Consider the following 54,964-nt stretch of genomic DNA (forward strand, 5'->3'; position numbering starts at 1 on the left):
CTGCCCGGAGACTCCGTAGTCACTATCAAGCAGACGAACGAGGAGAGCATCCACCAGCATAATGCATACGCAGAGCGAAAGGCAACGATAGCCGAACTCGTCTCGGAGATGGACAAAGGCACACTGTAAATCCGGCATAATTTCACATTTTTATACGGGACCCGGATATTCTGATATTAAGTACTACTCTTTTACAACATCGTAATATTAGAGAGTGTCCTGAAGCGAAAGATATAAACTCTGTTTTCTTCATAACCCTTGTTGACGTACTCGCGTACGTTTTCAGTACAGAATTGTGTGGTAACACCAGTATAGTGTTCAGAACACCATAATATCGGAATGAGGCGATATATTTGTCGAAAGTTGTAGAGATTTCCCCAACTACGAGACATGAAGGCCATTCAAAGCTCGTTATGCAGGTCAATGATGACGGCATCGTCGAGCGTGGAGACTGGCTCAGCATCACCCCGGTGAGGGGTATCGAGAAACTCGCCATCGGCAAGACGATGGAGCAGGTTCCAAAGATCGCGTCGCGTGTCTGCGGTATCTGTCCCATCGCGCACACCCTGGCGGGCGTTGAGGCGATGGAAGCATCCATCGGGTGCGAGATTCCCGAGGACGCAAAACTGCTGCGTTACATCCTGCAGTGTGCCAACAGGACGCACAGCCACGCCCTTCATAACATTCTGTCCCTCCCGGACATGCACATCCCCGGAACCGACGTAAAGATCAACCCGTTCACCAAGGAAGAACCGGTCAGGAGCGCTGCTCTCAGGATCCAGCGGCTCCGTGAGATCGCCCAGACCATCGGCGAGATCGTCGGCGGAGAGGCCATCCACCCAAGCAACCCCCGCGTCGGCGGATGTTACAAGAACATCACCCCGCGTGCGAAGGCCAAGATCTACGACCTCGCGAAGGAAGGCCGGCTCCTGGCCCAGGAACACATGGAGTTTATGATCTCCGTCTTCCGGGACTTCCAGACACGCGGCACCACCGAAGTCGGCGGCGTCGAAGTCGAGATCCCCGACGACCTCGGCTACCACAGACAGGGTTACATGGCCACCGCGCCGATGTACGGCAGCTCGAGCCTTGATGCGAACCCCACCTGGTTCCCCGAGCGGTTCACCGAAGTCCGCCCCTGGGACTGGTACATGGGTGAGGTCGAGATCAGCGAGGCCGACCCGAACTACCCGATCGGCGGCACCACCCCCGTAGGAAACAAGGCCTGGCCCCAGATGGAGGCCTGCACCGGCGTCCCGCTCTATGACGGCCAGCCGATCGAGGTCGGACCGCGTGCACGTCTCGTCCAGTTCAAGAACTACGACGAGAAGGGAGCCATGGGCCTGCAGATCGCGCGTCAGATGGAGTTCCCCGACACCATGTACGGCATCCTAGACGCCGTGGACGCGCTCAACACCTCCGGGCCGGTGGTTGCCGACAAGATCCCGCAGGGTGACGGATCCCTCGGATGGGCCGCGAACGAGGCTCCCCGTGGAACCGACGTCCACCTCGCCCGGGTCAAGGACGGCCGCGTGCAGTACTACTCGCTGCTCGTCCCGACCACCTGGAACTTCCCCACCTGCAGCCGTGCACTGACCGGTGCACCCTGGCGGCTTGCGGAAGTCATCATGCGTGCATACGACCCCTGTGTCTCCTGTGCGACGCACATGCTGGTGATTGACGAAGACAAGAGACTGGTGGCCCAGAAACTCATTCAGTGAGCGTACACGCATGCTATTCCGTGAGATCGTGATCGCAGGGTGCGGCAATCCCCTCTATGCAGACGACGGATTCGGCCCTGCAGTCGTCGAGGAACTCAAGAAACTACAACTGCCCGACAACGTCAAGGTGATCGATGCCGGCCTTGGCGCCCCTCACTTCCTCTTTACATTGATGGGAGATGCGGAGGTGCCAGTGAAGAAGCTGATCATCATCGATATCGCCGATTTCGGCGCTAACCCCGGTGATGTGACGAAACTCCGGCCCGAGGACCTGCCGCCGGGCGCCTACCGGGATGCCCATTCGTGGGATCTCTCAGAGCCACTACAGCGATTGAAAGACATCATCGATATCACGATCATCGGGTGCCAGCCCAAGCGTGTCGCGAGCCATGAGTATGAACTGGGGCTCACTGAGGAGGTTGAGGGTGCCATTCCCAAAACAGTGCGTATCGTGCTGGAAGAAATTGGGGTAGAATATGGGGCTACTATCAACCATCAAGGAACGCATCTTTGGGCGTCGCCGGGAGAAACCACCGGAGATGCCGGGGAGAACCCCGGAGAAAAGACCTGAGGGGCAGCCGGCGGCAACCCAGCCGCAGGCGAAGCCCGCGGTGAAGCCCTCTGATGTGATTGTAAAAGAAAAGGTGGAAGTTGTACAAAAGGAGGAAAAGCCTGTGGCAGAAAAGATTACGATAGGTGAATTACACCTGAGCGGATGTACGGGATGCCTCGTTACGCTTGCGGATAACTACGAGGGTCTCTTCAAGCTGCTCGATGATTACGCGGACCTGGTCTACGCGTTGACTCTGGTCGACGTGCGCCACGTCCCCGAGATGGATGTGTGCCTGGTCGAAGGTTCGTGCTGTCTGAACGACAAGACCTCGGTAGAAGAACTGAAGGAAGCAAGGGCGAAGTCGAAGGTGCTCGTCGCCTACGGCGGCTGCGCGGCCTACGGCAACATCACCCGGTTCTCCCGCGGTGGTCAGTGGAACCAGCCCGGTCACGAGGCGTACGTGCCGATCAGCGAAGTCGTCGATGTCGACCTCTACATCCCGTCGTGTCCCCCGTGCCCCCAGCAAGTCAGGAACGTCGCCGTCATGGCCTACCTGCTGCTTCGCGGCAACGACGAGCAGAAGAACCTCGCGACCGCCTACCTGACGCCGCTGATGCAGCTTGCACAGCGCGGCAACGAGGCATGCGGCTGCGACCTGCTGTATGATGTCATCAACCAGGGCCTCTGCATGGGATGCGGAACCTGCGCCGGCACCTGCCCGGTCCGTGCCATCACCATGGAGTACGGTAAGCCGAACGTGAACCGCGACCTCTGTATCAAGTGCGGCGCCTGCTACGCGCAGTGCCCCAGGAGCTGGTTCAACTTCGACGTCATGAACAACTACGAGGGCATCATGGATGCCATCAATGGAGCCATGCAGTGAGGTGAGGAAGATGGACGTACTCGGTAACTACAAGTCCGTAATCTCGGCACGCTCGACCGACAAGGACATCACAAAGAAGTCCCAGGACGGCGGCATCATCACGACGCTCTTCGCGTATGCGCTCGAAGAGGGTATCATCGACGGTGCCATCGTCGCAGGTCCGGGCGACGAGCCCTGGAAGCCGGAGCCCGTGGTCGCGACCACGAAGGCCGAACTTCTGGCCGCTGCCGGAACGCGCTACACCATCAGCCCGAACCTCAACCTGATCAAGGAGGCGACTCGCAGCTACGGTCTCGACCGCGTCGGTATCGTCGGCACGCCCTGCCAGATGCAGGCCGTCCGGAAGGCTCAGCTCTATCCGATCGGCATGCGCGACGTCGACGACAAGATCGCCCTCGCGCTCGGCATCTTCTGCATGGAGAACCTCTCCTACCAGGCGCTCGAGGCAATCGTCGAGGACCACTGCAACCAGAAGATGGAGTCCGTCAAGAAGATGGACATCGGCAAGGGCAAGTTCACTGTCTACACCGAGCGCGGTGCAGTCAGCCAGATGCCGCTCAAGCTGCTTTCAAAGTACGTGCAGCCCGGCTGCAACGTCTGCCTGGACTACGTCGCGAACCTCGCCGACATCTCCAGCGGCTCCGTGGGCAGCCCCGACGGCTGGAGCACGGTCTTCGTCCGGAGCATGAAGGGTAACGCGGTCTGGGACGGCGCGATCGCCGCCGATCTCTTCGAGACCAAGCCGATGGACCAGGTCAAGCCCGGCCTCGATCTCGTGACGAAACTCGCCACCGAGAAGATCACGAAGAACCAGAAGAACGTGGACGCTCGTAAGACGTTCGGTCTCAAGGCGGACGGAACCGCCAAAGGTCTCCGGAACCCCTACGAGACTCCCTGAAACACTCTTTTTTTCGGTCGGTTCGGCCTCCCCTCAATCGGATATCTCCGACGGCTGAGTTTTACCGGGTTTATGTGAAATCAGTCGCCCAACCTCGGTCAAGCTGCCTAAAGAAAAAGGCCGATCCCGGGGACAAATCAGGCCCTCACGTAGAGGCAGGGCATCTGTAACCGGACGTCCGGGCCGTCATCTTTGAAAAAAACGATGGGGGGATCGCCCCCCGCCGCGGTTATCCGGTCAGACCGGCGAGAGATGGCAGGTGCTCTCTGCCGTCATACGTTACGCTGAAGTGTTCTTCCGGGTAGTATGTTCGTATTCAGTCCCTGAACAGTACCTGATACGTTACCGATTCTGCTCCAAAAAAGTCCCTGCAAAACTCCGCTGCTTTCGCGGGCTCGTATTCCTTGCAGCTGAAGATGTCGAGGTAGGCCGCGTTGGTCTCGTTCGCGAAGTGACCGGAGACGAGCGATGTCTCGATGAGCTGGGTCATGGAAAACCCTGCGACCCTCTCGTTCGGGCCGAAGTGGATGATCTGCGGTTCGCCAAACCTCTTCATGTCGATGAGGTCGCACAGTTCGACGATGAACCGGTGGATCTTCTCTGCGTCCCTGATCGTTGCCGGATCGCACCCCTTCAGGTCCACGCTCGTGTACAGCCCCCAGCACCCGCGTTGTTTGAACTGTGCAACGATCTCTACGTCGCTTACGGTCTCTGCCATAACGTTGCTTGCAGCAGCGTTGTTTGCCATTACTTTACTAGCCATGATCTCACCTTCGAGACAAACTCTGATCGAATGATCTCTGTAGATTTTGATAGTTCTGATTTTAAACTTATCCATGCTGCTAATGAAAAATAGCCCTTATTTCCCGGTTAGGCGTGAGCAATTCCGGGGTATCCTAAATTCTAAGGCACATTATTGACAGATTTTTAAATCGGTGGCTTTACTCGACCAATTCGTCATTTAGTAGTCAAAAACCAATACAAGATTCATACCAAGTATGAATATCCCCTGACCGGAAATTTTTTCCACGGACTTTGCTCCGGGGGTTTTCAGGCAGAAGGGGCCTTAAAAGACAGATCTTTTTTCGGCACGGCTTCCCGATATCATTTCGGATGGGAAAAACCAATAAGTCGGAGATAGGAAATATCCGCCCTCGCACCGGTCTCGATCCCGACCGAAAAGCAGCCGGGCGACGACTACGGAACCCCTCTCCCGGCATCTGAAATCAGGCCATCTTTGCCGGGCAACGCGCACCCCCGGCCTCCCGTCACGCACCCCGCCGGGCCTCCGGGCACGACCTGCCGCAACCGGGCCGAATCACCGGAACTCCGGAGGAGAGCGATGCGCACGCCGGACGTGTGCATGCAGATCTTCATGCGTGGGGTATCGCCTGCCGCAGAACGGGCAGATGAACTCCCCCATCTCCGCCGGGATATCGGGAGGCCTCCTCCTCCGCGGCGGCTCGCCCGTCACTCCTGCCTCCCCGCCCCGATCTCCTCGACTGATCGCCCGGAGACGACCGATCGGGGCTCCGTCGCGACCGGGTTTCTGCCGGGGTCGGCCTCGGCATCGTCCATCTTCACGAGCAGCCAGGCCTCGCCTTTCCCGGTCCTGAAGCGGGTGAGAGCGTACCCGCCCCGGATCTTCTCCCCCTCCAGCCGGAACGACACGTGGCCCCGCCGGAGGGCCTCGGCAACCCCGATCCTCTCCCCCTCCTTCTCGGTGAGGTTCTGGTAGGTTCCCCGGTCCCAGACGAGAACCGTTCCCGCACCGTAACTTCCTTCCGGAATGACGCCCTCGAAATCGGCGTAGTCGAGCGGATGATCCTCCGTCGGCACGGCGAGACGCTTCTCCTTCGGGCTCATTGACGGCCCTTTCGGAACCGCCCAGGACTTCAGCACCCCATCGACCTCCAGGCGGAAGTCGTAGTGGAGCGTGGTCGCTGCGTGCTTCTGGATGACGAAGATGGGACGGGAGGAAACCTCCCGTTCACCCGGCGGCTCCGGCGTCCGGGCAAAATCCCTCTTCTCGCGATACTCATCAAGCGTGTCAGGGCCGGCCATACCAGAACTCCGGCGCTGCCGGGAGATAAGAGTTTTCCCGGTCCCGGTGCTTCGCTGGAGCCTCCGAGGAAAAACCCGGAGGTCAAGCCAGCGACCCCCCTCGCACGAAGCGGGGCAACTCGTTAACCAAACAGGTCTTCGCGTTCTTCGCGGCTTCGCGTGAGTTAACGGTTTATAAGCGATGATATGGCCTCACGCGAAGAACGCGAAGCCGCGAAGGGAGTTACAGATAACCCTCTACCGTCCCTCGCGGCTCGCACTTCGCGAGAGATGACAATCCTCCCCGCGCATTGGGAATCACCGGAGCAACGTGCACTGCTTCACTAATGGTTCCGCTCGGACGCGGGGACGATTCTGACGTTCATCTTCTCCGAACCGATGATCAGGATCCCCTCCCCCGGCTGGAAGTTGAGAAGATCCTTCTCGCTCACCTCGAAGAACTTGGCGTTCTCCTGGGCCTGCTTCTTGTTCTCGGAGCGCATGCAGAATTTCACGGCGATGTTTGCGAGGATCTCCTCGTTGAAGTGGGCGATCAGCTGCGACGCGAGGATCAGCGAGACCCCGAACTTCCGCATCTCGGTGGCGTACTTGTTCAGGACCGCTTTGATCGAGGTCTTCGAACCGCTCTTCTGGCTCACCAGGAGTTTCGCCTCGTCGACGATCACAAAGAGCCGGAACTTCGCCCGCTCGTCCTCCGTCCCGCGCGGGATCTCGCCCGTCGCCTGGAGGGTATAGTAGATCCGCCGGAGGAATAGGTCTGCGAAGAGGTAGCGCAGGTTCTCCGGGAGGGCGTTTAGGTTGATGTGGGTGATCCCGCCGGAGAGGATCGTGGGGATCGAGATCTTCTCCTCCCCCGAGAAGAGCTTGTAGTCGAAGATGTCCTCGAGGTAGGCCGGGATCGCCTCGTCCTCGCAGTTCATAATCTCGCCCTCGATGTCGTCGAAGTCGAGCACCCGTGTCCAGGTCTCGGTCTTCCCCGTGATCCCGGACATCCGGTAGCAGTCCTTGATGATGTTCTTGATCTTCCGGCGCTGCTGGATGCCGAGCGTCGGGAAGTTGATCGAGATGGCGTCGACGAAGTCCGAGGTCGCCCGGAGCGGGGTGATCTCGTCGATATCGGGGTCGAGTTCCAGCGGGTTGAAGTAGTACTCACCGCCCTCGCGGATCTTGTACGACCGGATATCCCCGTTGCTCGCGGCCATGTCGCCGTGGAAATCGATCAGGACGACCGGCATCTCCTTTGCCGCGAGTTCTGACGCGACGCACCGGATCGTCTCGGTCTTGCCGGCGCCCGAACCGCCGAGGATGATCATGTGGCCGTTGTTGAGCTGGCCGGGCGACCAGTTAACCCGCTGCCCGTCCTGCGCATGCCCGAGGAAGACGTCGAACCCCCCTGACCGGGGTACTCCTGCCGGGACGTGTGACGGTTCGGCGGAACGGCGTTCCACAAAGACGGCATTTGAGGAGGGGGCGGGGGACGGGACGGCACGCCGGCGTGCGGGCGGCGGCGTGATCGGAAGCGGTTCCTCCATCTCCTCTTCCTCCTCTTCGTCGGGGAAGACGAACTCTTCCCACTCCTCCTCCTCGGCCGCGGGTGCGGGTGTTCCGACCGGGATCTCTTCCGCGGCGGGAGACGGCTCCTCCGGGGTGAGGGAGGAAAGCTCCGCTGCCGGGGCGGAACCATCGATGACGATCTTCTCGGCGACCTCGGCCATCAGCGCCTGTTCGAGGTCGCGCAGAAGCGTATCGTAGAGGTTGCGGTCCTTGACGATGAACCGGGCGAGGTCGACCCCGTCCTCCTCGCGCACCCCCTCGAGAACGTAGATCGCGTCGTCGAGTTCCGAGAGCACCCTGCGAGTTCGCGGCGGTGGGCAGGCGATGCGCGGATACGGTCGTAGTCCTCGCCGCAGGCAAGGTAGCGCAGAACGGTGAACGTCGAGTAGAACGACTCGAGGAGCATGTCGTAGTGCTCCCTGATCGCCGGATCGATCCGTTCGAGCACCCCCTTGAGGATGTACGCGAACTCCGGCGGGAAGGTGTAGACGACGCCGTCGGCCTTTGCGGCGTCGAGATCGTAGGCGTAGGCGAGAACCGCGCACCTGGCGGCCCTGAGCCGGGAGGCGAACCGTTCGCACTCGAGAAAGAGGCCCGGACTGTTGTTGAGGAGGAAACTGATGAACGTCTCTTCGGTGCGGGGGAGCGTGGACGGGAAGGTCTTGTTGACGAACGATCCCTTCACGGTCCCTGCGAGAAGCGCCGGGACGATCTCGTGGATCTCGCGGGCGAGACTCTCGATGTCCAGCGCCCGGAGCCGTGCCTCCATCAGCGGCCGGGCTATCGCCTCGCCGGTAGAAGTCGCCGTTAACACCGTCGTGCCGTGCCAGGAGGCGGACTCGATAAGATCGACCTGTCTGAGCGCAAAGAGCGGCCCGGACGTGTAGGCGTAACAGCTCTGTTCGACCACGCCCGCCCCTTCTCCGCGGGACGACGCGCTGTTCTGGGCGATGTAGATGTAGAGGAGCGTCTCGACGATGTCGCGAACCTCCTGCAGCCGGAAGTCCCGCAGGTACTCGGTGACGGCGGGAGGGAATGACTTCATCAGGGCCGGAATCTCGGCATCTGCATAGCCTGTGGCTTTGAGTGCTTTGGCAAGGTCTGTTGACACGGGTTCACCAGAGGGTGCGTTCTTCTCGTGGTGCCGGGCTTTCCCGGCCGGTGACGGCACGGTGCGCTGCACGATACCGCGTCACGCGACGCGGCCCTGCGGGCGGCCGCATCAGTGAAGCGGGTAGTTGGAATAGTTTCGCTCTACGACCTATTAAACATAGGCAGTTTGCAGAAAACCGGCCGCATCCGGCAGAATGCTCCCGTACCGGGGAAGCGCTCCGTTGCATCCCTCCGGGAGAGGCGGCGGCCATAACCCGGCGGATCTCCTGTTTCCAACCCCCTCAAAAATCGCCACATAAACCCTGATTTCCGACAACTCGCCGGAATCCCGGGGCATTGTTCATACTTACACTTATATATTATTGCGATTATATATTCCCCTGCCGAGGTGGTACCCCGTGACTACCCTTACCGAACACCAGCGAGTGATCATCGTCATAGCACTCCTCGCAATATCGGTCTTCCTGACCTACTACTTCCACGCCATCCTGATGCTCGGGACCGTCTTTTCGCACTTCTTCTACATCCCGATCATCCTGACCGCGCTCTGGTGGGAGAAACGGAGCATACTGGTCGCCATCTTTCTCGGCGGGCTCGTCGTCATCAGCAGCCTCCTTTATCGGCCCGAACTCCTGACCCTGAACGACTACGGACGCGCGTTGATGTTCGTCGTCATCGCCTTCGTCGTCGCGTCCCTCTCCGAGCAGCTCAAAGGGCGGGAGCAGGAGTTGAAGAGACAGAGGGATCTCGTACAGCGTTACCTGGACGTGGCAGGCGTCCTCTTCGTCGTCATCGGCACCGACCATACCATCCGGCTCATCAACCGTCACGGGTGCGAACTGCTCGGCTACCGGGAAGAGGAACTGCTCGGGAAAGACTGGTTCGAAACGGTTGTTCCCGGAGCGTTCCGGGAGGCGCGACGGCAGGTCTTTACCGAGTCGATTGCCCGGAAAACCGCCCTGCCGGGGCAGCGGGAGCACCCTGTCGTCACGCGGAGCGGCGACGAACTGATCCTCGCGTGGCAGGACACCGTGCTTACCGGCGACGACGGCCGGTCGATCGGGATAATCGGGTCGGGAGCCGACATCACCGATCGTATCCGCGCCGAAGAGGAGATGCGGGAGGCCCATGACGAGGCAAACCTCTACCTCGACATCATGGCGCACGATATCAACAACGCGAACGCCGTCGCTCTCGGGTATGCCGACCTGCTCGAGGCGACGCTCGACGGGGGGGAACAGGAGATGATCCGAAAACTCAGAGCCGGCGTCGGCCGGAGCATCGAGATCATCCAGAACGTCACGACGATAAGAAGGCTGCATTCCCATGAGACGGCGACGAAGCCCGTCGACCTCGACGCTGTCGTCAGGACCGAGATCGCCCACCATCCCGGTGCCCGGATCGCCTACAGGGGAACGGCGGCCAGGGTCATGGCCGACGGCCTTCTCTCCGAGGTCTTTGCAAATCTCATCGGCAACAGCATCAAGTTCGGGGATCCGGGAGTCGAGATCGCCGTCAATGTCGAAGAGAGCGGCGATAAAGTTCTGGTCTCGATCGAGGATACCGGGCCGGGAGTATCCGATACGGTCAAGCCAATCCTCTTCACCCGATTTGCGCGGGGAACGAGCAGCAGGAGCGGGAAAGGGCTCGGGCTCTACATCACCCGCACCCTGATCGAACGCTACGGCGGGCGGGTATGGGTCGACGACCGGGTTCCGGGGCGTCCCGAACGCGGCGCGGCGTTCCGGTTCACCCTCCCCCGGCCGGGCCGGACACGGGAGCCGCCGGCCTCCCCCGCACCGCCGGCGGCCTGCCGGATAGTCACTGCCAGACCTTGACCGGGTCGATGGCGGCGTCGATGATCAGGTCGAAATCAAGAGCGTCGAGCCAGCCCATCTTCTCAAACATCTGCATGAAACAGATGCCCACGACCTTCGCCCCGGGATGGGCGGCGACGACCGACTGCACCGCTTCTTTCTCGACCGGGACGCCCGGCATCGAGAGCCCGCCCATCAGGACGATCACCTTCGGGTCGAGGCTGACCGTATCGCCGGAGACCTGCATCCCGACACCCTCTACGGGGCGAACCGCTTTCGCCGCCGCCTCGTTCATGTACGGCACGTAGACCTGCTCGAGGGGGAGATCCCGGACGGCGAACCCCAGGAGTTCGATGAAAGGGGTGCAGGTGCCGGGGCAGCCGTAGTAGACGACCTGATCGCCCTCTTCGAGCCCTGCCTCCTTGAGGTATGCCTTGAACGGCCGGAGCATCCCGGGGACGCCGGAAAGTTGCTCTTTTAATTCCATAAGGGTCTGGTTGTCGTCGGGCCATATACCGTTTCCGGATGCGGCCAATCCTTAGAGCAACCCGCACCCGGAGAGGTGGTAGAGCCGTTCGACCCTCCCGGCCGCCTCCTCCGATACCGCCTCACGGATGCGAACGAGAACGGTCTCGATATCCTCTTCGGGCATGCACCCGAGGTCCTCCCGGCCGGCGAGGATCTGGTCGGCGAGGTACCCCCAGTCCTCGTCCGAGAGCCGGGCGACTCGCTCCGCAAAATCCTCCTCGTCCGCTGCGATGTGGTTGGAGACCGGCGGGAGGATCGAGTGGAACTCGTGGCCCGACTCCGGGCAGAGGACACCGCTGTACTCGGGGGCCAGTTTTCTCAGGATGGCAAAGTCCCTCTCGTCAAGTTCGCGTGCCATGGCTCCGTCCGTTCACGGGAGGCGTCTTTTAGCAAAAAAGTATTCGGCAGCTACGACTCCGAGAGGAGTTTCCCTGCCCGGGCGATGCTCTCGGTCTTGAGTTCCTCGAAGAAGATGGTGACCACCTGTGGGTCGACGCCGAACGTCTTCGTGACCGCGGCGGTGATCTCGTCTGCGAGTATCCGTTTCTGCTCAAGCGTCCGACCCTCTGCCATACGAATGGTTATTACCGGCATGATCTCTCAAAAGAGTGTAGGGCGGAGCGGTATTTATCGTTGCGCAAACGTCTCGAAACAGGGAATCGGGAACGGCGTGCCGTCACCCGGCAGGCACTTCTCCCGCCATCGTGAGCCCCACGATATCCCTGACCGCCTGCCCGAACGGTTCCCACGCTTCCGGCGGCACCCGCCGCCGTCCGGCGTTCGCGATCCGGGCGGCCGCACCGCTCACCTCCCGCTCGAGAATCCGTCCAAGCGCCTGCCGGGTTCCGTTATTCCCCGGGACGCACCGGAGGAGGAGCGCCTCCGACCCCGGCCGGGAGGCCCGGACCCCCGCACCGGGTGCACGGAGATCCGCGATGTCGTCGGCGACCTGCATCGCCTTCCCGGCGGCGAGGCCGAACTCGCCGAACGCAGCGACGACCGCATCCTCCTTCCCCGTCACCATGGCACCCCAGGCGGCCGCGAGCGAGAAGAGGCACCCCGTCTTTCTGGCGATGATCGCGTCGTAGAGTTCGGCCGCCGGGAGATCCGGCCCCCCGAGCATCTCCCAGGCCACGCCCCGGGCCATCTTCCGCTGGGCCGACGCAAGCATCGTCACGTATCCGGCACCGTAAGGAGCGGCAAGCGCGTAGGGGAGGGCGAGGATGCCGACGGCGTCGAGAACCGCCCGCCCCTCCCCCCGGGTGAGGTGAAGAGAGGGAACGCCCCGTCGGGCGGTATCCCCGTCCAGCATGTCGTCGAGGATGAGGCTTGCGGCGTGGGCGAGCTCGACGGCGCAGGCGAGGTCGAGTGCCTGTCGGGTGGGTGCCGCCGTGCGGGCGAGACCGGCGTGGATGTAGAGAAGGAGTCCTGCCCGCATCCGCTTTCCCTTCGAGAGGAGAGAGAAGACAGCGGAGTCGATCTCGCCCTCGCCGCCTGCCGTCTCCGCGATCCGGCGGTCGACGACAGGCCGGATCTTCTCAAGAAATTCGCGAAACGGTATCATGGCTCATCCCCCACGCCGATGCCGGTGCACCCGGTTAAGACGTCCGGATGGTAAAAAGGTGTGGGTCTGGTGCCGGGGGCATCTTCATTGCCCTGCAGAACCTCAGGACCTCCCGGTGGTACGGCAGTTGATCACCAGGAAAGGATACCTGAAGGCCGACGATGCGTTCGGGAACTGGCTCGCGGAAGTCCTCGCCGACCGATTGGCCGGGTGGCACGGCAAAACCCGGGTCTATCGGGTAGAGCCTGCATCGCATCTCGTCTGCCGGTACGAGTTTCCCGGAACGGGATTGACTGTAGTCGGCAAATTCTTCGGCGCGCGACCGGTGCGAGAACCCGCTACAACGCAGATGCGGCGATGAAGAACGAGTTTTCGCGGCTCCGCCGTGTGTCCGGCTGGATCCGCGTCCCCCATGCCATCGCCACGAACAGCCGGTTTAAATCCGTCCTCGTGACCGAGTACGTCCCGGGCCCGACCCTGCGGGAACTCCTCGATGCGGGGGCATCCCTGTACAACCCCCTGACCGGCGTCGCACACCTGCTCCGCCGGCTCCACGACGGCACTCGAACCTCATGCAAACGGGAACGCGATTTCGCCTACTTCCACGCGATTCTCGACCAGAACAACCTCCCGGGTTCCCGGAGGAAGCGGTTCGACCGCCTGCTCGGGGCGTGGTGGCACAGTACGCGGCTCGACCGGGAGGGATGCACGGTCCACGGCGATGCCACGCTCAGCAACTATCTCTTCGACGGCGGGGTCTGTGCGATCGACTTCGAAGGGGCCCGGAACCACACCCACCCGGTTCGCGACCTCGGCATCCTGGCCGCGGAACTCAGGGCATCGGGCGGGAGCATCTCGACTGCCGAAGACTACATCGGCCACCTGCTCTGGCACTACAGCCGTAGTGAAGAGGAGTTCCGGCACCATACCGCCGTCCTCCCCTTCTTCATGGCGCTCGGGCACCTCAGGATCGCACGGCTGCCCTGGCGGGCGGCGGAACGCGACTGGCTTTTAGCGGAGGCGGAGGCATGTCTCGGCGCGATCCACCGGTAACGGGAGTTCTCTTCGACTGTTACGGGACGCTCATCGACGTCCTGACCGACGAGCGGGATATCGAGACCTACCGGTGCCTCTCGCGATGGCTCATCTACCAGGGGGTCAGGATCGCTCCCGAGGACCTGCAGGATCTCTACACCGGCGGGGTCAGGGAGGCGATCGAGCTGACCGGGGAGCCCCACCCCGAGGTTAGGGTCGAGGAGGTCTTTGCCGGCATCTGCGCCGAACATGCCGTCTGGAAGATCGACACGAAGCGGCTCGGCATCGAGTCCGCCCGGGCGTTCCGGGCCGCATCGCTCCGGCGTCTCGGCGTCATCGAGAGGACCAGGGAGCTGCTCGACCTCTTCGGCGCAAAGAAGACGGGGGTCGTCTCGAACGGGCAGCGGGTCTTCTCGGAGCGCGAGATGCGGGCGCTCGGGCTCTACGACCGTCTCGGCTTCGTCATCTTCTCCTCAGATCTCGGCTACCAGAAGCCGGATGACCGGATATACGCGGCGGCGCTTGAGCGGATGAGGCTTTCCGCTCCCGAAGTCCTCTTCATCGGGGACAACGCCGAGAACGACGTCGATGCTCCCCGGAGATTCGGGATGCAGGCGCTGCACGTCGAGGAGGCGTGGGAGCGCTACGGAGTCTAAAAGTTGCGGACCCAGACACGGGTTTCAAGAGCCGGGGTGCGATGGACCTCCACAATAGACGAAAAACGGCGGGTGATCGCACCCGGCCCGGGCCATATCCTCCTCCCGGTCATGCTCTACGCCAGCTGCGCCCGGATGTGCTGCACGGTCTCGGGATACTGCTTCTCGAGCCGCTTCTTTGTGAGGTTCTCTCTCACGATCCACTGGATATCCTGATCGTCGAGGGTCGCAAGTTGCCGCAGGTACTCAAAGCCGAACGCGGGAAGGGCGGCGATGACCACGCTGAGCGTGTAACCGAGCGCCTTTCGAAGCGCGCGGAAAGCCTCGGACTGCCGCTCTTTCGCGGTGTAGACGCGGATCAAGATCTTCCGGTGGAACCGGAGCGCTGTCTCTGCGAGGTCGGGTTCGGCCAGGAGATCCGGCTCGGCAATCCCCGCGACCGCGGCCCGCATGGCAAGCCAGGAACCCCCCTCCACCCAGCCTTCCAGTTCCGGAACCGCCGCATCCCGCTGCCGGGAGAGGAGATCCTGAAGCCCCATTGCCACCGCTTCCCTGATTCGCCACCGCGGATCGGCGGAGGCCTCCGCGAGGTGCTTGAGCGCCGCCTCGGCGCATGGCGGCGATACCGACCCGATCGCCCCGATACCCCGAACACCACAGAACCCCAGAAACTCGTGCGGATCGCCCGTCGGAGCATCCTCCGGGGAGACGCAGGCCAGCTCGACGCAGAGGTTCCACAGGATCCGCAGATCGTCGGGATCGGCCACGGCAAACTCCTGCACGGTCCCGGAAAACGCCGCCGCAAGCTCGAGATTCGCCCGGGGTCCGGGAAGACGGCTCTCCGCGATCAGGTAGGCAAGAAGATCCCCGGCGTCGCCGCTCGAGAGAAAACCCGTGAACAGCCGGGCAACCTCCCTGATATGGGTCTCTTTGCGGGTCATTGTCCGTAGAAAAGAACGACCCGCTGGCAGTAAAAATGATCGCTACCTGGCGGGCAGAGTCGCGACAAAGGCGTCAAGAGCCGCATGGACGTTCTCGCCGTTTCGCGCGGAGATCGGATGCACCATCTCTCCGGGCAGATCCCGGGTGACGGCCTCGGGCACCGCGCCGGGACTGTCGCACTTGTTCGCCATGAACGCGAGCGGCACCTTGAGATCTTTCAGCTGGCCATACAGGTGCCTCGTCATCGCGTCCACTCCCGTGGTGGCGTCCACGACGATAATCGCGCCGTCCATCCCCCGCGAGAGGATCTGCCGGACAAACTCGAACCGCTCCTGCCCCGGCGTCCCGAAGAGAAAAACGGCCTTGTCTCTCACTGTCAATCTGCCGAAATCGAATGCCACGGTCGTTGGGCCCTCTTCCGAGGACGCCTCGATGTGACGGCTGCGGGGATCGAGCGCCTGGATGAAGCTGGACTTACCGGCATTGAAGGAACCGAAAACGACAATCTTGAGTCTGCCTTCTGCCATTAGCCTTTTATCTGCACCAGGATGTTTTAGGGTTTCGCTATGGTGGCGCCGTGGCGAGGATGAAGACGTATCCGGCCACCGTGAAGAAAATTTATTTCCTGCGGCCCCGGGAAACGGGAAATAATCAACCCCGGGCTCCGCAGGGGCCGTTGCGCCCTTCCCGGCGCAAGCGCCCAACACCCATATATCGAAAAACCAAAAGTACAGGCATGGAGCCGGAAGAGGTGGATTCGGTCGCGCAGGAGATCATGGCTACCCTGGACAATCTCTTCCTTGCGGAGAGGCAGGCCCGGCTCCAGGTATCCGCACTCGAGGAACAGCAGTACCCCCTGGCCGCGACGTTCGAGATGGTCACGGACATGGGTGCAAACACCGCCATCGAGGAAGCCCTTTCCGGGTTCGGCTTCGATTACCACACCATCGACGAAGACGCCGAACTCTGGATCTCGGACGAGCACGGGCTGATGGTCTTCCTCTTCTTCACCGCCCCGGACGGGCGGTATTACAACTACAGGATCGCCGCGTTCGACGTCGTCGGCGAGGAAGAAGAAAGATCCGCGTGACCGGCGAACCCTCCCCCGGCAGGGCGGGATGATGCCGTGCCAGGTGCTATATACCGTAAACGACATCTGGTGTGCGGCGAGAATCTGGAGGGATTGAGATGGAGCGCTCGGTAAAACGACTCATGAAAGACAGGGAAAAGCGGCGCGAGGAGAATATCGGCAAGTACATCGAGCAACTCTCGGACGAGAGCACCCCCTACCGGCTGCGGGCGGCCGAGGCGCTCGGGGAATGCGCCGACGCGCGGGCGGTCGAGCCGCTGATCGCCGCTCTCGCGGACCGCGAGAACGAGGTCAGGTGGGTCGCCGCGCAGGCACTCGGGAGACTGCACGACGCGCGGGCAGTCGAACCGCTCCTCCTTCTCCTCGAGGACCGCGACCGGTGGGCGCGGCGCGGTGCCGCCTGGTCTCTCGGCGAGATCGGCGACCCGCGCGCGGTCGAGCCCCTCCTCGGCCTTCTCGGTGACAGGAAGAAGGACGTCAGGGCTGCTGCCGCCGAGGCGCTCGGGAAACTCCGCGACCGGCGGGCGGCAGGCACCCTCTCCACCGCGCTCGAGGACGAGGAGGAGCCCGAGGTCAGGACGGCGATCCGCCGTGCCCTCCGCGAGATCACCGGCGAGGCGGGATTTTGACCGGAGAAAAAGGCGGAGAGCAGAGGCTTTTTCGCTACTACCCGGAGGACTTCGCGGCGCTCCCCGTGCGGGTCGTCCACATGGATCTCGTCTTCGACGTTTACGACGGCCACACCCGGGTCGTCTCCGCCCTCACCGCCGAGACCTTTGATGCACCGCTCGCGTCCCTCGCCCTGAACGCCCGCGACCTGGACATCCTCCGCGTGGAGTCCGGCGGATACGCCGTCACCCATACCTACGACCGGAACGCCGCACTCCTCACCGTCGCCTTCGACCCCCCCGTCCCGCCCCGGACACGGTTCACCCTCGATACCGAGACGATCTGCCGGCCGAGCAGCCACGTCCTCGAAGGCCTCTACTACGACGGATTACGCCCCGGCGGGCCGCCCACCCAGATCACCCAGTGCCAGCAGTGGGGGTTCCAGCGGCTGGTTCCCTGCCTCGACGACATGACCGCGAAGTGCACCTACACGACGGCGATCGTCGCGGATAGCGGGTATACGAACACCATATCGAACGGGGATCCGATAGGACCGCGGATCCCCTGCGCTCCCGGCCGCTCCGTGCAGAGGTACGAGAACACCAGAACCCCGATGGCCCCCTACCTCTTCTTCCTCGGGGTGGGATGCTACGACACCTATCGGCGCGAGTTCGAGTACCCCGACGGACGGATGTTCTCCCTCGAAATCCTCGCAAAACCCGGATCCGACCCGGAGGGTGCGGAGCGTGCGCTCGATATCCTCGCGGACGCGGTGATGTGGATCCACCTCTTCACCGGCCCGGCGCAGTACCGCGACCGCGAGACCCGCGAGGAGGTGTGGCGCCTCGTGCGGGTTCGGGACGGGGCGAAACGCTCCGGGGATCTTGAGGCGCTCGAAAAGACCAGGAAGACGCTTAAAGACCTCATCTCGACCATCACGCCGGGCTATGCCTACACCGGGGCGATCTACCGGGAGATCGCCATGCAGAACTCCGACTTCGGCGGGATGGAGAACGTCGGGAACACGACGATCGCCGCAAACCGGATCATGCCCGGGCCGGAGACGACCGACCCGGCCTTCGAGTACCTGGTCCGGGTGAAGGTCCACGAATACTACCACAACGAGAACGGCTCCGAGGTGACGGGAAGGAGCCCGTTCGAGATCTGGCTGAACGAGGCCGTGACCGTCCACGTCGAGAACCAGCACCACGCCTTCCTCTTCGGCGAGGCCTACTCCCGCATCAAGACCGTGCTCGACCTTCTCGACCCGGCGGCCGGGACGCTCACGCTCGACCGGGGCGCAGGGTCGATGCCGATCGAGCCGGACGGTTTCAACGACCCGAACGACCTCATCACGGGCGTCACCTACGTGAAGGCCCCCGAGTTCGTCAGGATGATCGAGACGCTGATGGGAAAAGAGGCGTTTGCAGAAGCGCTCGGCCGCTACCACGACCGGTTCCGGCACGCGAACGCCTCGCGGACGGACTGGCTGCGCTGCATGGAGGAGGTCTCGGGGCAGGATTTCGGGAGGATGGCTGCGGTCTGGCTGAAGGAGAAGGAGTACCCGGTCCTCACGGTTACCCCCGCGTACGACCCTGCCAGCCGCCGGTTCACCCTCGCCTACAGCCAGAGCCGCTCGCCCGGCGGCCGTCTCCGGGAGTTCCCGTTCCGGTTCGCGCTCGTCGACGCCGACGGGAGGGACATCCGGGAGACGACCGTCCGGATCGCCGACGAGGCCGGAGAGATCGTCCTCGACGGCGTCGATCGGCCCGCGTTCCTCTCGCTCAACCGCGGCTACTCCTTCTATGGAAAGACGGCGTACCGGCCGCCGGAGGACGAACTCTACCTCCAGGTCGAGAGAGACCCCGATGTCGTCGGCCGGTTCACCGCATTCCTCGCCCTCGCCGACCGGGAGATGCTCCGGCTCCTCGAGGAACCGGGCGCAGCCGTCTCCGACCGGTTCGCCGACCTCTGCGCCGCCCTCCTCGCCGACGACTCCCTCATGGAGGAGGCGGGCGGGCAGTTCCTGACCATCTTCCCCTCGGTCGAGGACGAGCGGTTCGCCCACCGTTACCGCACACTCCACGACGCCCGAAGAACGATCCTTACCGCCGTCGCCGCCCGGGGCGGCGAGACCCTCCTTCACGTTTACCGGCAGGCGGCAGAAGACGCTCCCCCCGGGCCGGGCAGCCTGGAGGGCGAGGCCGCGGCGATCCGGCACCGGCAGCGCAAAAACGCCTGTCTCTCGATCCTCGCGACACGGGACACCCCGGAAGTTCACCAAATGCTCCTTCGCCAGTTCCGGGAAGCGGCGGCCGCCACCGACCGGCTGGCCGCGTTTTCGCTGATCCTCGAGAGCAGCGCTCCGGAACGGCTGGAGATCCTCGAGGCGTTCGCGGCCGTTTCGGCAAAAAGCCCCGTCGCCTGGGAGTCCTTCCTCGGTACCGTCGCCGGGAGCGACTGCGACGACCTCGTCCCCATTCTCGAGCGGATCGAGTCCTCGCCCGCCTTCGCATTCGAGCAGGCCGACCAGCAGCGGGCGCTCTACGGGCGGTTCGCGCTGAACAGGAAGCGGTCGCTCGAGACCGAAGAGGGGCGGGACTACCTTACAGAGGTGCTCCGGCGGCTCGCCCCGGTCAACGAGTACAGCACCGTCCGGGCTCTCGATGCTTTTGCATTCATCGACAAAATGGAGCCCCGCCACCGGGTGCCGGCGGTCGCGGTGCTCGCCGGCCTCCTCGCCGGTCTCGATCCCGGTGCATACCCCGCGGTCTACAACAACGCCCGCCGCTTCCTCCTCGGCGCCCCGGAGGGAGTCCGCGCCTACGAGGAGGAGCACGGAACGATCCCGGCCCTCCGGGAACCCGGCCCCTGACCTACCCGTCTCCCGGACGTCCGCGACTTTTGCAAGGGCAATCTTTGCCGGCCGTTCATGCCGCGTGCGGTCTTCCTGCGGGTGATGGCGGATGCAGACCGCTACTCGGGGCGCGGCGCCTGCAGAATGCCGTACGTGAAAGCACTGCTGCTGTAACTCCCTTCTACCGGCGCGCCGCCGTCCTGCCGCGATCGCCGTGCGCCCGAAGACCGAGATCGAACCCGGCGATGATCCGGCGGCAGGTACAGTGGTTCCCGAGGTGACAGACGGCGGCCTTCGTCGCCTCGAACCGGACGGGGAAGTCGATACCGGGGATGATCTCCGGGAGGTCGCCGAACCCGAGCGTGATGTGCGGCGAGTAGCGCTCGTACGCAGAGGTCTTTTGGAACCGCTGAAGGCAGTCGACGGACGGGGCGGACGCCTCCCCGGCAAACATCTCCGGGCCGGCTACGGGCGCCGGGTAGGGTTTCAGGGCGTTCATCACGCTCTTGTGAAAGAGCTGGAGGATCTCCGTGCGGAGGATATGAAAGACGGAGACGGTCTCTCCCGCGTTCTTGTGTTTTGCAACGGCGTCGATGGTCAGGGCCATGGGAGAGCACTGCCGCGTAATCCGCTCCACCTTCGCGACGATCTCCGGGATGTCCCCGCTCCTTGCCGGGAACATCGCGACCGAGATGTGCGGAAGGCAGTTATCCCTGTCGAGGCGTATCCCTCCGTCCGGGTAGCCGGCGAGCAGCGTCCGGTTCGCACCGATCGCCATATCCATGATCGGGCCGGGCGGCAGGAGAACGACATCGACGGCGATCGTTTCGGGAAGTTCATGCATGGGGCCGAAGAGACCGGCGGGATAAAAAGCGTTTTCCCCCGGACATTCACTCCCCGCCGCGTGACGCCCATAGACACGCCCCGGCCGCGCTCACCACCTCACGCCGAAGATCGGCTCCTCCTCGACGAGGTTCGTGATCCTTCGGACGCTCGCCTCCATCGGAACGTCCTCTCCGCTGCAGAGTCCGAGTTTGAGCTGTTCCAGGCCTGCAGCCACCGAGTCGTCCTTCGAACGAACGCCGCTTACCGTCACCCTGAACGTCAGCGTCACCAGCCATTGGGTCGTCTCCATCTCTTCCCCCTCACGATGTGGACGGAGTATACCGCCGGCGGCTCATAAAGCCAGCTCATGACCGGGAGGCTATACCCGGGATACCCCGTGCGAAGATCCGGCCTTTCGGCAGAAATCGCAAAAAATGGTGGACTGATGAGTGAGAACGGAGAGCAGCACGGCAGTATGAGAACGTACAGAGGGGTGTTGAAGCGTTGCATCACGAATGGAGGTATCGTTGCAGTCACGCATCCGGTCAATCGATCCCGTACCGGCTCACCCGTATCCCGAGCATAATATATTGTGCAGGCAATAAAAATGTTTTCGCGATACCCGGCGTAACGCACCACCCCGAACAGGCGGGAGCAGCCATGCACAACGATTATATATAAACACCAGGGACTCCAGGACTCCGACGATCTGCCGGGAGGGATGGGGGATGATCCAGGTATCCACGGCTGCGCCCCGGAGGGGCATGAAAAGGCAAACGATCGGTTGCTTCACGGGCGCACTCATTCTCATCCTGGTGCTCATCCCGGCAGCGGCGTCCGCGGCCGCTCCATCGGTGATCGTCTCCAACTACACCGTCACCCCTGCCGTCCTGATGCCCGGCGACGAAGGGACGATCACCGTGGTGCTCACGAGCACGGCCCTGCCGGCCACGGGAGCGCCGCTCAGCATCCGGCTTGACCCCGGCACCGGGGAGATGAACACCTCGGAGGAGACGGAGGAGAACGCCTACATCGAGAGCGTGCTCCTGCACAGTACGGACGTCGAGGTCATGACCGGAAGTTTCCAGGATATCGGAGAGATCGGCCCCGGCCAGTCCTTTCCGCTCACGTTCCGGATTCGCGCCCCGGGCGAAGAGGGGATCTACTTCCCGGAGGTCTGGGTCAGCGTGCGGGACGGGGCCAATGTGCGGTATCCCGTCCCCGTGAACGTCAACTCCGCACACACCCTGATCAAAAGGCCCGCGCTCCGGGTGGAGCGCTCCGTCCCGGCGTCCGTCGACCCGGGCGACCCCTTCAACGTCACGCTGACCATCCATAACGACGGCCAGGCAACCGCGAGCGACATCTCCGTCGGCGTCAACGCAACCTCCGGCGCGATCGCCCCGCGGAACTCGGAGAACTACTACATCCCCGAACTCGAGGCGGGGAAAAACACCGTCCTGAACCTGTCCTTCGATACCGATACGAGCGCACCGCTCGGGCTTACCCCGATCCTCATCACCGTCGATTACCGGGGCGCCGATCTCGCGCCGTCCAGGGAGATCGCGACGATCGGGATCCCCGTCGTCGGCAGCGCCGAGATGGGCGTCGCCTCCATCAGGACCGAACCCGCCCGGATCGCTGCCGGGGACACGGTCGACCTGACGATCCGGCTGGAGAACACCGGAACGGCGGATGCGGAATCGGTCAGGGCGACGATCGAGGAACTCGCCCTCCCGGGCTCAAAAGAGGCGTTCCTCGGGACGATCGAGCCGGGGAACGACGGCCCCGCCATCTTCTCCCTTGACGCCGACGAGGCGGGAGAGTTCGGCTACACCCTCGTCGTCCGGTATACCGACGACTACGGCGAACATACGGTCAGGCAGCCCCTGCAGGTCGTCGTCACCGAACAAAGCCCGTTCCCGACGATTGCGGCCGCGGCAGCCGTCCTCATCGTCGCCGTCGCGGCCGCGATCTACTGGTACCGGCGACGAAAGGAGGAATGACCGCGGTGTTTTCAGGCATCAAGGTCTCCGCGTTCCTGGCATGGAAGTCAATCCAGCGCGGGAGCCGGGGGACACTCGCCCTCACCATCATGATCATCGCCCTCATCTTCGTGAACCTGGTCTTCCTCCCCTCCATCATCTCCGGGGTCGTCGTGACCTTCGACGCCCAGTCAATCGACTTCGACGTCGGAAACCTGGTCATCGAGCCCCGGGAAGGCAGCCGGTACATCGACGACGCGGACAGCCTCCAGAAGAAGGTCGAGCAGATCCCGGGAATTACGGGCACGTCGCCCCGTATAACCGCCGGGGCGACGTTCTTTTACCGGGGCCGCAACGCCGCGAGCACGCTCTACGGCATAACCCCGGAGGACGAGCGGTCGGTGACCAGGATCGCCGAATACATGACCGCAGGAGAGTTTCTCTCAAACGGCGATACCGATAGCATCATCATCGGCGCGACCCTCGCGGGGATGGAAGGAGAAGAGGAGGGGGGCCTCCCTTCACTCCAGGGGGTCGAGGTCGGCGATTCGGTGGAAGTGGCCTACCCGAACGGCCTGGCAAGGACCTACCGGGTGAAGGGGATCTTCGAGACCCAGTCTTTCGGCGTCGATACGGCGGCGTTCGTCACCACCCGCGAGATGAGCGAGGTGCTCGGGCTCGACAACCAGGCGTCTGCGATCCTGGTCAAGACCGCGGTCAACGGCAGGGAGGAGGAATACAAGAGGGAGATCCTCTCCTACGGCGTCCAGGAGGATGTCCTGACGTTCCGGGAGAAGTCGGGAGGGTTCGTCGAGCAGGCGATCCAGAGTTTCAACATCATCAACGCCATCTCGACGCTCGTCAGCCTGATCATCGCCATCGTGGTGGTTTTCATCGTGATCTTCATCAACACCGTGAACCGGCGGCGCCAGATCGGGATCTTGAAGGCAATCGGCATCGACCAGCAGATCATCATCAACTCCTACGTCCTCCAGGTGCTCTTCATCACCGCCGTCGGGGCGCTCGCCGGGATCGGGCTGAACGCCGCCGTGACGACTTACCTGACCGCCTACCCGCTCGTCTTCCCCGGCGGCCCGGTCTACCCGGACGTGGAGGCGTCGGCCATCCTCCGGAGCATCGCGAGCCTCTTTGCAGTCTCGGTGGTGGCGGGCTACATCCCGGCGTGGCGGATTGCACGGGAGGATATCCTCACCGCAATCAGGGGGTGAAGAGGTGATCGTCGCGGAAAACCTCACGAGAGTCTACACGATGGGGAGGGTGGAGGTCCGCGCCCTTGCGGGCGTCTCGCTCGAGGTCGCGAAAGGCGAGTTCGTCGGGATCATGGGGGCGAGCGGCAGCGGCAAGTCGACGCTCCTCCATATCCTCGGGCTCCTCGACCGCCCCACCTCCGGGAGGGTCACGATCGACGGGACGGATGTCCTGGCCCTCTCCGACCACCGGCGAACACTGTTCCGGCTGAACCGGCTCGGCTACGTCTTCCAGGACTACGCGCTCATCGGGGAACTCACCGCGCTCGAAAACGTCTACCTGACATCGCTCGTCCGGGGGGCGTCAAAGACCGAGTATCTCGAGCGGAGCACCGATATCCTCCGGCGGGTCGGCCTCGGCGACCGGATGGATCACCGGCAGAGCGAACTCTCGGGCGGCGAGCAGCAGCGCGTCGCGATAGCCCGGGCGCTCGTGAACAATCCGAGCATCCTGCTCGCCGACGAACCCTGCGCGAACCTGGACAGCCAGACCTCGAAGAGCATCCTCGACCTCTTTGCCCGGTTAAACGAGGAACTCGACCAGACGATCGTGATGGTCTCGCACGAGGACTGGCACAAAGAGTACTTCTGCCGGATCGTCACCCTCCGGGACGGGCTGATCGGGGAGATGGTGGAATGCAGGAAGGAGCCGCACCCGGGTGGAGGGGCGTAACCCCGCCATCCCCGAACGAAGCAAAAAAGGCGGCGATATTTTTATCTCGTTCCCGGCATACAATCCCGGCCGGTGAGAGGCATGCAGGAGATGAAGACATTCAGGTGCAAGGACCTTGGCCTCGAGTGCGAGTTCGAGGAGAAGGCGGAGAACGAGAACGAGCTGATGAAGCGGATCGAGGGGCACGTCCAGACCGCCCACCAGATGAACCCGGAACAGCCGGAAGTGCAGGAGAAGCTCCGCAAGGCGATGAAGTGAGGGAGCCCCGCGCTCCCGAAGCTTTTTTTCGGCTTTCGGCAGGGAGTGTCCCCGGAACCCTGCCCCGAGGAGAACTCCGGCGCTCCTGCCGGAAGACGGCAGGTTCATCAGGGTACACGCCATCGGGACCGGTATGATGCATCGCGGACACTCCCGGAGACACTCGCCCGAGGATGAAGCCGCCCGGCGACGCTGGCAGCACCCCGAGTCCATCCTCGAAGGGATCGGGCTTGCTTCCGGAGCCACCTTCATCGACGTCGGGTGCGGGGAGGGGTTCTTCGCGCTCCCGGCGGCGCGGATGGTCGGGCCGCGCGGCCGCGTCTGCGGGATCGATATCGACGCTGAGGCTCTCGACCTCCTGCAGGAGAAGGCTTTTTCCGAAGGGCTCGACAACGTCGTCCTCCATCGGGGGATGGCCGAGGAGATTGTTCTCTGCAACGGCTGTGCAGACGTCGTCTTCTTCGGCATCGACCTCCACGACTTCGTCGACCCGGTCCGGGTGCTCCGGAACGCAGAACGGATGGCGGCCGGGTCCGGCCTGATCGTCGACGTGGACTGGAAGAAGGAGCCGCTCCCTCTCGGTCCGCCGACGGCAAAGAAGTTCAGCACGGAGCATGCGGCGGCGTTGATGGCGGAGGCGGGGCTGGCGGTCAGGACGGTGGCGGAGTCAGGACCGTACCACTACATCGTCACGGCCGTGCCGGAAGATAAAAAGGGGAATTAGGGGTCACGTCAGGTTTGCAATGCCGCCGTAGTTGACGGCGTCCACGAGTGCGTCGAGATCCTGCTTGGATCCGCCTTCGACACTGACGTAGACCATGAACCGTTCGTTCACGCCGACCCAGGTGCCGTAGGAGTCGGGTTTGCTGAAGTACTCCCAGGACGGGTGGCCGCTGACCGTGCGCTGCTTGTAGTAGCCCTCGGTCGTCTCGAACGAAACAAACGAGTCCCAGGACTCCCAGTAGCCCACGTCCTGGTAGGCCGAATCCTGAATTATGATTGTCGCCCAGGCATCGTCCTTGCTGTAGTCACGAGACGCCCAGGTCCACTGGCCGTCCTCGATGGTCAATGACGACCCTATGGGTTCTTCCGCAGTCCATCCCGCAGGCGCATTCGGGAGGAACGGGATCAACGCCGTGTACGAAACCGCGGTTACGCTTCCCTCTGCGGCCCCGGAGACTGTGGTGCCGGCGGCGGCAGGAACCGTCGTGGCCGCAGGGGTGACTGGGGTGGTTTCATAGGGAGTTGTATCGGTCACCTGCGGCGTGGTCGTATCCGACGTACCCGTACAGCCTGCTGCCATGAGGCAGAGCGCAAGCAGCGCAAAGAGTGCCGGGATCGTTGCTGGAGAGATTTTTCTCATAATAATGCCCTCAGGCAGACCTGATGAACAGATTCTTATTTATAGATTGCTGTTTCGCAATACCGGGTGACCAAAACTACCTGAATCCTTTTTGAGGGACGTATAGAATTCAGATCCGGAGGCAATATCGAAATAATAGAGCAAGATGCGGCCCGGCGCCGAATATCATTTCCAGAGGTTTAAGAAAAGTATTTAACAATTCTGGGAGATATTATCGCATGGTTCTGAGAAAGAGCATCTGCAGCATCCTGGTTGCAGGATTGCTGGTAATGTGCCTCCTCGGTGCCGGCTGCACGTCGCAGCCGGCGGAGGAGGGGACCCCGACCGCGACACCAACCCCGGAGACTACCGCGACGCCCACGCCCGCCGCAGCCGAAGAGTACGTCTTTAACGAGACGAACAACAACGAAACCGTCACCCTCCCGGCCGGAAGCGAGATCGCCATCAGCCTTGATGAGAACCCGACGACCGGCTACGAGTGGAACGTCACCTCGTCGACCGGACTCGAGTACGTGAACGACACCTACATCGCGCCGGAGACCGAACTCGTGGGCGCAGGAGGCGCGCACGTATGGCAGTACCTCGCCGCCGAGCCCGGTGCCGCCGAGTTCACCGCGGTCTACAAGCGCTCCTGGGAAGAGACGACCGGAAACGAGACCACGTTCTCGATGGCCTTCACCATCGAGTAACGGCCCACCCTCTTTTTGCACACTCCCCGTCACCGGCCGTTCCCGAACCGCCGCAAAACCGCCGTGGTCCCTTTGTGCCGCGTAGACCCGTTCCGGCCCGAAGGTAAGAAGATCCAGAAGGAGACCTCATCGCGACCAGGATCGCCGTCTCATCCCCGGGGTTGGTATCGACCAGGAGCACGCTCCGGTCCCTGACGATGAACGCAGAGGCCACACCGAGCGGCACGGCGGCGATCTCCGGAAGGCTCTTCGTCTTCTGTTTCAGGACCCGCCCGCTCCCGGCGAACCCCCCGTATTCGGCTCGTCGGCCTTCATGGCATCCCACCATGGGATGCCCTCTCCCTGCATCAATGATTCGGCCGGGAAAGAAAGAATCCGCGGACCTTGGCAGAAAACTGCCTAAAAACAGGGAAATTCTCTGAACGAGGAACGAGAGCCCCGACCGCATTTCAATATGCATATATATAGTAAAAACGAGTTTGGAACTATGGCATATGAGAAACTGACATCGCGACATCTTCTCGCAATCCTCGTGGTCCTTTCCCTGGCGCTCCTCGCCGTCCCGGCAGCCGCACAGGAGACCAGTCCGCGACAGGTGCAGCCCGGCGATACGATCGAGGTGGGAGCCGAACCGATCATCCTCGACCTCGTCGGCCTCCGCGACGCGGATTCGTTCAACGCAATCACGGAACTCCGGAAGTACCAGGATGACAACCCCGCAAAGTCGATCCAGCGGGTTATCGGCGTGGCGAAAGACGGTTACTTCACGATCAACGTCTACACGTTCAAAGGGCATTACGGACGGTATTTCCCGTACAGCAAGTCGGACGGCCTGCTGCATGAGAACAGCATCGTGTTCGTCCACGCTCCGCCGCCTACCGCCACGGAGACCGTCACCGAGGTCACCGAGACGCCTACGGAGACACCGACGGCCACGGAGACACCGGAACCGGAGCAGGCACCGCTCCCGGGAGTGATCGCGATTGCCGCACTCGGCATCTGCGGGCTGCTCGCGGCGGCACGGAAACAGTAGACGAATCCGCGGCAGAACGGTCCTGCACTTTTTTTGTCAAACCGCTACGATTGCGCCCATCGGCGGGCGAAAAAGAAAAGGGAGGGTATATCGATACTCGTTACGCCAGGTAGTCGTCCGGGCGCGGGATCTGTTCCTTTAAGCCCTTCCGCTTGCGGATGGCCTTGACGACCTCGTCGACGATGCCGGCGGGAACCAGTTCGAACCCGGCGAACTCGGTGCTCCACATCGCACGCCCTTCGGTTGCGGACCTGATGTCGCCGGCAAACCCGAAGAGTTCGGCGACCGGCGCCTTGCCGACGATCGTCATCGTGTCGCCTTCGCTCAGCATATCGAAGACCTGACCGCGGCGGCCCTGGATCTGCGAGGTCGCCGCGCCCATCTGCTCGCTCGGGACCGTGATCTGGATCTTCTGAACGGGCTCGAGGAGCGAGTCGCCGGCCATCAGCACGCCTGCCTTGACGGCGCTCCTGACTGCCGGGATGACCTGCGCGGGGCCGCGGTGGATGGCGTCCTCGTGGAGTTTCACGTCCACCAGCCGGATCTTCAGGTTCTGAACCAGCTCGTCGGCGAGCGGGCCGCCGCGGAGTGCTTCGCGCCACCCGTCGAGAACCAGTTCCATCGTCTCGTTCAGGTACTGGATACCCTTCGTCATGTCGATGAACATGTTGGTACCCTCGATCGCCTTGACGTTCTTGGCCTCGTCCTTGTCCATGCCCGCTGCGACGAGGGCGTCACGCCGCTCGAGCGCCTGCTGGTTCATCGAGACCTCGCCGTCCTGGATCATCTTCACGATTGCCGGGTCCATCGACTCGAGCTCGATATAGAACCGATTGTGGCGGTTCGGCGACTTCCCTTCGACCGGGCCTGCCCCACCCGTGACCGTCTCGCGGTAGACGACGATCGGCGGAGAGGTGATGATATCGACACCCTTGTCGCGCTTGATACGGCCGGTGATGATCTCGAGATGAAGTTCGCCCATGCCGCTGATCAGGTGCTCGCCGGTCTCCTCGTTGATCGAGACCTGCACCGTCGGGTCTTCCTTCGCAACCTGGCGGAGAACCTCGACGAGCTTCGGGAGATCTTTCATGCTCTTCGCCTCGACGGCGACGGTCATGACCGGCTCGGAGTAGTGCTTCAGCGACTCGAACGGAGTCATCTCGATGAGCGACGTGACGGTCGAACCGACGATGGCGTCTTTCAAGCCCGTCACGGCGGCGATATTGCCTGCCGGGAGCGCTTCCACCTCGATCCGCTCGGCACCCATGAAGATGCCGACCTGGGCGAGACGGTTGGCACGCTTCGCCGCGCCTATGATGTAGCACTCGGTACCCCGGCGGAGCGTCCCCGAGAAGAGACGGCCGGTGGCGACCTCGCCCGCGTGCGGGTCAAACGAAATATCGGTGACCATCATGCAGACCGGCCCGTTCGGGTCACAAGCGACCATGGCCTTGCCCTCGGGAGTATTGTAGTCGCCGTGCCAGATGATGTGGATACGCCGGTCCTGGGCATCGAGCGGGTCAGGCAGGTGCTTGACCACCATGTCAAGGAGGACGGCGTGCAGGGGGCTGTTCTTCCCCAGCCACTTCATGTCGCCGGAGTTGCACTTCTCAAAGACGTCCTTGAACGAGACCCCGCTCTTCTGCATGAAGGGGACGGAAACGGCCCAGTTGTAGAGCGCGGAGCCGAAGGCGACGGTGCCCTTCACGGCATCGAGCTTCCAGCCCTCGTTGTACATCTTCTCGTTCATGCCCTTGATCAGCTTGTTGACCTTGTCGATCACCTTCGCGAGGCGGATCTGCATCTCCTGCTCGTCCACTTTGAGCTCGTTGACCAGCCGGTCCACCTTGTTGATGAAGAGAACCGGGCGGACACCCTCTTTGAGGGCCTGCCGCAACACCGTCTCCGTCTGGGGCATGGTACCCTCGACCGCGTCCACCACGACGACGGCACCGTCCACCGCACGCATGGCGCGGGTCACGTCACCGCCGAAGTCCACGTGGCCGGGGGTATCGATCATGTTGATCAGGTACTCGTCCCCGCCGTACGTGTGGACCATCGAGACGTTGCTCGCATCGATGGTGATACCGCGCGCCTGTTCCTCCTCGTCGGAGTCCATGAAGAGCTGCCGGCCGGCGAGTTCCTCGCTGATCATGCCTGCGCCGGCGAGCAGGTTATCCGAGAGTGTTGTCTTTCCGTGATCGATGTGGGCGACAATACCGATGTTCCGGATGCGCTCCGGCTTGTCCATCAGCGCTGTCACCCGCTCTACCATCTTCTTTCGTCTGGTCATGAAAATACACCGAAAAAATAATAGGGGGTTTTAGCGGGCTGCCTTTGCAATACGCTCTCTTTCTTCTTTCTTTGAGACGGCATACGAGCGGGTATCGCCGTTCGCCGCACCGATCAACTCGTCGGCAAGCGCTTCGCTCACGCTCTTCTTCTTCTTGTGGCTCGCCTGCAGGACACCGGCGGTGATGAACCGGAGCGCAGTATCGACACGCCGCTGGGGCGCGGTATCGACCGACTTCGGGACGTTGATGCCCCCGTACTTCAGCCGGACGGTCTCCTCGCGGGGCCCGGTGTTCGCGACCGCGTCCACCAGCACCTGGACCGGGTTCTTCTTGGTCTTCTTGTTGACGATCTCGAAGGCGTCCCGGACGATGCGGATGGTAAGTTCCTTCTTGCCGGTGTTGTTCTCGGTCTGCATCATCCTGTTGATCAGCCGCTCGACGATCAGCATATTGCTCTTGTTGAACTGCTGGCCGACAAGCTTACCGCAGGAGTGCGGCACGATCATCGCATGCAGGTTCACGTAACGGGCAAGGCTCGGATCCCGGATCTCCACCTCGCTCATGTCCCAGCGGTTAAAGAGGAGCTGCTGCATCCCTGTCTCTTCCGGCTGCGTAGTTCCTGCTTCTACTTCCACCATACTACTTACCTCCGCGGCTTCTCCTTGCGGCCCGTGACCATTTCACGCAGGCTGACATTGTTCACCTTGGTCACGACGAACCGGACGCCGGGGATATCACCCTTCGACCTGCCCAGTCTGCCGCCGATGCCCTCGATCTCGACCTCATCGTGCTCGTCGATGAAGTTGATGGCACCGTCGCCGACGGCGAACGCCGTCACCTGGCGACCGTTCTTGATCAGCTGCACGCGGACGCACTTCCTGATCGCAGAGTTCGGCTGCTTTGCCTCGACACCCACCTTCTCGAGAACGATCCCGCGGCCCTGCGGTGCTCCCTCAAGGGGGTCAGCTTTTACATCGAGCCCGAGCTGGCGTCGCGCGTAGCCAGTGTCATGCCACCGGTTATTATTTGCGTCGCGCTTCAGTTTTCGGGCTGCAAATTTTCCATTTCCCATCGAATACCCTCGAATTAGCTAAATTTGTGGATAGGAGCAACTCCTGGTGTGCTATAAAACAACGCGCGTTGCGGATTTATATATTGTGGAACCCGCTTGCACGCCGATCTTCTGCCTAGGTATTAGATCGGGAGCTGATATAATATTATATCCTGGCGGGCAACCTTCATTGATGAATACCCGGATATACAAAGAGGTTTTTTTCGAGGCGACCCACCGCCTGATCCATTACCGGGGGAAGTGTTTCCGGCTGCACGGTCACCAGTGGCGCGTGGAGGTCTGGATCGATGGGACGGCCGACGAACGCACGGGGATTGTTCTCGACTACAACTGCATCAAAGAGGTCGTCGGGCGGTTCGACCACCAGGTGATCCTGAACAGGGATGACCCCATGGCGGCGTGCATCGAGGAGTTCCACCCGGTCGTCACCACCGAGGGCGACCCGACAAGCGAACTTCTGACCGGGCTCATCGCTGAGATGATCGACGCCGAGGCCGCGCGGCAGGGGCATGACGCGCGTGTCGCAAAGATCCGGGTCTGGGAGTCGACGACCTGTTACGCAGAGCGCACCTATGATCGTCAGTGAGATCTTCCGGAGCCTCCAGGGGGAGGGAAAGAACCAGGGGCGGCCCTGCACGTTCGTCCGGCTCGCCGGGTGCAACCTCAGGTGCGCCTGGTGCGACACCCCCTACGCCCGGGAAGGCGGGGAAGAAATGACCGTTACGCAGGTTCTCGACCAGGTCTGGCTGCTCCGCGGGACGCATATCTGCATCACCGGCGGGGAACCGCTTCTGCAGCGGGAGGATGTACTCAAACTCCTCGAGAAGTTCAGCCTGCACGGCTATACCGTCGAGATCGAGACAAACGGCACCCGCGACTTCCGCGATATGCAGCCGTATGCCTCCATCTGCATGGACGTCAAGTGCCCCTCGTCGGGCGAGAAGAGCGATCTCTCGCTCCTCGCCTTCATCACCCCGCGCGACTGCGTCAAGTTCGTGGTGGCGGACGAGGACGACCTCCTCTACGCCCGGGCGGTGATGAGCCGGTGCGAGATCCGGGGCGAGGTCTTCATCTCGCCGGTGGAGGGATCCGACTACCGGGCCGTCGCGGACCACATCGTCGAGGAGAACCTCCCGGTGAGGTTTCAGTTGCAACTCCATAAGATCCTGGGGGTAAAATGAAGAAAGCGGTATGCCTTCTCTCGGGCGGCATGGACTCCACCACGCTCGCCTACGTCGCAAAGGATATGGGCTACGATATCGTCGCGCTCCACTTCACCTACGGCCAGCGGACGGAGGCAAAAGAGCGGGAGTGTGCCCGCGCCGTCGCCAAAAACCTCGATGCTCTCGAGTTCGTCGAGATAAGCCTCGAACACTTCAAAACGATCGGGGCATCGAGCCTGACGGATACCTCGATCCCGGTCGAGGAGTACGCCGGCGAGGAGGAGGGGGTCCCGAGCACCTACGTTCCTTTCCGGAACGCGAACCTGCTCGCCATCGCGACCAGCCTCGCGGAAGCCCGCCGGGCGGAGGCCGTATTCATCGGCGTCCAGACCGGGGACTACCCCGGCTATCCCGACTGCCGGCCGGAATTTATCGAGGCGTTTCAGCGGGCGGTCGACCTCGGCACGGCGGCGGACCCGCGGATCGTCCTGATGACCCCGTTCGTCCGGATGTCCAAGGTGGATATCGTCAGAAAGGGGCTCGAGCTCGGCGTCCCCTACGAACAGACCTGGTCGTGCTACCAGAACAACGACCGGGCATGCGGGGTCTGCTCCTCCTGCCGCTACCGGAGGGAGGCGTTCCGGGAGCTCGGGCTCGAAGACCCGATAACGTACGAGGCGTGACAATGGAGATCTACCGCGGCAAGCGCCTCAGTATCGAGAAGAAAGTGTTTACACTCCCGAACGGCAAAATGAAGGAGAAGATCGTCGTCCATCCCGGCGGCGCGGTTGCAATCCTCCCTATCGCCGGGGACGACTGCTACCTCATCCGGCAGTACCGGTTCGCCGTCGACGACTACATCTATGAAGCGCCGGCAGGCACCATCGACGAGGGCGAGGAGCCGCACGAGACCGCGTACCGGGAACTGATCGAGGAGACCGGGATGAAGGCGGAGACGTTCGTCCCGAAAGGCTGGATCTACCCCTCTCCCGGCTACACCGACGAGCGGATCTGGCTTTACCGGGCCGAAGAGCTCTCCCCATGCTCCGACTACGGGATGGACGACGACGAGGTGATCGAGGTCGTCCGTGTCCCTATCGCGGACGTCGGGTCGATGATCGCGGACGGCAGGATCGTCGATGCAAAGACGATCTGCCTCGTCTGCCGGTGCCTGTGGTGAGGGGGGCACACGGGACCGGCGGATGTGCGCAGATTTATGCCCTTCCTCAGAGAAACATATAGTAGCTTCGACAATTGAACAACATTCAGCTGGCCTGGTGAAACTCCTATGGAAGAGACGCAAGAGATGGACACCCCGCGAAAGCGCTACGAATTTAAGAAGATGCTTGAGAGGCTTGCGGAGAAGGAAGGGAGCGGTACCGAGCTGATCACACTCTATATTCCTCCGGATAAGCAGATATATGACGTGACCGCCCAGCTCCGCGACGAGTTCGGGCAGTGCGCGAACATCAAGAGCAAACAGACCCGGACGAACGTCCAGAGTGCCATATCCTCCATCCTCTCCCGCCTGAAATACTATAAGCGCCCGCCGGAGCACGGCATGGCGATCTTCTGCGGCACGATCAACACCGGCGGCGACCGCACCAACCTTGAGTGCGAGATCATCGAGCCGCCTGAGGCGCTCAACACCTACATGTACCGCTGCAGCTCCTCGTTCGAACTCGAGCCGCTGGAGCAGATGCTCGGCGAGAAGGAGATCTACGGCCTCATCGTCCTCGACCGGCGGGAAGCCTACGTCGGATTTCTCCGCGGCAACCGGATCGAGCCGGTGCGCGGCGTAACCTCGACAGTCCCCGGTAAGCAGCGAAAAGGAGGTCAGTCGAGCGTTCGTTTCCAGCGGCTGCGGCTGATCGCCATCAACGAGTTCTACAAGAAGATCGGCGACCTCGCGAGCGAAGTCTTCCTTGCCGAGAAGGACTTCTTCGAGCGGTTCAAAGGCGTGCTGATTGGCGGCCCGACCCCGACCAAGGAGGAGTTCGAGGCCGGCAATTACCTCCACCACGAACTGCAAAAAAGGATCATCGGGCTCTTCGACGTATCTTACACGAATGAGTCCGGGCTTGCCGAACTCGTCGAGAACGCATCGGATGCCTTAAAAGGCCTCGACATCATCAAGGAGAAGAACATTATGAACCGGTTCCTCCAGGAACTGGTCAAGGACGACGGAGCGGCCGCTTACGGGGAAGAAAGTGTCAGGAAGAATCTGGAGCTCGGCGCTGTCGATACCCTCCTCCTCTCCGACAAACTCCGGAGAGCCCGGCTGAAACTCGCCTGCCCGAACGATGACTACACCGAGGAGCGGACGATCAGTATTGAGCCAGGCATGCATATCAAAGACCTCGACCTCGGCACCTGTCCCAAAGACGGTGCATCGCTCTACGTGGCCGAGGAGACCGATATCATCGACGAACTGACCGAGCTCGCCGACCAGACCAGCACGGAGGTCAGGATCATCTCGGACGATTTCGAAGAAGGCTCGATGCTCTACAACGCATTCGGCGGGATCGCTGCAATTCTGCGCTACAGGACAGGATACTGATGTATCAGGAGAAATACCACCAGATCGAGTGCATGCTCCGGGCATGCACCGGTGAAGAGGACGTCCTCCTCACGACGGGGGGGGATCACGCCGATCTCGCCTCGACGATAGCGTTCAAACTCGCAAAGATTGAGAAGCGGGCACCCCAGAAGATCGCCGCCGATATCGCGGAGAAACTCTCGGGGAACCCCGAACTCGGTGATGTTCTGGTCGAGGCAACAGGCCCTTACGTCAACTTCCGGTTCGGCCCGACGCTTCTCGGCGAAGCCGTCAGAGAGGCGATCGAGCCTGGTTACGGGGTTCTTCAGCGCCGTTCCGGCCGGGTCGTGCTCGAACACACGAGCGCGAACCCGAACGGCCCGCTCCACGTAGGCCACATAAGAAACACCGTCATCGGCGACACCCTTGCCCGGACGTTCCGCAAGGCCGGGCACCCGCTTGAGGTGCAGTATTATCTCAATGATATGGGCCGCCAGATCGCCATCGTCTCGTGGGGGTTCGACCACCTCGATATGCCCCGGGAGGAGGGCGAGAAGGAAGACCACTACGTCGCCCGGGTCTACGTCGCGGCGAACCGGGAGATCGAGAAGAACCCCTCCATCACCGAAGAGATCGACCGCCTCATGCAGAAGGTGGAGCGCGGCGACGCCGAGACCGTCGCGAAGTTCCGCAGAGCCGTCTCCCTCTGCGCGGAGGGGATCAAGGCGACCCTCGCGGCCTTAAACGCCCACCACGACCGGTTCGTCTGGGAGAGCGACTTTGTGCGGATCGGCGACGTCGACCGGATCGTCGAGCAGGTCCGGCGGCTGCCGCAGGCCCACGAGGACGAGACGCTCTGGGTCGACCTCACCGAACGGGGGTTCGAGAAGAAGTACATCCTCCGGCGGAGCGACGGCACCTCGGTCTACAGCACCCGCGACCTCGCCTACCACACCTGGAAGGGACGCAACTACGACCGATTGATCGACGTCCTCGGGGCGGATCACAAACTGATCGGCGCCCAGCTCCGGGCCACCCTCGAACTCCTCGGCGAGAAGCCGCCCGAGATTGTCTTCTTCGAGTTCGTCTCCCTCCCCGAAGGCTCGATGAGCACCCGGGCGGGCAAATTCGTCTCGGCGGACGCGCTGATAGAAGAAGTGACCGCGAAGGCGTTCGACGAGGTAACCACCCGCCGGCCGGAACTCCCCGAGGAGGAACGGTGCTCGATCGCAAAGTCGGTCGCCATCGCCGCCATCCGCTACGACATCGTGAAGGTCTCCCCGGAGAAGAGCACGGTCTTTAACTGGAAGGAGGCACTGGACTTCGAGCGGCAGAGCGGGCCCTACATCCAGTACGCCCATGCCCGGGCCTGCAGCATTCTCGGGAAGGCCGGCGAGTTCGAGCGGGCTTACACGCTTGAGACCGACCACGAGGTCGCGCTCGCCAGGCACCTCGCCCGGTTCCCGGCCGTCATCGAGCAGACCGTGGAGGAACTCCGCCCGCACCTGCTCGCCTCTTACGCCCGCGAACTCGCCGACCTCTTCAACGCCTTCTACCACTACGACCCGGTCTTGAAGAGCGAGGGCGAGACCCGGAACAGCCGCCTCGCGCTCGTGGACGCGGTCAGGAACACCTTACAGGAGTCCCTCGAGACTCTCGGGATCGATGCACTCAGAAGCATGTAAGGCCCTCAAAAAGCAGGGCTACCAGTTCATCACCCCGACCTCCTCGGCGGCCGTAAAACCCTGCATGTGGAACAAGCGGGCGCTCAAAGGTGGCGAGATGTGCTACAAGGCGCAGTTCTACGGCATCGAGAGCCACCGCTGTGTCCAGATGACCCCGACTCTCAAGTGCAACCAGCAGTGCCTCTTCTGCTGGCGATCGTTCGAGCACGAGGTCGTGGAGGAGGAGGAATGCCCGCCGGACGTCATCGTCGCAAACCTCCGGCGGGTCCAGAAGAAGGCCCTCTCGGGCTACAAGGTCTCCCCCTACGTCGCGCCGGAACGGTTCGCGGAGGCGCTCGACCCCACGATGGTCGCGATATCGCTCTCGGGGGAGCCGACCTGCTACTCGCGCCTCCCGGAGCTGGTCGATGCCCTCAACGCGGACGGATATACGACGTTCCTCGTCTCGAACGGCACCCGGCCCGACGTCCTCGCCCGGTGCCGGCCCTACCAGACCTACGTCTCGCTGGACGCTCCCGACCGGGAGACCTATCTTGCCCTCTGCCGGCCGAGGGAGGACTACTGGGAGCAGATTCACGAGAGCCTCGCCGGACTCCGGGAACGCCGGTCGGCCATCCGCACCACGGTGGTGCGCGGCTACAACGACTTCTCCCCCGAGCGGTATGCGGCGATCTACCAGGACTCCGGCGCCCGGTTCGTGGAAGTAAAGGGTTATATGTATCTGGGGTACAGTAGAAATCGACTGCAGAGGACGCAGATGCCCGAACACCGCGAAGTGAGGGCATTTTCAGAGCTTATTGCAAAACACTGCGATTATAGTATCAGGGACGAGAGCCCGGTGAGCCGGGTCGTCTGCCTGGAGCGAGACGTATGAGATTCGATGTGGAAGAGTTCAAAAAGAGGGCGAGAGAGGACTTCGAGCACGCATGGCACGAAGGGCCGTCGGTGCTGACGCCGCCGGGGGTCTCCGGCACGTACCCCCGGCTGAGGTACACCCGGGCGACACCGCACCCGATCTTCGAGATCGTGCAGCGGCTCCGCGAGACCTACCTCGCGATGGGGTTTGACGAGGCGATCAACCCCCTGATCGTCGAAGAATCGGACATCTACCGGCAATTCGGGCCTGAGGCGATGGCCGTCCTCGACCGGGTCTTCTACCTCGGCGGGCTGCCCCGTCCGAACGTCGGGATTGCACGAAAGCAGCTTGAGGAGATCGAGGCCATCCTCGGCCGTGCAGTCCCGCCCGGGGCCGAGGAGAAACTCCGCGAGACCCTCCACGGCTACAAGAAGGGAACGATCGACGGCGACGAACTGGCGCACGAACTCGCGGGCGTCCTCGAAGCCGACGACGCCGCCGTGGTGCATATCCTGGATGCGGTCTTCCCCGAGTTCCGGGAACTGGCTCCCGAGTCGTCGCGCAACACCCTCCGGAGCCACATGACGAGCGGCTGGTTCCTGACGCTCTCCTCCCTCTGGGAGAAGCGCCACCTCCCGATACGGCTCTTCTCGATCGACCGGTGCTTCCGGCGGGAGCAGGAGGAGGGGCCCACCCGCCTGATGACCTACCACTCGGCCTCCTGCATCGTCGCGGGAGAGGACGTCACCCTCGAGGAGGGAAAAGCCGTCAGCGAAGCCCTCCTCTCGGCGTTCGGGTTTACGGAGTTCCGGTTCCAGCCCGACGAGAAGCGGTCGAAATACTACATGCCCGAGACCCAGACGGAGGTTTACGCCCGCCACCCGGTCCTCGGCTGGGTCGAGGTCGCCACGTTCGGCATCTACTCGCCCTCGGCGCTCGCGGAGTACGGGATCGGCGTGCCGGTGATGAACCTCGGCCTCGGGGTGGAACGGCTCGCGATGATCGCCTACCAGTCAAACGACGTCCGCCAGCTCACTTACCCGCAGTTCTTCCCACAGGGGATCTCCGACCGCGAGATCGCCGGCGCCGTCCACCTCCGCGAAGAACCGGTATCCGCGGCCGGGAAGCGGATGGCAGAGGCTATCCGCGCCACGGCCGCCGAGCACGCAACCGCGCCGGGACCGTGCGCCTTTACCGCGTGGAAGGGCGAGATTGCGGGAAGGGAGGTTGAAGTCATCGTCGAGGAGCCCGAGTCCAACACGAAACTCTGCGGTCCTGCCTGCGCAAACGAAGTCTTCGTCCACGACGGCTCGGTCCTCGGTGTCCCGGACATCGAGAAGTGGGCGACCGTCCGGCAGGAAGGCGTCTCCACCGGCATCACCTACCTCGATGCGGTATCGAGCCTCGCCGCCGCCCGGATCGAGGAGGCGGCGCGGTGCGGACAGGAGGCCCACGTCCAGGTGAAGATGTCGAAACTCCCCTCCGACGTCAACCTGCGCATCGAGGAGTACGCGATGCGGTACGTCACCGACCACAACAAAAAGGTGGATCTCCGGGGCCCGGTCTTCCTGACGGTCAGGTCCGTCATCCCGGAGCAGCCGACTCAATAACGCTCTTCTCTCGCCCCGGCCTCTCTTTTTTCCCGGAAACGCCTTTTTTGTCGCACTCGATGCACATTTTCAAGAGGGGCAGCACGTCCCGCTGGGCAACCAGGTTGAACCGGGCCCTGCTCGGGGCGAGCCCGACCTTGATCGAGTAGGCTTCCGGCGGCACCGCCTCGAAGAGGTCTTCGTCCGTCCGGTCGTCCCCGATGGCAAGTATGAAGTCCCAGGCGTGCCGGGACACCCAGTTCAGCGCTGCTCTGCCCTTGTTGACGACGTTGTTCTTGATCTCGATGACCTTGTTCCCGTCCATGACCCCGACGTTCAGGTTCGACGTCAGGTGCAGGAGGTCGTCCTTGAGGTCTTTCGCCCGCTGCGCACCGAGCAGCGGCTCGGTTCTCCGGTAATGCCAGACGAGCGAGTAGTCCTTCTCCTCGATGAAGGCGCCGGGCGTGCGATCCGTGTAGAGTTCGAGGAGCGGGTAGATCTCCCCTTTCCACTCGTCCGAGAGGGGCTCGGGCATCCGCCATTCCCCGGAGCGTTCCCTGACCCAGACACCGTGCTCGGCGATGATCCCGATATCCAGCTCCCCAAACCAGTTGTCCAGCGTGGACCGGTCCCTGCCGCTGATCACCACCACCTCGTTTCCCGGTGTGCGGGCGAGGGACTTGAGCACTTCCCGGGTTGCCTCACCGGGAACCGCCTTCTGCGGCCTTGCGGCGAACGGCACCAGGGTGCCGTCGTAGTCGAGGAGGAGGAGACGATCCTTGCCGGCAGCGTAGTCGGAGACCAGCTCGTCCCTGATAGCGGGGGTGACGACCTGTTCGGAGCGTTCGACCCGGACAACCCGGGCGTCGCCGAGGCGTGTGAGGAAGTCGCCGACCCAGTGCTCGATGTCGTAGCGCATCAACCTCCTCTGCATCGTCCGGTTCCGCTCGATCTGTTCCTTCTCCGGCATGGCGAGCGCCGTCTCGATCGCCTCGATCACCTCGTCCCGGTCGTTCGGGTTGACGATGATTGCTTCGCCGAGTTCCTCGGCCGCCCCCGCCATCTCGGAGAGGATGAGGACGCCTGTGCCGTCGGTCCTGGTGGCGACGTACTCTTTCGCCATCAGGTTCATGCCGTCCCGGAGCGGCGTCACCAGGGCGACATCGGCGGCGCTGTAGAACGCCACCAGCGTCTCGAACGGGAGGAAATTGTAGAAGTAACGGACGGGAATCCAGTCGGTCGTCCCGTACTTCCCGTTGATCCGGCCGACGAGTTCGTCGATCCGTTTCTTCAACACCTGGTAACTGATGACGCCGGTCCTGGACGGGACGGCGACGAGGACGAGGGAGACCTTACCCTGATAATCCGGCTTCTTCTCGAGGAGCGCGTCGAACGCCTCGAGCCGGAGCGGGATACCCTTCGTGTAGTCCATACGATCGAAGGAGAGGATGATCTTGCGCTTCCCGTACATCTGCCGGATCCGGGCGATCTCCTTCTGGACAGGAGCACTGCCCGCGGAGTCGGCGAACCGGTGGTAATCGATGCCCATCGGGAAGAGGTCGGTTCGCACCACCCGCGTGCCGGTTCTGACCTCCCCGAAGGTATGCTCGTGGCCGAGAAGACGCCGGACGCTGGAGAGAAAATGGCGGACGTAGCCATAGGTATGGAACCCGATGAGGTCCGCTCCAAGGAGGCCGGAGAGGATCTCTTCCCTCCAGGGCAGGTGCCGGAAGACCTCGAACGACGGGAAGGGGATGTGGTGGAAGTAGCCGATCTCGGCATCGGGGAGACGCTCCCGGAGCATCTGCGGGAGGAGCATCAGGTGGTAGTCGTGGACCCAGATGGTGTCGTCGGGCCGGGCCACCTCCATCACGGCGTCGCAGAACTTCTCGTTCACCCGCTGGTAGACCTGCCATGTCTTCGGGTCGTACTCTGCATGGAGGTTGAAGTAGTGGAGGAGCGGCCAGAGGGTGTTGTTGCAGAACCCATCGTAGTAGTGCCGGATATCATACGGGGAGAGGAAGACCGGATGGCACTGCTCTTTTCTGAGCACATCGACGATCCTGTCCCGCTCTTCGTTCTGCTGCTTCTGGATGTTCATGCCGGGCCACCCGACCCAGAGGCTCTCGTAGGATTTGTAGAACGAACCGACCCCGGTGGCAAGGCCGCCGACGCTCCGCTGGAGACGGAGATCGCCGTTTTTGCGGGATACGCTGATCGGAAGCCTGTTTGAGACTATCAGTAACCGTTTCATGGTTCGACCCTGTTCACGATAGGATATGATCAGCACCCAAAGAATCTCAACCAAAATTAAGGTTTTGGAGAAATCTCGAGAAATTACGGACATCGAAGATCGAGAAGTCAACCCTTCTCCCCGGCTCCGCCGTTGCCCGGAGACCCCACGCATGCCGTGCACACCCGAACGCGGCGATCCCGCCGGGACATCCGCGGCATCGAGGGCGTTTAAGGACGCTAATTCCCCGGAAACGTGAGCAGGGCAGGTATTTACGGCCTACCCGGCGTCTCGTCCCCGGAGCCTGACCGCTCAAGACCGATAAAGTTATATTTTTCTAACACCATGTTAGATATACATAACAGGTGCAACGATGAAGAGACGATACGCGGTTCAGATTGCGGCGGGAGCGGTTCTCGGTGCTGCAGGCATCCTCCTCCCGTTCCTCGTAGACGGGACGGAGGCGCTCTCCTCGCTTATGGTGACGATCGGTCTCGTGATCCTCGCGGTGGCCGTGGTCCGGCACTGGAGGTTCCGGGACGAGCCGGAGAGAGACGAGCGGACGCAGAAGATTGGGGGCTACGCCATCTCCTACTCCTGGCTTCTCACCATCGTCTTCCTCGCGCTCCTCTTCTGGGTGGACTATCTCGGCGTGGTCGCCCTCACGGTCGAAGCCGTGCTGCTCTCCGCCATCCTGCTGATGGGGCTCTCCGCACGGCTATTCCAGTGGTACCTCTTCCGGCAGGGGGACGTGGCGTGAGGCCGACGTTGCAGGCGGTGGTCGGTGGGGCCTCCATCCTCACCGGAACCGCCTTCGCCGTGATCCTCCCCGGGCTGAACCCCTGGATACCCATCATCCTCATCCCCTTCGGGGTGCTGCTCATCACCGGGGCCGTGATGGAGCGGATGGAGACCGACGAAGGCCCCCCAGACGACGAACGGCTCCGCAAGATCCGCGCGTTCGCACGCTCGTACGCCTGGCAGGTCTCGTTTGTCGCCCTGATGTTCCTGCTCTTCGTCGATTTTGCTGGCATGGCCCGGCTGAGCGGGAGGGAGGTGCTGGTTGCACTCTTCCTTCTTGCGGGGATCAGCGCGAGCGTTGCGGAACTATACCTGCTCCGGGAGGGAGACGCCGGGTGAAGACCCGGATCCGGGAGCTCCGGGCGAAGGCGGGGATTACCCAGGAGGAACTGGCGCAGCGGGTCGGGGTCAGGAGGGAGACGATCGTCTTCCTCGAGAAGGGAAAGTACAACCCCTCCCTGAAACTCGCCTACAAAGTGGCCCACACGCTCGGCTCCACCATCGAGGAGGTCTTCACCTTCGAGGAAGAGGACCTGGCATGACCGTATCATGCGGGTGACTGCACGACGGATGACGACAGTACGGGAGTGACGAACTGCGAAAAAAGATATTGGGGGCAGTTTCTAATGTCTGAAACAGGACTTACAAAAACATTTTGTTCTTTTATTTCCGATAAATTGCCTCTGATTTGCAAAGAAACATAATTTAAGACCGTTATCGAACATTCGCATTTTTATTCACCGGTGAACATACAATCAAGAAATATACTCACTTTTCGGGCGGGGCGCGGTACGAAGGAAGTATTTTTTCGGCAACCCACGGGTTCGTCTCGATATTTTCCGTCCTGCGGTTCCCCTCCGACCGGTCCCGGCCGGGTGCCGCACCGCCGCCGCCATCCCCCCGGAGAAGCGCGAAGAGCCGGGCAAGCGAGACGATATCCTGCCGGTTATGCTCCACGACCGGGACAAGCGGCCCGGGGCTTCCGGTCCGGCGGTAGGTCTCGTAGAACTCCGGCACCATCCGGCTCGGGACGTCGTCCGCCCGGGCGACGCCGAGAACCCCCGTCTCGAGCGCACCAAGCCTGCAGGAGGGGAGCGAGCCCCTCCAGCGCCGGCGTGCGAAGTGGAGAATGTCGAAGTGAGGGACGGCGAGGTCTGCCGGGATGCCGTGGCAGGCGAGCCTATCCCGGATGTAGGGGACGTCGAACGCCCGGCCGTTGAAGGTGACGAGGGCCGTACCCTCCGCCTCCAGGTCGGGCAGGACGGCGGCGAGCGCCGCTCCCTCTTCTTCGACCGACCTTGAGAGGTACTGGCGGACGGCGATCGACCCGCCGCTTACCCGGGCGAGGCCGATGAGGATGATCGGCCGTGAAAAGAGCCCCAGCGTCTCGATGTCGAGAAAGACGAAATCTTCGGGTGCGTGGAGCCGGCTGGCCTCGAGGAGGAGCGGGTCGCTCCTTCGCCGCCGCCGCTCGATCTCTCCCACGAGATCGCGGGTGTCCCCTCCCGCTATCGAATCGAGGAGCCTGACGGCATCACGGCGGTAGCGAGGGTGCCCCATAAGATCGGCGACCGACCGGCAACCCCGCTCCTCCAGTCGCCGCCGGGTCGCTTCGCCGATGCCGCGGACCAGGGTGAGGTCGCCGAGAAGGGCAGCTGCCGCCCGGTCGGGGTCCCGGGCATCAAGGCTCATGGGGCTTTCGGACTCGATGACATAGCACGCCCCGGAAGGGCACAGCGTCTCACGGCCGCAAAAGACGTCTTCAAGCGTCCGGCCCCGGTATCCGGCGACGAGGTCGTCCCGGAGCCTCCGGGCTTCCTCATCATCCGGGCAGGCGATGAACGGCGGCCGGATGCCCGGAACGTGCCTCCCCGCCCGATTAAACGCGCGAACCATTCTTCCGGCAGAGGGTTTGCACTCCGCCCGCATTCAAGATACCCGCCGCACGGTGAAAGTGAACGGGGGCGTGCCCTCCCGCGTCACCGTCGTGCAGGCCCAACCACGATCGAGCACGCTGCGTCACCGGCACAGATCGCGCTCCGGTACTTCGGGGCGTAGTCACGGTTCAGGCCTGATATCGCGGCGTTCGTGTAGGCATGGCAGGCGTTGCAGGCTGCGAGCGGGTTCTCCCCCTGCTCTTTTGCCCGGGCGGTCATCGCACATCCCCTGACGGTCAGAACCGCCTCTCCCGGTCCCAAGTCGTCGACCTCGTACCGGTATTCCGGCCCGAAGAGCAACCTCGTCGCCGCCGCAAACGCTTCCGTAACCTCCCGGGCGTTTCCGAGGGGCATTCCGAAAGCACGGGCTATGACGCCTGTTTCCCGGCCCTGCTCCCGCCACACCGCCCGCTCGACCTCGTTGTAGAGGTGATCGTCGGCGCCGTCCCTGATGGCTCTCCGGTAGGCAAGCGGCAGCGCGGAGACCTCCCGGGCGGCGAGTTTCCAGCGCACGTCCACCGGTATCCGTTCGAATGCATCCATATCCTCATCCCTCCTCATGGCGGTTTTCGGATCGGGGACGGGTACACCTGCAACCCCATGAAGGTTCTCACGAATCCGCCGCCCCTCCCGGGCACCGCATAAATACTCCCGCGGACAACAGAAGGAAGACATGAAGATCGGAGCAGTCCTGATCGATATCGACGGCGTCCTCTACGTCGGCGACCGGGCGGTCGACGGGGCCGGGGAAACGCTCCGGGAACTCGACCGGCGGGGGATACCCTACCGGTTCGTCTCGAACACCACCCGCCGCTCCCGCCGTTCGGTCGCCGAGCGCCTCGAGAGCCTCGGCTACGCCGTCCCGGAACCCCGGATCATCACCGCCCCGGTCGCCGCCGCCGCACACCTGCGGGAAGGGGGCCGAACACGGTGCTTCCTCCTCACCACCCCCGACGCCCGGACGGACTTCGAGGATGCCGGCATCACGGCCGTTGAGGAGGGTGCCGATGCGGTCGTGGTCGCCGATGCGGCCGACAGCCTCGCCTACGAGCGCCTGAACCGGGCGTTCCGCCTCCTCATGGACGGCGCAGACCTCGTCGCGCTCGAGAAGGACCGGTACTGGATGGGGGCGGACGGGCTGATGCTCTCGGCCGGACCTTCGTGGCCGCGCTCGAATACGCCGCCGGGAAAGAGGCGGAGGTGATCGGGAAACCCTCCCCGGCGTTCTTCCTGCGGGCGCTCCGGGAGATCGGGGCGGATCCCGGGGAGGCGGCGATGGTCGGCGACGACATCGTCACCGATATCGGCGGCGCCCGGGCCTGCGGGATGAAGGGCATCCTGGTGAGAACCGGCAAGTACCGGGAAGAGACCGTCCGCGCTTCAGGCATCGCGCCCGACCTCGTCATCGACTCGCTCGCGGACCTCCCGGAGTATATCTGATACCATGCGGCGACGAATCCTCACCGCGATCGCCCTCTTCGCTGCGGTCCTCGCGACCGGGTGCCTGGGTGGCCTCCTCCATCCTGCGGTCGTCCCGCCGTCGATCGTGCCGGTCGACGGGGCGGCCCTCGAACCGGCGCCGGTCTACACCTTCCCCTTCGGGGATCACGAGGAGACGATCCGGATCGAGCCCGATCCGGCGGTCTATGCCGGTGCAAAAGCAGCCGACCGGCAACTCCGCCTCTTCGAAGACCTCACGAAAGAGGAGTGGATCCCGATCTATTACCTGGCGTTCGCGAGCGACTCCCACCAGGAGCCCTTCTATACCGACCTGCTCGCGGCTCTCCGTGAGATCCGGGACCGGGAAAAACTCGACGACGACCGTTACCTCGAGCTGATCGCGGCATTCGTGCAGTCAATTCCCTACAGAACCGATGCCTCTGTCGTGGAGCCGAAGTTCCCGATCGAGACCTACGTGGACACCGAGGGCGACTGCGACGACAAAAGCCTCCTCCTCGCCGGGCTCCTCGCACGGGAAGGCTACGGGGCGGCGCTCCTCTACTTCGGGGAGGAGGAGCACATGGCCGTCGGGGTGAAGAGCGCCGGGTGCCGCTACCGTAACACGTCTTACGCCTACATCGAGACCACGAACAGAAGTTACGTGGGGATTCCGCCTGCGGCGCTCGCGGACGGGACACGCCTCTCCTCCAACCCGCTCGTGATCCCGGTCGGGGACGGAAACGGGTCTTACACGGCCTCTTCAGAGGTCGAGACGATCGAGCGTGCTCTCTCCGCATCCCGCGACCGGGTCGGGGAACTCGAAGAGGAACTCGCGGTGCGCACCCGCGAACTCGAAGCGGACCGGGAGGCGCTCGTGGCCCTCGACGCGAAGATGGCGGATCTCTTCCGGTCGGGAGAGACCGGGGACTACAACCGGCTCGTCCCGGAATACAACAGGATGGTCGGGAACTACAACGATGCGGTAGAGGCCTACAACGTCATGCTCGATGAGGCGGAGGCCGCCGTGAACCTCCACAACCACCTCGTCGGCCACGCCCACGACCGGCCCGGGTCGTACCTTCTGGCCCGGGAGTATCTCATGGGGTGACGGCCGCTCCCGGACCTACGCGTGGCTCTCTGCCCGGAGAGGAGTGTGGTTTGCCGGGGCGCCGGAGGCGAAGTACGCCGCCTTATGCATCTGGCTGCGCCGAACAACGGTCGGATACCGGGCAGCCCGCTCGGCGAGGCAGGAAAACGTGGTGAATTCGGATCGTTCCATACATCAAACGGCGTGAGAGCGTTACTTAACCGTAGGCCGCGTGCGGGGTGAAAGTGAACAGCCGCGATTCCGCCCCCAATCCCCTCCCCATTCTAACGAAGAGGCCGAGAGTAACGGAAGATCCTTCCAAAACCGTCAAATCGGCGCAATTCAACCTCCCGCCGGCCGAAACGACAACAGTTCTGGTGGCAAGTGTTAATGTATCCCCTGACAAATACATGGAACGGAGTGCCGTATGCTGGATATCAGTGATTTGCACGTGGAAGTGGATGGCACCGAGAAACTCCACGACATCAACCTCCATATCGGGCAGGGGGAGACCCATATTCTGATGGGGCCGAACGGCTCGGGGAAGAGCACGCTGCTCAAAGCCATCATGGGGTTCGGCGGCTACACGATCACGTCCGGATCCATCGTTTTTAAGGGAACGGATATCACCGGGATGCCGGTCCACGAGCGCGCCCATCTCGGAATCGGCATGATGTTTCAGCACCCGCCCGCGTTATCAGGCTGAAACTCGGAAAACTCCTCGGCGCCACCTCACATCTCGGCAACGACGCGATAGAGGCGCTCGCGCAGACGGTCAACATGGAGGACTTTCTCGCCCGGGACACCAACGTAGGGTTCTCCGGCGGCGAGATCAAGCGGAGCGAGATCCTGCAACTGAAGGTCCAGCAGCCCGATTTTCTCATGCTAGACGAGCCGGAGAGCGGTGTCGACCTTGAGAACATAAACCTGATGGGCAAAGAGATCGCGGGCCTCCTCGAGAAGGACGTCCATATCGTCAACCGCCGCCGTAGCGGCCTCATCATCACCCACACCGGCTACATCCTCGACTACCTCGAGGCCGACCAGGGGCACGTGCTGATCGACGGCCGGATCCGGTGCCACGGGAACCCCCGCGAGATCCTGCGCGTGGTCAAGGAGAAAGGATACGGAGAGTGTATGCGTTGCAAACAGAGGTAACCGATATCGAACAGCTCTCGCAGGAGGACCGGGAACGCCTCGCCCTGACCGGCCTTGAAGTCGGGATGCAGAACAGGTGCGGGAGTTTCTTCCAGGTCGACCAGGACGTGATCCAGACCACCTGCGGGGCCGAAGGGGTCGAGATGATCCCCATCAAGGCCGCCCTCGAGAAGTACGACTGGGTCAGGGACTACTACTGGAACGCCGTCTCGCGCGACAAGGACAAATACACGCAATACCTTGCGAAGCAGGAGAACCCGCAGGGCCTCGTCGTCATCGCTCACGAAGGCGTGAAGGTCGAGATGCCCCTCCAGGCCTGCCTCTTTCTGCGTGAAGAGCCGGTGCAGCACGTCCACAACATCTTCATCGCGAGGGAAGGCTCGGAGATCAACATCATCTCCGGGTGCGCGAGTTCCTGGCAGAAGGAGCACGGGGCGCATATCGGGGTGACCGAGATCTACGTCGGCAAAGGCGCCAAGGTCACGTCCACGATGATCCACAACTGGAACCCCGGCATCAGCGTCTTCCCGCGGAGCGCCACCGTCGTCGAGGAGGACGGAACCTTCCTCTCGAACTACGTCTGCATGCAGCCGGTCAACCGTATCGAGATGTACCCGACGGCCCGCCTGGTCGGGAAGAACGCCGTTGCCCGGTTCTCGAGCATCGTCGTCGCGACACCGGGCTCGACCCTCGATCTCGGCTCCCGCGCCATCCTCGGCGCCGAGAACGCGAGCGCCGAACTGATCACCCGGGCGATCACCACCGGCGGCAAGGTCATCTCCCGCGGCCACATCCTCGGCGAGAAAGACAACACCCGCGGCCATATCGAGTGCAAGGGCCTGATCTTGAAAGACGGCATCGTCCACGCCATCCCCGAGATCGAGGGGACGCTGACCGGCACCGAACTTTCCCACGAAGCCGCGGTAGGTAAGATCGCCCGGCACGAGATCGAGTACCTCATGGCCCGGGGACTTTCCGAAGAGGAGGCCACCGCAACCATTATACGCGGGTTCCTGGATGTGAAGATCAGCGGTCTCCCTGCGGTCCTGCAGGAGCAGATCGACGCCGCGATCGATAAAGCAGAATCAGGCTTCTGATTCGGGAGACGGGAGGATGGAGACCGATCCCTGCAGACGGGAACGCGAGGAGATGGTGGAGTTCCAGATCCGGGCCCGGGGAATCGGAGACAAAAGAGTGCTCGCCGCGATGCGAAAGATCCCCCGCCACCTCTTCGTGCCCAAAAACCTCAAACGTGCGGCTTACGACGACCGGCCGCTCCCCATCGGTGAGGGGCAGACCATCTCCCAGCCCTACATCGTCGCCGTCATGACCGAACAACTGGAGATCCGCTCCCACGACCGTGTCCTCGAGATCGGGACCGGCAGCGGCTACCAGGCGGCGCTCCTTGCCGAACTCGCCGCGAAGGTCGTCTCCGTCGAACGCCTCGCCCACCTCGCCGACCGGGCGCGAGAGAACCTCGCGCGGGCGGGGGTCACCGGCGTTGAGGTGGTCGTCGGCGACGGTACGGAAGGTTATCCGCCGGAGGCACCCTACGACGCCATCGTCGTCACGGCGGCAACACCCGAGATCCCCCAACCCCTGATCGACCAGCTCGGCAAGGGAGGACGGCTGGTCGCTCCCGTCGGGCCGCGGGAATGCCAGGATCTCGTCAAACTCGTCAAACGCGAAGGCAGGGTGGAGACGATCCCGCTCGGCGGCGTCTGTTTCGTGCCGCTGATCGGGCAGTTCGGGTGGCAGGGAGAGGTGTCCCCGTGACGGTCTACGACATCACCCGGGACCTCTCCGGGGACGCCGTCCTCTACCCGGGAGACGTCCGGCCCCGGTTCCGCGAAATCGACAACGGGCAGTACCGCGTGACCGAGATGGTTCTCGGGAGCCATACCGGAACGCACATCGACGCCCCGTCGCACTACATCAAGGGGGGACTGACGGTCGACGAGATCCCGCTTGCGGTGCTGATGGGGCCCGCACGGGTGCTCGACTGCAGCGACGCGCGGGCGGTCATCGAACCCGGTCACCTCGCCGGCCGCCTCGACGGCACGAGGACGATCCTCATAAAGACCTGGTTTTCCGGGCGGCGGGAGTTCGATCCCGGGTACCCGTCGCTCTCCCCCGAAGCGGCGGAGATGATCGTCGGCGCCGGGATAACCTGCCTCGGGATCGACGCCCCGTCGATCGAGTCGTTTGACTGCGACGGTTCCGTCCACCGGCGGCTGCTCGGGAGCGGGACGGTCATCCTCGAACTGCTCGACCTCTCTGCCGTACCGGAAGGCAACTATTTCATGACGGCGCTCCCGATGCGGCTCAAAGGTGCCGACGGATCACCCGTGCGGGCAATCCTGTCGGATACGGAGGAAGAACCATGAGTTTCTGGCATGATGCTATCGAGAGACTGGAGATAATCCTCGCGCACAGCGGATGCGAGGACGGAATCGTGACGCTCGGCGTGAACTGTGATGCAGATGCCTGCCAGTACCCGAAAGGCACCTGCATGGAAGGGCGCTTCGGCGGGCAGAGCGGGCAGTTCATCACGGATGAGCCGATCCGGGCGAACACCCGGATCTCCTTTATGTTCGGTGCGCCGCTTGCAAACCCAAAGCAGCGTGGGGCTGCAGGCGCGATCATCAACACCGTCTCGGCGTTCCTCTGCCTGTCGCGGAGGCTCCGGCCCTGCACCCCCGACAGCTACGGTCCCTGTCTTGCGGAACTCTCCCGCGAGGTCGCCGGAAAGAAGGTCTACCTCGTCGGTTCGATGCCGGTGCTCGAGCGGGCGCTTGCGGAACAGATCGTCGACTCACCCGAGGCGGCCGATATCCTCCTGGTCGGCGGGGACGGCATGACGAGCGATGCGGGGGTCGCCTGCATCGACGAGTACCGGGAGAAGAAACGGACGATATTCCTCGGACCGTCGGCCTCCGGGGTCAGCGGCCTTATAAATCTTGAGCACTGGTGCCCCTACGGACGATGAATACCTTTTTTTAGGAAAGAAAGGATTATACAGGAGTATGCTTTTCGGCTCTTCCGGCATCCGGCAGGAGTTCGGCCCCGGTCTCGTCGACCTCGCGCTCCGCGTCGGAGCGGCGATCGCAGCCGGGGCTTCGGAGATCGCCGTCGGCCGGGACACCCGCACGACCAGCGAACTGCTTGAGCACTGCGTCGTCTCCGGGATGCTCTCGGCCGGTGCAAGCGTCTATTCCTGCGGCATCGCGCCCACGCCGACGGTCGCGCACGCTACGAGGAATACGGGCGCAGGGTGCATGATAACAGCCTCGCACAACCCCGAGTCCTACAACGGGGTCAAACTGTTCAACCCTGACGGGTCGTCGTTCACCCTCCGGCAGCAGGCGGCGATCGAGGACGCAATCGAGAGGACGCACTGGAAGAACTGGGACGAACAGGGGCACGCCCGGCCGATAGACGCGGTGGACGCGCACCGGGAGGCAATCCTCGATAAGGTCAGTCTTTCACGCCCCATCACTGCCGTGCTCGACTGCGGCAACGGCGCCGGAAGCGTCATTACTCCCGACCTCCTCGCCGCGGCCGGGACGGCCGTGATTGGCCTGAACTGCAACGTCATGGGCAGGTTTGCCCGCCCATCGGAGCCGCTCGAAGCAAACCTCCCCTACATCGGCGAGATCGTCCGGCGGCGGGACGCCGCGTGCGCGGTGATCCACGACGGCGACGCCGACCGGATGATGGCGTTCGACGAACGTGGCCGCTATATCGACGGAGACCACCTCCTCATGCTCTTTGCGAAGTATCTCGACCGCAAGCGCGTCGTTACCACCGTCGACGCCTCGATGGCGATCGAGGAGGTCGCGGAAGTCCGCCGCACGCCGGTCGGCGACAGTTTCGTCTCCGAAGAACTCCTCTCATGGGGGGATTTCGGCGGCGAAGCGTCGGGGAGCTGGATCTTCCCCGAGCACTCCTACTGCCCGGACGGGATCTACGCCGCGGCCCTCCTCTGCGAAATCGCGTCGGAGTGGTCGATCGCAGATGAACTCGACCGGATGCCCCGCTACACCCTTCTGCGGGAATCGTATCGCATCGCCTCCCCGCGGGAGGTCATGGCGGCGATGGGAGCAGACGAGCCGACGCACGGGGTCCGGGTCGAGGATGAAGACGGCTGGTACCTGATCCGGGCAAGCGGCACCGAACCGAAGGTCCGGATCACGGGCGAGGGAAAAACACCCGCAAAGGCAAAAGAGATGCTTGAAGCGGGGCATACCGCCCTTGAGCGGGCGAAACGTATTCTGGAGTAGATATATGCAGTGTGTCGTACTGGCAGCAGGAGAGGGGAAACGGATGCGTCCCCTGACCGCCCGGCGCCCGAAGGTGATGCTTCCGATCGCGAACCGCCCGATGATGGAGCACCTTGTCGTCGCGGCCCGCGACGCGGGAATCACCGACTTCACCTTCGTCGTCGGGTACTTCGAACGCGAGATCCGGAACCACTTCGGGGACGGCAGCAGCCTCGGCGTGAATATCGCCTACGTGACCCAGCGCCACCAGCTCGGCACCGCCGACGCCCTGCGGGCGACGGCAGGGATGATCGACGACCGGTTCCTCCTCTTGAACGGGGACATGATCCTCAAATCCGACGATATCAGGAAATTCTGCCGGATGGACGCTCCGTGCGTGGGGATTCACGAGACCGACCACCCGCAGGACTACGGCGTCGTGACGGTGGAAGGAGGCCGCATCACCGGTCTTGAGGAGAAGTCCGAAGACCCGAAGAGCAACCTGATCAACGCGGGCGCCTACCTCTTCGAACCCGGCATCTTCGACCTCCTTTCGGGGCTCAAGATATCGGGCCGGGGCGAGTTCGAGCTGACCGACGCACTCGACACCTACATCAGGGAAGGGACGCTCAGGGCACATTCGCTCGCCTACTGGCTCGACGTGGGGCAGCCGTGGGATCTCCTCGACGCAAACGAGGGGCTTCTCTCCTCGATCCGCCACGAACGGCACGGGACCGTCGAGGACGGATGCACCGTCCCGGAGAAGGTCGGCATCGGGAAGGGGACGGTCATCCGGGCCGGAACCTACATCGAAGGACCCTGCATCATCGGCGAGAACTGCGTCATCGGTCCCCACGCCTATATCCGGGGCTCCACTGCCATCGGTGATAACTGCCATATCGGGCACGCGACCGAGCTCAAGAACTCCATCATCATGTCGGGGACGAAGATCCCCCACTTCAACTACATCGGCGACAGCATCGTCGGGAGTAACTGCAACTTCGGAGCGGGCACCAAGGTCGCGAACCTCAGGCACGACAACGGAGCGGTGAAAGTCTGCGGGAAGACTACCGGGCGGAGGAAGTTCGGCGCCATCATCGGCGACGACGTCCTCTTCGGGATCAACTGCTCGGTCAATGTCGGAAGCCTCGTCGGCAGCGGCACCCGGGCGGCTCCCCACTCCCTCGTTGAAGGATGCATCGAGGACAACTCAATCATCAGGTGATATGATGCAGGCAGTCATTCTAGCAGCGGGAGAAGGGAGCCGTCTGCGGCCGCTGACGAGAAGCAAGCCCAAGGCCATGCTCCCGGTCGCAAACCGGCCGATCATCGAGTACGTCATCGACGCCCTCCTGGAGAACGGAATCCGCGACATCGTGGTGGTGGTCGGGTATCGCAAAGAGGAGGTCATCCGGCACCTCAACAGGCTCGACGCCCCGATCCAGGTCGTCGTGCAGGAGCGCCAGCTCGGGACCGCGGATGCTCTCCGGGCGGCCGAGTCGGAGATCACGGACAACTTCCTGGTTCTTCCCGGCGACAACTACATCAACGCCGAATCGATAGCCCGGATCAAGGAGGAGCAGAACGCCATGCTCGTCGCCGAACACCCGAACCCCTCGAACTTCGGGGTCGTGGTGATCAGAAACGGCATCGTTCGCGAGATCGTCGAGAAACCCGAAGACGCCCCGACGTTCACGGTATCGACCGGGATCTACTCCTTCACCCCCGACGTCTTCTCCTATCTCCAGACGACCGAGATCCCCGACGCCCTCTCCGCCATGATCGCATCGGGCCGGCGGATACGCGCGATCCCGGCAGACGACTGGCAGGACGCCGTCTACCCCTGGGATCTCCTGAAACTGAACAGCCGGATGCTCAGGGGGATCAAGCCCCGGATCGCGGGGGCGGTCGACGCATCCGTCATCCGCCGGGGTACCGTGCGTATCGGCACCGGGACGACCGTGGGGCCGAACACCGTCATCTGCGGCCCCGTCGCCATCGGAAACAACTGCACCATCGGGCCGAACACCGTGATCATGCCCGATACGAGCATCGGCGACGGGGTGATCCTCGAACCGTTCACCTACGTTGCCGACTCGCTCATCATGAGCGACGTCACGATCGGGTCGCATTCGAGGATCGTCTCGGCGGTCTTCGGCCAGGGGTGCATCCTTGCCGACCACACCACCACCTACCCGTCCGCGAGCCTCCTCGAAGTCGGAGGCCGCATCCAGAAGGAGGAGTTCGGTGCAGTCCTCGGCGAGGGAGTCCGCGCGGCACCCTTCACAACGTTTAAGAACTGTATCGCCGGTAACAGTGTCACCGTCGGGGAGGGGAAGACGGTGATCGGCATCCTCGAGGACGGCACGCGGGTGATGTAGATGTGCGGAATCGTCGGCTATATCGGGAGACGGGATGCAACGCCGGTCCTGATCCAGGGGTTGAAGCGGCTTGAGTACCGGGGCTACGACTCCTTCGGCATCGCGACGGTCGGGAGCGCAATCGAGGTTTACAAGAAAACCGGCCGCATCTCGGACGGCGAGGCCGGGGTGGTCGATCTACGGGGATGCACCGGGATCGGGCATACCCGGTGGGCCACCCACGGCGAGCCGAGCGACCTCAACGCCCACCCGCACACCGACTGCTCGGGCAGGATCGCCGTGGTGCACAACGGGGTCATCGAGAACTACGGCGAGCTGAAGCGGCAACTCGCAGGGCGCGGCCATACGTTCCGGTCGGAGACCGACACCGAGGTGATCGCCCACCTCATCGAGGAGCACTACGACGGCGATCTCCTCGCGGCGGTCAACGCGACCCTCCCCCTGCTCAAAGGTTCGTACGCCGTCCTCGTGATCGCGGAGGATACCCAG

Annotated in this window: 61 protein-coding genes and 2 pseudogenes (1 of these 63 cut by a window edge); 42 read left to right on the top strand and 21 right to left on the bottom strand. The window is 62.9% G+C overall.

Annotation, left to right across the window (positions count from 1 at the left end):
* From EI28_RS14330 to frhB, 5 genes and pseudogenes are all read left to right on the top strand, one after another.
* A pseudogene (locus EI28_RS14330) lies at positions 1-129 on the top strand (GTP cyclohydrolase I FolE2); the annotation flags it as partial.
* Positions 130-353: 224 nt separating this feature from the next.
* Positions 354-1,721: a coenzyme F420 hydrogenase subunit alpha gene (frhA, locus tag EI28_RS01475; protein ID WP_048112074.1), complete on the top strand. Its 1,368-nt coding sequence runs from the start codon at positions 354-356 to the stop codon at positions 1,719-1,721.
* Positions 1,722-1,731: 10 nt separating this feature from the next.
* Positions 1,732-2,292, top strand: coding sequence for a coenzyme F420-reducing hydrogenase, FrhD protein (gene frhD, locus EI28_RS01480; protein WP_048112076.1), 561 nt, complete (start codon positions 1,732-1,734; stop codon positions 2,290-2,292).
* Between the two features lie 103 nt (positions 2,293-2,395).
* A complete protein-coding gene (gene frhG, locus EI28_RS01485) occupies positions 2,396-3,157 on the top strand; it encodes a coenzyme F420 hydrogenase subunit gamma (protein ID WP_048112078.1) in 762 nt (253 codons plus the stop codon).
* A 10-nt stretch (positions 3,158-3,167) separates the two neighbouring features.
* A complete protein-coding gene (gene frhB, locus EI28_RS01490; RefSeq protein ID WP_048112151.1) occupies positions 3,168-4,055 on the top strand; it encodes a coenzyme F420 hydrogenase subunit beta in 888 nt (295 codons plus the stop codon).
* A 316-nt stretch (positions 4,056-4,371) separates the two neighbouring features.
* Here frhB and speD read toward each other — a convergent pair whose 3' ends face one another.
* The 4 genes from speD to EI28_RS14640 all read right to left on the bottom strand — a co-directional run bounded on the left by speD (position 4,372) and on the right by EI28_RS14640 (position 8,784).
* Complete coding sequence (gene speD, locus EI28_RS01495) at positions 4,372-4,818, bottom strand: S-adenosylmethionine decarboxylase (protein ID WP_048112153.1); 447 nt, start codon at positions 4,816-4,818, stop codon at positions 4,372-4,374.
* A gap of 707 nt (positions 4,819-5,525) precedes the next feature.
* Positions 5,526-6,119, bottom strand: coding sequence for a DNA polymerase ligase N-terminal domain-containing protein (locus EI28_RS01500; protein ID WP_048112080.1), 594 nt, complete (start codon positions 6,117-6,119; stop codon positions 5,526-5,528).
* A 323-nt stretch (positions 6,120-6,442) separates the two neighbouring features.
* Entirely contained in the window at positions 6,443-7,834 is a 1,392-nt protein-coding gene (locus tag EI28_RS14635; protein WP_369792234.1) for an ATP-binding protein, read from the bottom strand.
* Entirely contained in the window at positions 7,834-8,784 is a 951-nt protein-coding gene (locus EI28_RS14640; RefSeq protein ID WP_231476525.1) for a hypothetical protein, read from the bottom strand. The genes EI28_RS14635 and EI28_RS14640 overlap by 1 nt, the downstream gene beginning before the upstream one ends.
* 400 nt (positions 8,785-9,184) lie before the next feature.
* Between EI28_RS14640 and EI28_RS01510 the strand changes: the two genes are divergently transcribed.
* Positions 9,185-10,624: an ATP-binding protein gene (locus EI28_RS01510; protein ID WP_231476526.1), complete on the top strand. Its 1,440-nt coding sequence runs from the start codon at positions 9,185-9,187 to the stop codon at positions 10,622-10,624.
* Here the strand turns inward: EI28_RS01510 and EI28_RS01515 are convergent.
* The 4 genes from EI28_RS01515 to EI28_RS01530 form a co-directional block, all read right to left on the bottom strand.
* Positions 10,608-11,090: a DUF2124 domain-containing protein gene (locus EI28_RS01515; RefSeq protein WP_048112082.1), complete on the bottom strand. Its 483-nt coding sequence runs from the start codon at positions 11,088-11,090 to the stop codon at positions 10,608-10,610. The genes EI28_RS01510 and EI28_RS01515 overlap by 17 nt on opposite strands.
* Positions 11,091-11,141: 51 nt before the next feature.
* A complete protein-coding gene (locus EI28_RS01520) occupies positions 11,142-11,489 on the bottom strand; it encodes a hypothetical protein (protein ID WP_011845016.1) in 348 nt (115 codons plus the stop codon).
* Between the two features lie 50 nt (positions 11,490-11,539).
* Entirely contained in the window at positions 11,540-11,725 is a 186-nt protein-coding gene (locus EI28_RS01525; RefSeq protein ID WP_048112085.1) for a 2-hydroxymuconate tautomerase, read from the bottom strand.
* 82 nt (positions 11,726-11,807) lie between these two features.
* The gene (locus EI28_RS01530; RefSeq protein ID WP_048112086.1) at positions 11,808-12,695 is read right to left on the bottom strand and encodes a polyprenyl synthetase family protein; all 888 of its coding nucleotides are present in this window, start codon (positions 12,693-12,695) and stop codon (positions 11,808-11,810) included.
* Between the two features lie 115 nt (positions 12,696-12,810).
* Here EI28_RS01530 and EI28_RS14645 point away from each other — a divergent pair, with 115 nt between their 5' ends.
* The 3 genes from EI28_RS14645 to EI28_RS01540 are packed head-to-tail and all read left to right on the top strand — an operon-like array spanning position 12,811 to position 14,386.
* A complete protein-coding gene (locus tag EI28_RS14645) occupies positions 12,811-13,056 on the top strand; it encodes a hypothetical protein (protein WP_231476528.1) in 246 nt (81 codons plus the stop codon).
* Positions 13,053-13,748: a phosphotransferase gene (locus EI28_RS01535; protein WP_231476529.1), complete on the top strand. Its 696-nt coding sequence runs from the start codon at positions 13,053-13,055 to the stop codon at positions 13,746-13,748. Before EI28_RS14645 ends, EI28_RS01535 begins: the two co-directional genes overlap by 4 nt.
* On the top strand, positions 13,724-14,386 hold the full coding sequence (locus EI28_RS01540; protein WP_048112088.1) for an HAD family hydrolase: 663 nt from the start codon (positions 13,724-13,726) through the stop codon (positions 14,384-14,386). Before EI28_RS01535 ends, EI28_RS01540 begins: the two co-directional genes overlap by 25 nt.
* A 116-nt stretch (positions 14,387-14,502) precedes the next feature.
* Here EI28_RS01540 and EI28_RS01545 read toward each other — a convergent pair whose 3' ends face one another.
* Both EI28_RS01545 and EI28_RS01550 read right to left on the bottom strand, forming a co-directional pair.
* On the bottom strand, positions 14,503-15,327 hold the full coding sequence (locus EI28_RS01545; RefSeq protein ID WP_052379633.1) for a hypothetical protein: 825 nt from the start codon (positions 15,325-15,327) through the stop codon (positions 14,503-14,505).
* A gap of 42 nt (positions 15,328-15,369) precedes the next feature.
* Positions 15,370-15,855: an ATP/GTP-binding protein gene (locus EI28_RS01550; RefSeq protein ID WP_048112090.1), complete on the bottom strand. Its 486-nt coding sequence runs from the start codon at positions 15,853-15,855 to the stop codon at positions 15,370-15,372.
* Positions 15,856-16,064: 209 nt separating this feature from the next.
* On the opposite strand from EI28_RS01550, the gene EI28_RS01555 reads away from it, so the two are divergent.
* From EI28_RS01555 to EI28_RS01565, 3 genes are all read left to right on the top strand, one after another.
* Entirely contained in the window at positions 16,065-16,418 is a 354-nt protein-coding gene (locus tag EI28_RS01555; protein WP_048112092.1) for a hypothetical protein, read from the top strand.
* A 98-nt stretch (positions 16,419-16,516) separates the two neighbouring features.
* Positions 16,517-17,047, top strand: a complete 531-nt coding sequence (locus EI28_RS01560; protein ID WP_048112093.1) for a HEAT repeat domain-containing protein — start codon at positions 16,517-16,519, stop codon at positions 17,045-17,047.
* On the top strand, positions 17,044-19,902 hold the full coding sequence (locus EI28_RS01565) for a M1 family metallopeptidase (RefSeq protein WP_048112094.1): 2,859 nt from the start codon (positions 17,044-17,046) through the stop codon (positions 19,900-19,902). The genes EI28_RS01560 and EI28_RS01565 overlap by 4 nt, the downstream gene beginning before the upstream one ends.
* A gap of 163 nt (positions 19,903-20,065) precedes the next feature.
* On the opposite strand, the gene EI28_RS01570 is transcribed toward EI28_RS01565, so the two are convergent.
* Positions 20,066-20,728: a 2'-5' RNA ligase family protein gene (locus EI28_RS01570; RefSeq protein WP_155937207.1), complete on the bottom strand. Its 663-nt coding sequence runs from the start codon at positions 20,726-20,728 to the stop codon at positions 20,066-20,068.
* A gap of 90 nt (positions 20,729-20,818) precedes the next feature.
* Positions 20,819-21,019, bottom strand: a complete 201-nt coding sequence (locus tag EI28_RS01575; protein WP_048112095.1) for a hypothetical protein — start codon at positions 21,017-21,019, stop codon at positions 20,819-20,821.
* Between the two features lie 454 nt (positions 21,020-21,473).
* Between EI28_RS01575 and EI28_RS01580 the strand changes: the two genes are divergently transcribed.
* The 5 genes from EI28_RS01580 to EI28_RS01595 all read left to right on the top strand — a co-directional run bounded on the left by EI28_RS01580 (position 21,474) and on the right by EI28_RS01595 (position 25,617).
* Positions 21,474-22,715, top strand: a complete 1,242-nt coding sequence (locus EI28_RS01580; protein ID WP_231476530.1) for a COG1361 S-layer family protein — start codon at positions 21,474-21,476, stop codon at positions 22,713-22,715.
* Complete coding sequence (locus EI28_RS01585) at positions 22,712-23,923, top strand: ABC transporter permease (protein ID WP_052379634.1); 1,212 nt, start codon at positions 22,712-22,714, stop codon at positions 23,921-23,923. The genes EI28_RS01580 and EI28_RS01585 overlap by 4 nt, the downstream gene beginning before the upstream one ends.
* 4 nt (positions 23,924-23,927) lie before the next feature.
* Positions 23,928-24,635, top strand: coding sequence for an ABC transporter ATP-binding protein (locus EI28_RS01590; protein WP_048112097.1), 708 nt, complete (start codon positions 23,928-23,930; stop codon positions 24,633-24,635).
* Positions 24,636-24,716: 81 nt separating this feature from the next.
* A complete protein-coding gene (locus EI28_RS13305; RefSeq protein ID WP_082223046.1) occupies positions 24,717-24,893 on the top strand; it encodes a DUF1059 domain-containing protein in 177 nt (58 codons plus the stop codon).
* A gap of 133 nt (positions 24,894-25,026) precedes the next feature.
* Positions 25,027-25,617, top strand: a complete 591-nt coding sequence (locus EI28_RS01595) for a class I SAM-dependent methyltransferase (RefSeq protein WP_048112098.1) — start codon at positions 25,027-25,029, stop codon at positions 25,615-25,617.
* Between the two features lie 3 nt (positions 25,618-25,620).
* Here EI28_RS01595 and EI28_RS13870 read toward each other — a convergent pair whose 3' ends face one another.
* Complete coding sequence (locus EI28_RS13870; protein ID WP_155937211.1) at positions 25,621-26,256, bottom strand: hypothetical protein; 636 nt, start codon at positions 26,254-26,256, stop codon at positions 25,621-25,623.
* Positions 26,257-26,474: 218 nt separating this feature from the next.
* Here EI28_RS13870 and EI28_RS01605 point away from each other — a divergent pair, with 218 nt between their 5' ends.
* Complete coding sequence (locus EI28_RS01605) at positions 26,475-26,945, top strand: protease inhibitor I42 family protein (RefSeq protein ID WP_231476531.1); 471 nt, start codon at positions 26,475-26,477, stop codon at positions 26,943-26,945.
* Here EI28_RS01605 and EI28_RS14335 read toward each other — a convergent pair.
* Positions 26,932-27,273, bottom strand: coding sequence for a hypothetical protein (locus EI28_RS14335; RefSeq protein ID WP_197018455.1), 342 nt, complete (start codon positions 27,271-27,273; stop codon positions 26,932-26,934). The genes EI28_RS01605 and EI28_RS14335 overlap by 14 nt on opposite strands.
* A 159-nt stretch (positions 27,274-27,432) precedes the next feature.
* Between EI28_RS14335 and EI28_RS14340 the strand changes: the two genes are divergently transcribed.
* Positions 27,433-27,978, top strand: coding sequence for a hypothetical protein (locus EI28_RS14340; protein WP_048112101.1), 546 nt, complete (start codon positions 27,433-27,435; stop codon positions 27,976-27,978).
* 100 nt (positions 27,979-28,078) lie between these two features.
* Here the strand turns inward: EI28_RS14340 and EI28_RS01615 are convergent, their stop codons facing one another.
* From EI28_RS01615 to EI28_RS01625, 3 genes are read right to left on the bottom strand one after another with little or no spacing between them, the layout of a single operon-like run.
* Positions 28,079-30,271, bottom strand: a complete 2,193-nt coding sequence (locus tag EI28_RS01615; RefSeq protein ID WP_048112102.1) for an elongation factor EF-2 — start codon at positions 30,269-30,271, stop codon at positions 28,079-28,081.
* A 30-nt stretch (positions 30,272-30,301) separates the two neighbouring features.
* Positions 30,302-30,910 (bottom strand): 30S ribosomal protein S7, encoded by a 609-nt coding sequence (locus EI28_RS01620; protein ID WP_048112103.1) that lies wholly within the window; start codon positions 30,908-30,910, stop codon positions 30,302-30,304.
* Positions 30,911-30,915: 5 nt separating this feature from the next.
* Complete coding sequence (locus EI28_RS01625; protein ID WP_011845039.1) at positions 30,916-31,344, bottom strand: 30S ribosomal protein S12; 429 nt, start codon at positions 31,342-31,344, stop codon at positions 30,916-30,918.
* A gap of 172 nt (positions 31,345-31,516) precedes the next feature.
* Between EI28_RS01625 and EI28_RS01630 the strand changes: the two genes are divergently transcribed.
* From EI28_RS01630 to sepS, 8 genes are all read left to right on the top strand, one after another.
* A complete protein-coding gene (locus EI28_RS01630; protein WP_048112104.1) occupies positions 31,517-31,930 on the top strand; it encodes a 6-carboxytetrahydropterin synthase in 414 nt (137 codons plus the stop codon).
* Entirely contained in the window at positions 31,917-32,525 is a 609-nt protein-coding gene (locus EI28_RS01635; RefSeq protein ID WP_048112106.1) for a radical SAM protein, read from the top strand. The genes EI28_RS01630 and EI28_RS01635 overlap by 14 nt, the downstream gene beginning before the upstream one ends.
* Positions 32,522-33,190 (top strand): 7-cyano-7-deazaguanine synthase QueC, encoded by a 669-nt coding sequence (queC, locus tag EI28_RS01640; RefSeq protein WP_048112108.1) that lies wholly within the window; start codon positions 32,522-32,524, stop codon positions 33,188-33,190. The genes EI28_RS01635 and queC overlap by 4 nt, the downstream gene beginning before the upstream one ends.
* 2 nt (positions 33,191-33,192) lie before the next feature.
* Positions 33,193-33,687: an NUDIX hydrolase gene (locus tag EI28_RS01645; RefSeq protein WP_048112110.1), complete on the top strand. Its 495-nt coding sequence runs from the start codon at positions 33,193-33,195 to the stop codon at positions 33,685-33,687.
* A 108-nt stretch (positions 33,688-33,795) separates the two neighbouring features.
* Complete coding sequence (gene prf1 / locus EI28_RS01650; RefSeq protein WP_048112112.1) at positions 33,796-35,067, top strand: peptide chain release factor aRF-1; 1,272 nt, start codon at positions 33,796-33,798, stop codon at positions 35,065-35,067.
* Positions 35,067-36,731, top strand: a complete 1,665-nt coding sequence (gene argS / locus EI28_RS01655) for an arginine--tRNA ligase (protein WP_048112114.1) — start codon at positions 35,067-35,069, stop codon at positions 36,729-36,731. The genes prf1 and argS overlap by 1 nt, the downstream gene beginning before the upstream one ends.
* Entirely contained in the window at positions 36,712-37,605 is an 894-nt protein-coding gene (gene twy1, locus EI28_RS01660) for a 4-demethylwyosine synthase TYW1 (protein ID WP_048112115.1), read from the top strand. Before argS ends, twy1 begins: the two co-directional genes overlap by 20 nt.
* Positions 37,602-39,197 (top strand): O-phosphoserine--tRNA ligase, encoded by a 1,596-nt coding sequence (gene sepS / locus EI28_RS01665; protein WP_048112116.1) that lies wholly within the window; start codon positions 37,602-37,604, stop codon positions 39,195-39,197. The genes twy1 and sepS overlap by 4 nt, the downstream gene beginning before the upstream one ends.
* Here sepS and EI28_RS01670 read toward each other — a convergent pair.
* A complete protein-coding gene (locus EI28_RS01670) occupies positions 39,172-41,430 on the bottom strand; it encodes a bifunctional alpha,alpha-trehalose-phosphate synthase (UDP-forming)/trehalose-phosphatase (RefSeq protein ID WP_048112117.1) in 2,259 nt (752 codons plus the stop codon). The genes sepS and EI28_RS01670 overlap by 26 nt on opposite strands.
* 352 nt (positions 41,431-41,782) lie before the next feature.
* Between EI28_RS01670 and EI28_RS01675 the strand changes: the two genes are divergently transcribed.
* Genes EI28_RS01675 through EI28_RS01685 form a run of 3 tightly spaced genes read left to right on the top strand, consistent with a single transcriptional unit; the run spans position 41,783 to position 42,752 of the window.
* Positions 41,783-42,169: a hypothetical protein gene (locus EI28_RS01675; RefSeq protein ID WP_048112118.1), complete on the top strand. Its 387-nt coding sequence runs from the start codon at positions 41,783-41,785 to the stop codon at positions 42,167-42,169.
* Entirely contained in the window at positions 42,166-42,549 is a 384-nt protein-coding gene (locus EI28_RS01680; RefSeq protein WP_048112119.1) for a hypothetical protein, read from the top strand. The genes EI28_RS01675 and EI28_RS01680 overlap by 4 nt, the downstream gene beginning before the upstream one ends.
* Positions 42,546-42,752 (top strand): helix-turn-helix transcriptional regulator, encoded by a 207-nt coding sequence (locus EI28_RS01685; RefSeq protein WP_048112121.1) that lies wholly within the window; start codon positions 42,546-42,548, stop codon positions 42,750-42,752. Before EI28_RS01680 ends, EI28_RS01685 begins: the two co-directional genes overlap by 4 nt.
* Before the next feature lie 226 nt (positions 42,753-42,978).
* Here EI28_RS01685 and EI28_RS01690 read toward each other — a convergent pair whose 3' ends face one another.
* Both EI28_RS01690 and EI28_RS01695 read right to left on the bottom strand, forming a co-directional pair.
* Complete coding sequence (locus EI28_RS01690; protein ID WP_052379635.1) at positions 42,979-44,106, bottom strand: ribonuclease H-like domain-containing protein; 1,128 nt, start codon at positions 44,104-44,106, stop codon at positions 42,979-42,981.
* An 83-nt stretch (positions 44,107-44,189) separates the two neighbouring features.
* A complete protein-coding gene (locus EI28_RS01695; RefSeq protein WP_048112163.1) occupies positions 44,190-44,690 on the bottom strand; it encodes a hypothetical protein in 501 nt (166 codons plus the stop codon).
* 130 nt (positions 44,691-44,820) lie between these two features.
* Between EI28_RS01695 and EI28_RS01700 the strand changes: the two genes are divergently transcribed.
* Genes EI28_RS01700 through EI28_RS01705 form a run of 3 tightly spaced genes read left to right on the top strand, consistent with a single transcriptional unit; the run spans position 44,821 to position 46,695 of the window.
* Positions 44,821-45,351, top strand: a complete 531-nt coding sequence (locus EI28_RS01700) for an HAD-IIA family hydrolase (RefSeq protein WP_231476532.1) — start codon at positions 44,821-44,823, stop codon at positions 45,349-45,351.
* The gene (locus EI28_RS14650) at positions 45,309-45,587 is read left to right on the top strand and encodes an HAD-IA family hydrolase (protein ID WP_231476533.1); all 279 of its coding nucleotides are present in this window, start codon (positions 45,309-45,311) and stop codon (positions 45,585-45,587) included. The genes EI28_RS01700 and EI28_RS14650 overlap by 43 nt, the downstream gene beginning before the upstream one ends.
* 4 nt (positions 45,588-45,591) lie before the next feature.
* A complete protein-coding gene (locus EI28_RS01705) occupies positions 45,592-46,695 on the top strand; it encodes a hypothetical protein (protein WP_048112123.1) in 1,104 nt (367 codons plus the stop codon).
* Between the two features lie 15 nt (positions 46,696-46,710).
* Here EI28_RS01705 and EI28_RS13885 read toward each other — a convergent pair whose 3' ends face one another.
* On the bottom strand, positions 46,711-46,866 hold the full coding sequence (locus EI28_RS13885) for a hypothetical protein (protein ID WP_155937213.1): 156 nt from the start codon (positions 46,864-46,866) through the stop codon (positions 46,711-46,713).
* A gap of 235 nt (positions 46,867-47,101) precedes the next feature.
* Here EI28_RS13885 and EI28_RS01710 point away from each other — a divergent pair.
* The 9 genes and pseudogenes from EI28_RS01710 to glmS form a co-directional block, all read left to right on the top strand.
* A pseudogene (locus tag EI28_RS01710) lies at positions 47,102-47,832 on the top strand (ABC transporter ATP-binding protein).
* Positions 47,817-48,929: a SufD family Fe-S cluster assembly protein gene (locus EI28_RS01715; RefSeq protein ID WP_048112125.1), complete on the top strand. Its 1,113-nt coding sequence runs from the start codon at positions 47,817-47,819 to the stop codon at positions 48,927-48,929. Before EI28_RS01710 ends, EI28_RS01715 begins: the two are co-directional and overlap by 16 nt.
* Positions 48,930-48,945: 16 nt before the next feature.
* A complete protein-coding gene (locus EI28_RS01720; RefSeq protein WP_048112127.1) occupies positions 48,946-49,608 on the top strand; it encodes a protein-L-isoaspartate(D-aspartate) O-methyltransferase in 663 nt (220 codons plus the stop codon).
* On the top strand, positions 49,605-50,219 hold the full coding sequence (locus EI28_RS01725) for a cyclase family protein (protein WP_052379636.1): 615 nt from the start codon (positions 49,605-49,607) through the stop codon (positions 50,217-50,219). The genes EI28_RS01720 and EI28_RS01725 overlap by 4 nt, the downstream gene beginning before the upstream one ends.
* Entirely contained in the window at positions 50,216-50,821 is a 606-nt protein-coding gene (locus tag EI28_RS01730) for a hypothetical protein (protein WP_048112129.1), read from the top strand. The genes EI28_RS01725 and EI28_RS01730 overlap by 4 nt, the downstream gene beginning before the upstream one ends.
* Positions 50,822-50,858: 37 nt before the next feature.
* Positions 50,859-52,115, top strand: coding sequence for a phosphoglucosamine mutase (glmM, locus tag EI28_RS01735; RefSeq protein ID WP_048112131.1), 1,257 nt, complete (start codon positions 50,859-50,861; stop codon positions 52,113-52,115).
* A gap of 4 nt (positions 52,116-52,119) precedes the next feature.
* A complete protein-coding gene (glmU, locus tag EI28_RS01740; RefSeq protein ID WP_048112133.1) occupies positions 52,120-53,319 on the top strand; it encodes a bifunctional sugar-1-phosphate nucleotidylyltransferase/acetyltransferase in 1,200 nt (399 codons plus the stop codon).
* A gap of 1 nt (position 53,320) precedes the next feature.
* Positions 53,321-54,475, top strand: coding sequence for a bifunctional sugar-1-phosphate nucleotidylyltransferase/acetyltransferase (gene glmU, locus EI28_RS01745; protein WP_369792233.1), 1,155 nt, complete (start codon positions 53,321-53,323; stop codon positions 54,473-54,475).
* Positions 54,476-54,964, top strand: the 5' portion of a protein-coding gene (gene glmS / locus EI28_RS01750) for a glutamine--fructose-6-phosphate transaminase (isomerizing) (RefSeq protein WP_048112135.1). Its footprint extends 1,251 nt past the window's final position; 489 of the gene's 1,740 nt are visible here — the first part of the coding sequence; the start codon lies at positions 54,476-54,478; its stop codon lies beyond the right edge, outside the window.

The sequence above is a fragment of the Methanoculleus sp. MH98A genome (genome assembly GCF_000691865.1).
Taxonomy (GTDB): domain Archaea; phylum Halobacteriota; class Methanomicrobia; order Methanomicrobiales; family Methanoculleaceae; genus Methanoculleus.

What these genes read in the sequence shown, in the direction of transcription:
- frhD (WP_048112076.1), top strand. Translation starts at nt 1,732, where the DNA reads ATGCTATTCCGTGAGATCGTGATCGCAGGGTGCGGCAATCCCCTCTAT.
- frhB (WP_048112151.1), top strand. Translation starts at nt 3,168, where the DNA reads ATGGACGTACTCGGTAACTACAAGTCCGTAATCTCGGCACGCTCGACC.
- speD (WP_048112153.1), bottom strand. Translation starts at nt 4,818, where the DNA reads ATGGCTAGTAAAGTAATGGCAAACAACGCTGCTGCAAGCAACGTTATG.
- EI28_RS01500 (WP_048112080.1), bottom strand. Translation starts at nt 6,119, where the DNA reads ATGGCCGGCCCTGACACGCTTGATGAGTATCGCGAGAAGAGGGATTTT.
- EI28_RS14635 (WP_369792234.1), bottom strand. Translation starts at nt 7,834, where the DNA reads ATGGCCGAGGTCGCCGAGAAGATCGTCATCGATGGTTCCGCCCCGGCA.
- EI28_RS01515 (WP_048112082.1), bottom strand. Translation starts at nt 11,090, where the DNA reads ATGGAATTAAAAGAGCAACTTTCCGGCGTCCCCGGGATGCTCCGGCCG.
- EI28_RS01520 (WP_011845016.1), bottom strand. Translation starts at nt 11,489, where the DNA reads ATGGCACGCGAACTTGACGAGAGGGACTTTGCCATCCTGAGAAAACTG.
- EI28_RS01525 (WP_048112085.1), bottom strand. Translation starts at nt 11,725, where the DNA reads ATGCCGGTAATAACCATTCGTATGGCAGAGGGTCGGACGCTTGAGCAG.
- EI28_RS01530 (WP_048112086.1), bottom strand. Translation starts at nt 12,695, where the DNA reads ATGATACCGTTTCGCGAATTTCTTGAGAAGATCCGGCCTGTCGTCGAC.
- EI28_RS01535 (WP_231476529.1), top strand. Translation starts at nt 13,053, where the DNA reads ATGAAGAACGAGTTTTCGCGGCTCCGCCGTGTGTCCGGCTGGATCCGC.
- EI28_RS01540 (WP_048112088.1), top strand. Translation starts at nt 13,724, where the DNA reads ATGTCTCGGCGCGATCCACCGGTAACGGGAGTTCTCTTCGACTGTTAC.
- EI28_RS01545 (WP_052379633.1), bottom strand. Translation starts at nt 15,327, where the DNA reads ATGACCCGCAAAGAGACCCATATCAGGGAGGTTGCCCGGCTGTTCACG.
- EI28_RS01550 (WP_048112090.1), bottom strand. Translation starts at nt 15,855, where the DNA reads ATGGCAGAAGGCAGACTCAAGATTGTCGTTTTCGGTTCCTTCAATGCC.
- EI28_RS01555 (WP_048112092.1), top strand. Translation starts at nt 16,065, where the DNA reads ATGGAGCCGGAAGAGGTGGATTCGGTCGCGCAGGAGATCATGGCTACC.
- EI28_RS01560 (WP_048112093.1), top strand. Translation starts at nt 16,517, where the DNA reads ATGGAGCGCTCGGTAAAACGACTCATGAAAGACAGGGAAAAGCGGCGC.
- EI28_RS01570 (WP_155937207.1), bottom strand. Translation starts at nt 20,728, where the DNA reads ATGCATGAACTTCCCGAAACGATCGCCGTCGATGTCGTTCTCCTGCCG.
- EI28_RS01575 (WP_048112095.1), bottom strand. Translation starts at nt 21,019, where the DNA reads ATGGAGACGACCCAATGGCTGGTGACGCTGACGTTCAGGGTGACGGTA.
- EI28_RS01580 (WP_231476530.1), top strand. Translation starts at nt 21,474, where the DNA reads ATGAAAAGGCAAACGATCGGTTGCTTCACGGGCGCACTCATTCTCATC.
- EI28_RS01585 (WP_052379634.1), top strand. Translation starts at nt 22,712, where the DNA reads ATGACCGCGGTGTTTTCAGGCATCAAGGTCTCCGCGTTCCTGGCATGG.
- EI28_RS13305 (WP_082223046.1), top strand. Translation starts at nt 24,717, where the DNA reads ATGCAGGAGATGAAGACATTCAGGTGCAAGGACCTTGGCCTCGAGTGC.
- EI28_RS01595 (WP_048112098.1), top strand. Translation starts at nt 25,027, where the DNA reads ATGATGCATCGCGGACACTCCCGGAGACACTCGCCCGAGGATGAAGCC.
- EI28_RS13870 (WP_155937211.1), bottom strand. Translation starts at nt 26,256, where the DNA reads ATGAGAAAAATCTCTCCAGCAACGATCCCGGCACTCTTTGCGCTGCTT.
- EI28_RS01605 (WP_231476531.1), top strand. Translation starts at nt 26,475, where the DNA reads ATGGTTCTGAGAAAGAGCATCTGCAGCATCCTGGTTGCAGGATTGCTG.
- EI28_RS14335 (WP_197018455.1), bottom strand. Translation starts at nt 27,273, where the DNA reads ATGGTGGGATGCCATGAAGGCCGACGAGCCGAATACGGGGGGTTCGCC.
- EI28_RS14340 (WP_048112101.1), top strand. Translation starts at nt 27,433, where the DNA reads ATGGCATATGAGAAACTGACATCGCGACATCTTCTCGCAATCCTCGTG.
- EI28_RS01615 (WP_048112102.1), bottom strand. Translation starts at nt 30,271, where the DNA reads ATGACCAGACGAAAGAAGATGGTAGAGCGGGTGACAGCGCTGATGGAC.
- EI28_RS01620 (WP_048112103.1), bottom strand. Translation starts at nt 30,910, where the DNA reads ATGGTGGAAGTAGAAGCAGGAACTACGCAGCCGGAAGAGACAGGGATG.
- EI28_RS01625 (WP_011845039.1), bottom strand. Translation starts at nt 31,344, where the DNA reads ATGGGAAATGGAAAATTTGCAGCCCGAAAACTGAAGCGCGACGCAAAT.
- EI28_RS01630 (WP_048112104.1), top strand. Translation starts at nt 31,517, where the DNA reads ATGAATACCCGGATATACAAAGAGGTTTTTTTCGAGGCGACCCACCGC.
- EI28_RS01635 (WP_048112106.1), top strand. Translation starts at nt 31,917, where the DNA reads ATGATCGTCAGTGAGATCTTCCGGAGCCTCCAGGGGGAGGGAAAGAAC.
- queC (WP_048112108.1), top strand. Translation starts at nt 32,522, where the DNA reads ATGAAGAAAGCGGTATGCCTTCTCTCGGGCGGCATGGACTCCACCACG.
- EI28_RS01645 (WP_048112110.1), top strand. Translation starts at nt 33,193, where the DNA reads ATGGAGATCTACCGCGGCAAGCGCCTCAGTATCGAGAAGAAAGTGTTT.
- prf1 (WP_048112112.1), top strand. Translation starts at nt 33,796, where the DNA reads ATGGAAGAGACGCAAGAGATGGACACCCCGCGAAAGCGCTACGAATTT.
- argS (WP_048112114.1), top strand. Translation starts at nt 35,067, where the DNA reads ATGTATCAGGAGAAATACCACCAGATCGAGTGCATGCTCCGGGCATGC.
- twy1 (WP_048112115.1), top strand. Translation starts at nt 36,712, where the DNA reads ATGCACTCAGAAGCATGTAAGGCCCTCAAAAAGCAGGGCTACCAGTTC.
- sepS (WP_048112116.1), top strand. Translation starts at nt 37,602, where the DNA reads ATGAGATTCGATGTGGAAGAGTTCAAAAAGAGGGCGAGAGAGGACTTC.
- EI28_RS01670 (WP_048112117.1), bottom strand. Translation starts at nt 41,430, where the DNA reads ATGAAACGGTTACTGATAGTCTCAAACAGGCTTCCGATCAGCGTATCC.
- EI28_RS01675 (WP_048112118.1), top strand. Translation starts at nt 41,783, where the DNA reads ATGAAGAGACGATACGCGGTTCAGATTGCGGCGGGAGCGGTTCTCGGT.
- EI28_RS01690 (WP_052379635.1), bottom strand. Translation starts at nt 44,106, where the DNA reads ATGGTTCGCGCGTTTAATCGGGCGGGGAGGCACGTTCCGGGCATCCGG.
- EI28_RS01695 (WP_048112163.1), bottom strand. Translation starts at nt 44,690, where the DNA reads ATGGATGCATTCGAACGGATACCGGTGGACGTGCGCTGGAAACTCGCC.
- EI28_RS01700 (WP_231476532.1), top strand. Translation starts at nt 44,821, where the DNA reads ATGAAGATCGGAGCAGTCCTGATCGATATCGACGGCGTCCTCTACGTC.
- EI28_RS01705 (WP_048112123.1), top strand. Translation starts at nt 45,592, where the DNA reads ATGCGGCGACGAATCCTCACCGCGATCGCCCTCTTCGCTGCGGTCCTC.
- EI28_RS13885 (WP_155937213.1), bottom strand. Translation starts at nt 46,866, where the DNA reads ATGGAACGATCCGAATTCACCACGTTTTCCTGCCTCGCCGAGCGGGCT.
- EI28_RS01720 (WP_048112127.1), top strand. Translation starts at nt 48,946, where the DNA reads ATGGAGACCGATCCCTGCAGACGGGAACGCGAGGAGATGGTGGAGTTC.
- EI28_RS01730 (WP_048112129.1), top strand. Translation starts at nt 50,216, where the DNA reads ATGAGTTTCTGGCATGATGCTATCGAGAGACTGGAGATAATCCTCGCG.
- glmM (WP_048112131.1), top strand. Translation starts at nt 50,859, where the DNA reads ATGCTTTTCGGCTCTTCCGGCATCCGGCAGGAGTTCGGCCCCGGTCTC.
- glmU (WP_048112133.1), top strand. Translation starts at nt 52,120, where the DNA reads ATGCAGTGTGTCGTACTGGCAGCAGGAGAGGGGAAACGGATGCGTCCC.
- glmU (WP_369792233.1), top strand. Translation starts at nt 53,321, where the DNA reads ATGATGCAGGCAGTCATTCTAGCAGCGGGAGAAGGGAGCCGTCTGCGG.